Below are 57671 nucleotides of genomic sequence, written 5' to 3' on the forward strand. Positions count from 1 at the left end.
GCGGCCTGTCTGTCAATAGATCAGTTCGAGGATAAAATCAGCGGTTTGACGGAGTTGCGTGTAGAGTTGGCGGGGGTCTTCGAACCGGAGTGGGTGGTCGAGTTCTTTGTGCACATACACTTTGCCGTTTTTACCTGGGCAGTCGCCTTCGTATTCGGGCAGGTAAATCTCGATGGCCTGCTGAAGGTGGGGGTGGACATAGGTTCCATGATGATTGCAGAGCATGATCCCTTTGTGCTGCTGTTCGTCAATTTCGGCTTTTATGGCATAGATGCCGTCGGGGGGGAGCAGTTTGCCGTCCTCCTCAGCAGCCAGGCTGAAGGTGGTGATCCCGGCATCACGGTAAAGCCGGCTGCCGGGGGCGAAACGGCCGTAGATAAAGAAAATATTTTCGAGATAGGCATTGGCATGCATGATCCTGCCACTTTTGAGCGATTTTCGGATGCGTGTGGACCCGATGGTTTCGTCCACCAGCTCCTGGCGCGGGAACTCCACAACCTCGAAGCCAAGCTCGCTGCCCATCGCGATCAGCTTTTCGTAGTTGCCCTCCCTGTTGTGCCCGAAATAGTGGTTATATCCCACCACGATGATCTTTGCCCCGAGCTTCCCGAAGAGGATATTTTTTACAAAATCTTCTGCGGAGGTTTTTGCAAATTCTACGGTAAACCTGATGATCACAAGGTTTTGCAGGCCTGTTCTCCGGAGGAGTTCGATTTTTTCGCTCTGCGAATTGATCAGCTCAAGCGCTTTCCCGGCGGTATCCGGATAGAGCACCTTGCGCACATGAGGGTAAAAAGTAATGAGTACCGATTGCCCGTTGATGCTGCGCGCCAGTTTGTTGAGCCTCCGGATAAGTGCCTGGTGTCCGAAATGAACGCCGTCAAAGGAGCCGGTGGTGACTACGGCATTTTCAATTTTTCCAAGCGTATCAAGACTTTCGAATATCCGCATGCCCGAATAATTTTGTTATGACTGATTCCGGTGGCAAAGTTATATCTTTCTATAACGGCAGGGCTATCCCTGAACGTTTTTCATTTGTCGTGGTTGCCCCGGGAGATTTCCGCAGCAGTTCATTATCCAATGTCTGTGACCAAAAAAAGAAATAAAAATGATAAAATCATCCTCTTCGCACGCTTTCCCCATCTCACTTCCCCCCATACTTTCTCAGCAGGTAAGCCTTGAAATCGCTGTAGTTGTTGGCCATTTCGTCGAATTGTTCCGGTTTATCCTCGAGGCCGGCGAGGCTTGGCGGCAGGTCGGGGTCGAGGTTCAGGATGGTGCGGATTTGCTCGGGGAACTTTGCCGGATGCGCTGTTTCGAGCGAAATACAAACCTGATCGGGTGTGTTCAGTTCAGGATGTTTATCCAGAAAAACTTCCAATCCTTTCCAGCCCACGGCGCCGTGGGGCTCGAGCAGGAGTTGATATTTTTCCCAGGCAGATTTTATGGTTGCTTTTGTTTCCTGGTCGGTCACACTCACGGCAAACAGCTCGCTGTTCATGGCCGCCAGGTCGGGCAGCCGGTGAACGGTTCCTTTTTCGTCCATCACCCCTCCGTACAAAGCCACCAGCCGGGCGAGGTTGCTCGGGTGACCGACATTCATCGCGCTGGAGATGCAGTTTCGCGAAGGCTCGATTTTGCGGTATTCGCCGGTATTCATAAACACCGGGAATTCGTCATTTTCGTTGGTGGCAATCACGAACCTGGCCACCGGCAATCCCATTTTCATGGCCAGCACGCCCCCCATCATATCTCCGAAATTTCCTGAAGGAACCGAAAAGATTACCTTTTCCGTTCCGGGATTTTCAGTCAGTTTTGCATAAGCATAAAAATAATAAACGATTTGCGGGATCAGCCGGCCAATGTTGATGGAATTCGCTGAGGAGAGGTGAAGCTGATCAAGGTCGGGATCGGAAAAAGCTTGTTTTACCAGCGCCTGGCAGTCGTCAAACTTGGCATCCAGCCCGATGATCCGGATGTTTTTGCCCAGTGTGGTCATCTGTTTGCGCTGGCGGGGAGTCACTTCTTTTGTCGGGAAAAGGACGACTACTTTGATGTTGTCGAAACCATAGAAAGCATTGGCAATGGCGCTGCCGGTATCGCCGGATGTGGCGGTGAGTATCAGCAATTCACCTTTGGTTTGCCTGAGGTAATGATTCATCAGCCTTCCCATCATCCTGCCGGCAAAGTCCTTGAACGAAGCTGTCGGCCCCTGGTCAAGACGCATTACGTATTGCCTGCCGGTAACATGCTCAAGGGGAACGGCAAAGTCATAAGCATCCTCCACCATCAGCTTCAGATCATGTTCCCCGATTACACCTTTCAGAAAAGTGCCAATGATGATGGCTGCCATTTCGTGGTATTCCATCCCTTTCATCCTGACCAGGGTTTCCGGGTCAATTTTCGGGATGTTCTCCGGCATATAAAGCCCCTTATCCGGCGCCTGCCCGCGGATGAGCGCTTCATGGAAGGGCAGTGCGGGCGACGTTAAATTGGTCGAATAAAATAAGATCGGATTCCCCATGATGCTATCTTCTTAATGTGGCAGAAGAGGCGCCGCCGGCTGAATATTCGGGGGAAGTGCTGATGGATTTTTTTCCGTCAAGCACAGCCAGCGACTGTTCCAGATCAGCGATGATGTCGTCGGGATGCTCGGCGCCAACACAAAGGCGGATGAGGTTTGGCGGGATATTGGCCATCCTGCGTCCCTCTTCGCCTTGCTGCGAGTGGGTGGAAATGGCCGGAATCGTAGCTACCGATTTAATCCTGCCCAGGTCGGTTGCCCGCCAGATACGCTGGAACGCATCAAACACGTCGCGGGCAGCCTGTGCGCCGCCTTTCACATTGAACGACATCAGGTGCCCATAACGGTTCACCGGTTTGCCGTATTGCTCGTCGTGTTCGGCATCCACCAGCCAGAGGTATTGCGAAGCCAGTTTGTGCAGCGGGTGTGACTCCAAACCGAGGTAATCCACTTTTTCGATGTGTTTGTGGCTTTCGAGGAATTTGGCAATGGTCATGGTGGAGCGGCTTTGCATGTCAACGCGCGGGCGCAGCGTGCGTACATCGTTCAATGCCATGATCGAATTCATGGGGGAGATATTCGGACCGTTGTCGCGGTTGGGCAGCGTTTTGGCGTACATGGCAAAGTCGGCTTTCATGTCGGGGTTGTCCACATTGGATGTAAGATTTTTCCGTGAGATCACCGCTCCGGCTATACCAAAACCGCTGGTCATGATGGTTTTTGAAACCGATTGTACCACGATGTCGGCGCCCAGCGCGATAGGACGTAGCAGGGCAGGGGTGGCCACCGTGCTGTCAACGATCATCGGGATGCCATGTTTGTGTGCCAGGTCAATCACCTTTTTCAGGTCAAAAAATGCCTGTCCCGGGTTGCTGGGCATTTCGCCGTAAAGGAAGCGGGTGTTTTCATCAATCAATTTTTCCCATTCGCTGATGTCGGCAGAATTGATCACCTTACGCCATGTGATGTGGCGCTCTTTCTCTTTCCTGACGCCAAACTGCTGGAAGGTACCGCCATAAATTTGTGTGGTAGCTACAAAGTTGATGGGCCTGGAAGGATTTTTCGGATCGGGTAAAAGGAATGGATCAACGGCCGTTTGAATGGCTGCCATTCCCGATGCCGTGGCAATGCAGGATGTTTCGCAATCGGCGCCGTAACCTTCGAGCAAGGCCAGAACGCCCTCCAGGTAGTACATACTTGGATTTCCGATACGCGAGTAGCACCATGTGGGGATTTGGTACCCCAGTGCAGCTTCCATCTCGTCCGAATCGCGGTAAGCCTGCGAAGTGGACATGTAGATGGGTTCGATGATCGAGCCCTGGTTGAAATCCAATGCTTCCTGCATCGAGTAAACGCCATGCACCGCAATGGTGTCGAAACGCTTGCTGCGCATATCTTTCAGGTAATTCTGATGCCATTCGGCTGAGCGCTTTGCTGCCTGCAAATAGTGGTCAATTCCATTTGTTTCCATGTTATCCTCCGTAATTTGTTTGTTGTTGAACTATTGATTTTGTGTCAGCAAGGAAACTGTCACTGTTGAAAATCAATGAATACCCCAACCCTAAGGGAGCATTGATTTTCAACGATTTACTCCCGGAATTTATCCCGAGACTTCGGGAGGGCGGGGTAAATAAATCGTTGAAAATCAAATTTAGTATGTTTCCTTACTGACACTGATTAATATCTTCACCTGCAAAAATATCAAAAAGAGCTTTTTATCGGTGAATGAATGTTAAAGCAAAAGCCATATTGATGAAATATTTTAAAATGATAAATAAAAACAGCTACTTTTGAAAAAATTATCATTCAAAACCTTCAAATTATGCAACAGCACTTTCATCTTGATAGTTTGGACAAAAGAATCCTCACCTATCTCACTGCCGACGCCCGTACTCCGTTTCTTGAAGTAGCCCGCAACTGCAAGGTTTCAGGCGCTGCCATTCACCAACGGGTGCAAAAAATGATCGAAGCGGGGGTGATCTCCGGCACCCAGTTCAACCTCTCGCCGAAAGGAATGGGTTATCTTACGTGCGCGTTTATCGGTATTCAGGTTAACCTGACTTCATCCACAACCCATGAAGAGGTTTTTCAGCAGATTAAGCGGATTCCCGAAATCGTGGAGTGTCATCATATCACCGGAAAGTACTCTTTGCTGATCAAGATTTTAGCCCGCAACAACGAGCACCTCAAGAAGATCATCGTGGAGCAAATCCAATCCATCATCGAAATTGTGGCCACCGAAACCTTTATCTCGCTGGAAGAAGGCTTTGTGCGGCAGTTGCCGGTGGAGTAGGGAAGTAAAAAAATGAGGCTGTCTCAAAAGTCTTTCGTTTGGATTTTCAACGTTTTTTAACCCTTAATCCCTAAAGGGAAAACGTTGAAAATCAGGCTCCCTTTAGGGACGGGGCAATCCTGATTTTCAACGTTTCTTGCTAAATCCAGACTTCTGAGACAGCCTCTACAGAGTTGGTTAAAGCAAATCAATTCAATTTTTAATCACCTTTTCAAACCACGTTTTATCATTTGTCTGTATTTTGATCAGGTACACCCCGTTGGGCTGGCCGGTCAGGTCAACACGGTCGGGGAGGAGCAGGTTCTGACTGCTGACTTCCGTGCCAAAAGCATTGAAAATGCTGACTTTGGCTTTGGCGTCCATCCCTTCGATGTTGAAGATGCCGGTTGAAGGATTGGGATAGATGTACAGGTTGAACGAATGATCCTGGAAAATTCTCTTTTCCTTTTTAGTTGAATTTAGGATTCCAAAATGCAATTCACATTTTTTAAGAATAAAAATACACAAACAGGTACGCTAATACTAAAATATAAATACTTTTGCATCATCAATAAATAGTATTTACGTACCTAATAAATTAAAGAAAATGAAAACACAGGAATCAATGAGTAAATTATTGAAGTTTTTCAGTTTAGGTTTTTTTCTTTTGCTTCTTGGAAACAGAGCTTCAGCATGTGAGGCTTGTAATCGTGTTTTTCTTGCGCAATTGGGAACCACAAGGTCCGGTGGCATTGTTTCAAAAGAACTCCTGTCGACAATAGCGGCACAGCGTTCAACCACGATGAACGATCCCGCCTGGGTAAGTGAAGTGCTTGCAGCAAATAATATGCTTGCAGATGCCGGTCTGTCCACTGCGCCAAAATCATTGCCGCCAGGTGCAGCAGTTCCAAACCTGAGTCCTCAGCAGAGTGGCTCTGGTGTCAAGACTGCTTCCGCCGGAAATTCCGATTTCATCGAGATCATCCGGCGCGACGAGCGGCTGTCCATTCCTACAACCAGCTATGTTCCTCAGGATACGCGGCCGGACAAAGTGGTAAGAATCACTCTTGAAGAAGGCGACAGCTACATTGGCAATGGCATAATTTACAAAGGTTTTACTACCGATGGCAAGATTCCCGGACCAACTGTACTGGTAGATGAAGGCGATATTGTTCAGTTCACCATTGTAAACAAAGGCAATATTCCTCATGGCGCATCCATTCATGCAGCAAATACCCAGACATCAAAATACCTCGGGAAAATCAATCCTGATGACAGTGCGACGATTGTATTCAAGGCAGCCATGCCAGGTGTTTACATGTATCATTGTGCTCCGGGTGGCCATGCCATTCCGATGCACATTATTTTTGGTCAGTACGGAATGATGGTTGTTAAGCCAAAGAAGAAATATGAATTGGAACGTATTTTAAATAAAGAGCCCGACATCGAATTGTACCTTGTTCAGCATGAGTTTTACGCAACTGGAAAAGATGCTGTGGAAGGCCAGGGAAAGCCAATGTACACCGCGTTTAACGGGAAACTTTTTCGTTATATCGAAGAACCTATAAAAGGGAGGCCTGGCGATTATGTGAGGATCAACTTCCTGAATGTCGGACCAAACCTGGTCTCTACTTTTCATATTGTCGGTATTGTCTGGGATTTTGCTTACTGGCAGGGACATCCTGAAAATAAATTCATTGGAGGGCAAACAGTGACTGCCGGTCCTTCGGATTCATGGGTTGTTGAGTTTCGTATTCCGCCTGATGAAGGGTCATATCTTATGCTGACGCATGCAGTTGGTTCTACTGACAGGGGCGCACTGGGTTTTTTAGTGTGTGACCGCAATGCTGATCCTTTAGGGAAAATGCTCGCCGATGGAAAAGTTTACAGCGAAGCAGAAATGGAAGAGTACCGGCAAAAGGCAAACCGGGTCATTACACCTTTTGGCATCGGCTCACCGGATGTGGATGTCCCGGTAGTTTACAAAAGCGATGTTAAGGAGGTTACCATCAGGATAATCGGGAATTCTTATTCTCCAAAAGTAGTACAGGTGACCCCGGGAACAAAAATTACCTGGATCAACGAAGATGTTTTCACATTCATGGAGGGAGAATTTTCGGGGATACATAATGTGCTGATTAAAAGCGGCCCCGAGCGATTCGCCTCGCCTATGCTTGCTCATGCCGAAAAGCACACACAGGAAATGATTCAGGAAGGGGAATATCTCTACATGTGTACACCTCATCCTTACATGGAGGGAAAAATCATTGTGACAACTAGCGGAGCGGGAGATATCCAGGTTGCAGCAGCCGGTGTGGGAGCAACCAGCCGTATGGTTTGGTTTGTTCTGATCGTGGCTGCTTTGGCGCTGATGATTGCTTTGATTGGCTTAATAAAGAAATAGCGCAGATTTTCTTATCAATTACCATCTGTAAGGTTTATTCCTCTTCAGTGAAATAGAAATGCAACAATGCCATCACTATTCTCTGTCAGCGGTTGAGTTGAAAATATTATTCACAGGAACGTATTTGGAGTTTGCTGACGCATCTTGTCTGTTGCAGTTATCTGGTCAATGCATCAGCGATCATTACAATCATTACCAATAAATAGAAAATGTTTAGGCTGATAAAGGCTGGATGTGGGTCGGGATATTTTTTGGCATTGAACCAACGGCGAAAAGAAACCAAAAGGAAGAATGTGATTAAAAAAATAACAAGTGAAAGCGCGGCTGACCGGATGATTCCAAAAAGCACCAGCATGACAGCAGCCATGGCTGTTGCAAATATCCAGACCAGTGTGAGGTTTGCCACCTGTTGCGGGGAGAAGAGTTGGGTTAATGTTGGAAATCCTGCTTTTTCATAATCGCCGGCATTTTTTAGCAGAATGAGCCAGAAATGTGGGATTTGCCCGATGAAAAACAGAAATGCCAGTAGAATTGCATGATGATGGGTGATACTTCCGCCGGCTGCTGTCCAGCCGATGATGGGTGGAATGGCGCCCACCACTGCACCGGGAATGGCTGCGAAGGCGGTTAATCGTTTCAAAGGTGTGTAAATGGCATTGTACCACACCATATTGATCAATCCTAAAAAAAACGGAAGCCGGGTATCCAATTGTAACAGAATGGAAGCCCCCAAAAAAATGAGAATGATGGCAAAAAACAGTGCCTGAAAGGGTTTGATCATTCCGGACGGAATTGGACGCCGGTTGGTACGCTCCATCAACACATCCGTTTTAGCTTCCTGTAAATGGTTGATGGCTGCAGAGCCGGATGAGAGAAGAAATACTCCAGCCATGGTGAGCAGCCAACCCCTGGCAAAAAAGCCCTGAAAGATCAGGAAACCTGTCAGCGCCGATAAAGCGACCGAAGCTGAAATAATGGGCTTTGTCAGCTGAAAGTAAGCGAGGATCAGCCTGCCGGTTGCCTCTTTCAACATTTATTTTAGTGTCTTGATAAACTCAATGATAAAGCCGACCTGGTCTTCGGAAATCTCTCCCTTATATGAAATCATTTGTCCCTTGCGGAATCCTTTCACCACATCATAATCAGGTTCGTAAATTGATCTGCGGATGTATTCATCATCCACGACTATGTCGCGTTCCTGACCGTCGGTAACAACGGTGATTGTAGTTCCATACCGGCCTTTGTAGGAAGGGCCGATGATGGTTTTTCCATCGAGTGCGTGACAGGCATTGCATCCTTTACTTTCGACAATCTGCCTGCCAAGTAAAGCCAGGTCAACATCATCTTTGACCAACATGGAAGTAGCCGTAGTGTCGTTGTACCATTCCCAGTAGGCATCCGGTTCCATCACCACCACTTCAGTAATCATCAGTGAGTGCTGAAGCCCGCAATATTCGGCACAAAAAACGTTGAATTCTCCTGTTTTTGTGGCTTCAAACCAACTTGTCTTGAGCATCCCCGGCACCATATCTTCTTTAATCCTGAAAGCCGGAATATAAAAGGAGTGAAGCACATCCATGGCATTGAGGTTGACAATCACCGCCGTATCTTTAGGAATATAGAGTTTGTCGGATATCCTGCCATTTTCATATTGAAAAGAAAAGTTCCACATCCGGGCATTGGCAGTTACTTTGATACCGTCCTGGGGTGGTTTTTTCATAGGGATCCAACCTACATAGCCATAATAAAACATGCCAAGCACCAAAATAATCGGAACCACCGTCCATACGATTTCGAGTGTGGTACTCCCTTCGATCTGAACGGCTTTGGGGTGCTTTTTCTGGTTATAGCGATAGATGAACATGATCATCACCGCAGTAATTCCGATGAGAAAGAACAACGAAATCCCGATAATCAGGACAAAGGCATTGTCAACGCCTTCTACGAATGTTGAGGCTCCTGAGTACATATCTTTTATCTGTATAAGTAATCAAAAAATGTAACATAAAGCACAAGTAAGAAAACTGTGACGACAAGTATGGTGAAAATCATAAAAACCTTGTTGTCAAATTTCAGGTGCATGAACCAGGCCATAACAATTGCACCTTTTATACCTGCAATCAACATGGCAGCGGCTGTGTTGTAAGGGCCCATATCAAACCGTGTGATGGCAACACTGATGGCTGTGAAGATGACCAGACACAACAGGACGATCATCTGGGTTTTGTAACTCGTTATGTGAGGTTTGTGTTCGCTCATAGTATTCAGCTTTAATGGATTAGATAAAATAGGGGAAACAGGAAAATCCAGATCAGGTCAACCAGGTGCCAGTAGAGACCTGTATTCTCAAGCCATACATAATCGGTACTGTTGATTTCATCTTTACTTATTTTACCATGTACATAGATAAAAAGACCAACTCCGATAATGATATGCAGGGCATGGATTCCGGTCATCACCCAGTAAAGACCGAAAAACAGAATCGTGCCATGTCCCAGTTCGAGCAGGTTTTCGCCTTTGGGATAAAAGCCGTAATCAATTTTTTCGCCCCATTCAAAATATTTATTGATTAAGAAAAGGACTGCGATAATCATCGTTGTGTTTAACAAGGCCAGCGCCTGCTTTTTATTCCCACGCTGAATGGCAGTAATCGACATCGCTACTGTTGCACTGCTAATGAGCAAAATGATAGTGTTCAGGGTACCAACGGTAACGTTCAATTCCTCACCGGCCAGTTGGAAGGCATCTGGATTTTTATAGCGGTAAACGGCATAAATGATGAATAGCATCCCAAAGAGCAGCAGTTCGGTAAAAATGAACAACCACATGCCGAGTTTGTCGCCTTCATCGTCTCGGTGAACGTGTGTATGTGCAGCTTGTGTACTCATGTGTGTTAGGATTTATAATGGTAAGGATCACTATCTACGACAGGAATTTCATCAAAGTTCTCGAGTGTTGGTGGTGTATCAACTGTCCATTCGAGCGTTTTGCCATTCCATGGGTTTTTTTCGGCAACTTTTACACCATGACTTGCACTGCGGACCAGGTTGGCAATAATAATCAGCAGACCGGCAATCATTACCCATGCGCCAAGGGAGGAAATGATGTTTCCTCCATGAAATTCAGGCAGGTAGTCGTAATATCTTCTTGGCATACCCAGGATTCCGAGATAAAACATCGGAAGGTAGAGTGAAAGGTAGCCGATGAAAAAAATTCCCCATCCCAGGTTAGCCCAATTTACATCATACATCCGGCCAAACATCTTGGGGAACCAGTAATGCAGCGCGGCCATGAACGCATAACCCGTACCGCCAAATACAATAAAATGGAAATGTGCAACCACAAAATGGGTGTCATGCACGTGCACATTGGTTGCCAGCGAACCGAGTACAAGTCCGGTTAATCCGCCAATCATAAATACAAAAATGAACGACAATGCCCAGTAAAAAGGAGTCTTCATCACCAGTGAGCCTTTGTGCATGGTTGCCACCCAGTTGAATACCTTAATGGCTGACGGAATGGCAACAAGAAAGGTAAGGAATGAAAAAGCATAGAGTGATACTCCGCTCATTCCGGAGGTAAACATATGGTGCCCCCAAACGAAATAACCTACAAAAGCAATGGCCAATGTAGAGAGAACCAGCGGTTTATAGCCGAATAAAACTTTTCTTGAAAAGACCGGAATAATTTCGCTGATTACACCCATGCCCGGGAGAATCATGATATAAACGGCAGGGTGAGAATAAATCCAGAAAAGGTGCTGATAAAGAATCGGGTCGCCGCCGAGCGCCGGATCAAAAATCCCTATACCAAATAATCGTTCCATAACCGTTAACAGCAAAGTAATCCCAACAACCGGAGTAGCCAGAATCTGAATCCAGGCTGTACCGTAAAGTGTCCAGGGGAACATCGGCATTCTAAACCAGGTCATCCCCGGAGCACGGAGCCTGTGAATGGTAACCACAAAGTTAATTCCGGTGAGAATGGATGAAAATCCCATAACAAAGGCGCCGAACATCATAGGCAGGACGTTGGTAGGCGTTTTGAAACTGTAAGGGGCGTAAAATGTCCAGCCTGTATCGGGTGGGCCGTCACCAAAGATTAAAGAAGTCAATACAATCAGAATTCCAATGACATAAAGCCACCACGAAAGCAGGTTGATCCGGGGGAAAGCCACATCTTTAGCCCCGATCATGATCGGAAGGAAAAAGTTACCAAATACAGCTGGCAATCCGGGAACAACAATGATAAAAATCATAATTACTCCATGGAGGGTGAACAGGCTGTTATAGGTTTGCGGGCCCATTATGGTTGCCCCGGGGGCAATCAATTCGGTTTTCATCAGCAGCCCAAGTATAGCTGCTACCGAAAAGAAAACCAGCATGGTGTATAGGTACAGTAATCCTACCCGCTTGTGGTCAGTCGAAAAAATCCATTCAAAAAGAAACGCCAATTTCCCTTTGAATCCTCTTCTGTAATCGAGGTAACTGACATAGTTTGTAGTTGTGTTTGACATGTTTATTTTAAGCTATTACGTTAATTCGATTGTGTCTTTTTTCTGGGTTTAATAATGAGAAACAAGAAAATGAGTGCCGTAAAAAAAAGGATGATGGTACCTGCAACTTTGGTAATATTCATCACATAACGTTGTCCTTCAGTGTCGTAGGCGTAGCAATAGGAAAGCAAACGACTCATCGAAGGGCCTGAACGTTCTTCTGCGGTTTCAATGACTGCCATTTTCAAGTCTATGGGTAAAAAGTAAGTTCCATGCAGGTAGCGTGTAATTTTTTCGCTTTTGCTGACAAAGATCATGGCTGATGTATGTGCAAAATCCAGACCGGTGCGCTTGTATTTGAAACCCACGGCTGTTGTCAGTTTTGCAATGTCAGCACTGTCGGCAACAAAAAACTTCCAACCCTCTTCATCGAAGTCTTTTTTGATCAGGTTGTGATAATTATTCCTGTTTGATTTGGCCAGGTCAACACCTTCCCTGGCATCAAAACTGATGTTAAGAATTTGGTAGTCCTTACCAATTTCCAAGTTGCTGCTGTTTATCACGTCGGCCATTGCATTCATAAAAGGACTGCAAATTCCGGGACACCTGTAATAAACCAATGCGATTACTGTGGGCTTATCGATCAAATCAAGGATATTGTGGGGTGCTCCCAAATGGTCAATAATCGTAATATCCTCAGGAAGATAAGTATCCAGCCGTTCAAAGATGCCGATTTCGCCTTCTTCGGGAGTGTACTGTCCAACAGGGGCTTGAGCAAAAATCCCTGTGAATAGGATTAAAAACGCTATGCAACCGGTGATTTTCATTTTATAGATGATGATGATAACTTTCGTGAAGCTGTGGGTGATTAACAGGTACAATCGTTGATTTTCCAAGCATAACAAATGTAATTAAAAGAAACAATCCGGCATAACCCAACCACATCCCAATTTCGATGAAACCAAATTTCAAATGCTCAATAGTTCCAGGCATGATTTGGACAAAAAGCATAATCCAAAGCCCGATAAGGAGGAGAACACTAATTGAGATCAGCACCGGTTTTTTGCGGCCTATTTCATCCGAGATGACAACGAGGAATGGAATTGCAAAATTGATAAAGAATTCAGCATAGAAAAGCACCTGCCATTCACCCAGAAATCTTGGGCTGTAGTAAACTGTGAGCTCGGGTATATTGGCATACCAGGTGATAATGAATTGCATGAACCATAGATATCCCCACACGATGCTGAAACGGAACAGGTAACGTGCCAGGTCGTGACGGTGAGCCTCATTCATTTCGGGAAAATAACCCTGACTGTTCAGAAAGAAAATGAACAGGATGATGGTTGCGACGCCATAGTACATGCTGGTAATCATTGTTCTGAAGCCAAAAATTGTGGAATACCAATGTGCATCTATGGTCATAATCCAGTCAATCCCTGCCAGCGAGAAGAAAATGACAGCGAGAAAAATGAACACGGTGGAGTAATGGGTATTTTTCCTGTATAGCGCAGGATCGGCAAATTTATCTCCACTGAATGCCATTTTACGGAGTACCAGAAAGGCTGAAATCCAGAGCACGAAATAAATAACAATTCTGATCATAAAAAAGGGCACGTTCAGGTATGGCGCCTTGTGAGCAAGCAGTTTGTCTGTTTCAGTTATACCCGGCTCAGCCCATTCGTAAATATGTTCCAGACCAAAGAACAACAGGAGCATTAAAATAGCTGCTACCGGAATAAACCCACCAAGGGCAAGAGGCACTCTTTGAAACATGGCCGACCATGAGGATTGAGTGATGTATTGGATGCTGTAATACATCATTGCGCCGATAGCGACGGTAAGAAAATAGACGTTATTCAGCAGTATGTTGGCCCAGGCGCGGTCGGGGTCGGTCAGAAATCCTGTGATCAGAGCTGCCAGGCCGACGACAATCAGCACGGCTCCAACAATTTTTATCTTCTGCGACGGATGAAAATGTGTTTGCATAGGTTATTTTTTCTGAATCATTTTTTCGACATAAGCAACTATTTTCCAGCGATCTTCAGGGCGGATCAGTGAAGCGTGTTGACCCATAACACCGTATCCATGTGAAATCGTATGATAGATCTGTCCTCCGTTCTGATCAAGTACACTCTGCTCAATCAGCGAGCGGGGAGGAACTGTATATTTTCCTGAAGTGTAAAGATGCCCCTTACCATCGCCGTTTTCGCCATGACACTGCTGGCAAAAGATTCCATACAAATACTTACCCTCATCCAGTACCTTTTGGTTAATGTCATGTGGGTTTACCAATTCTTTTCCAGGACGCTCTTCATTTTTATCGAATTCATAATAGCGGTAAGGGACAACATCCCTGGGGATGGTTCCTTCCACAGGCTTCTGCATAGTTTGGCCGTTTGGTGTTGCCGGATTGACTGTGTATGTTTTGTATGCTTTGCTGTGCGCCATGTCGGGGAAATACTCACGCCCTTTATCGGTGCGGGAGCGGTCGCAGGACCAGAGGATGATAACGGTCAACAGCAGCAAAGGCAGCCGGTTTATGTATTGTGCAGGTTTGTTTTTTATAAACATATCCATGAATGTAAAATGTTTTTCAAATTATTCTTCCCTGATTTCCTTGGCGCCGGCTGATTTCAGCACCGACTTAATTTTCTCGGGATCAGCAGGCTTTTCAATAAGTATTACAAAATGATCGTCAAGTACCCGGGGATCGATGATTTTGGCAGATTTCCCCGGGAAATATTTTATCACACCAAGCAAGGTAAAAACAGTAAGTGTTGCTGTTGTCAGGATGGTCATGAGGTACATCAGCACTACCATTGGCGGGAAACTGAATAGAGGTTTGCCGCCATACCGGAGTGGATAATCAATCACAGAGGTATAATAAAGAAATGAAAAAGTGAGGATTACCGCCATTACTCCGTAAAAAAATGATGCATGAGGAATCCGGCTTTTCTTTGTAAGATTTTTTAAAATGTCGTGATCGGCACAGGGCCCGAAGATATCATTTACTTCAATGTGTTGCTCTTTAAAAACTTTCAGCGCCTTTACCACATTGGCTTCGTCTTCAAAAACTCCGATAATACTTTTTGTTTTCATAACTATTCGCTTTGTTGAAGTTTGCGTTGTTCAGACTTAGCAACGGGTTTTGTTTCATTTACCGCAACTATGGGAATGTACCTGACAAACAGTAACATTCCGCAGAAGAACAACCCGAAAGTGCCAACATAAATTCCTATATCAACTAAAGTTGGATGATAGCTTGTCCAACTGGATGGCAGAAAATCCTGAGCGAGGGATGAAACGATGATGATGAAACGTTCGAACCACATGCCAATATTGATGAAAATCGAAATGATAAATAGAACGATGAGGTTCTGTCTCGCTTTTTTAAACCAGAAAAGTTGCGGAAAAACTGCGTTAAACAGAAACATCATCCAGAAAGCTACCGAATAGGTTCCTGTGACCCTTGCGTTAAAGAATGTATGGAGTTCATATTCAACGCCTGAATACCAGGCGGTGAATAATTCGGTGATGTATGCCAGGCCAATAATCAAACTGCCGTATTTTAATACATGTGCTATGTTATCAAGGTGTTTAGCAGTTACAAAGTCGGTAAGGTTGAATACTTTTCTTATCAGGATCATTATAGTTAGTACCATGGCAAAACCCGAAAAAATTGCACCGACGAAGAAGTAGGGTGGGAGGATTGTTGCATGCCAGCCCGGAAGTACCGAAACGGCAAAGTCCAGAGCAACAATGGTATGCACAGAAATTACAAGTGGTGCAGCAAGGCCGCCGAGGATTTTCATAACAGTTTCGTAACGGTTATAAACCCTCATGGAGCCATTCCACCCCATGCTGAAGATGCCATAAACCACTTTTTTCACTTTGTTGGTTGTGCGGTCGCGGATAGAGGCTAAATCCGGAATCATTCCGAAATACCAAAGTGTCAATGACAGCAACAAATAAGTGGAGATGGCCAGCACGTCCCAAAACAGTGGAGAGTTGAAGTTTGTCCAGAGCAACCTGGTATTTGGGTAAGGGAAAATGAAGAACACCAGCCAGGGACGACCGAGGTGAAGCACCGGAAAAAGTCCGGCACACATCACCGCAAACACCGTCATTGCCTCAGCTGCCCGGTTGATGGCGCCTGCCCATTTTTGCCTGAAAACCAGGAAGAAAATAGTGAAGGCTGTTCCGGCGTGCCCAATACCGATCCACCATACAAAATTGATGATGTCCCATCCCCATCCGACGCTGTTGTTCAGCCCCCATGTCCCAAGCCCGACTCCAACAGTCATGTAAACAGCCCAACCACCGTACATCAGCATCAGCGTTCCGATTGCCATGGCGACAAACCACCACTTTGCCGGTTTTCTTTCCACGTTGGCCAGCAATTCGTCCGAAATCTGACCATAGCTTTTTTTACCCTTTACCAGGGGAATTTTCAATTCGTTTGCAAACATGGATTATTATGTATTATTCGTTCATATTCAATAAATTATACTTGCTTATTCCTGATCTTTGTGAGGTAATTCACCGATGGCAATGTGTGCCATTCTTCCAGAATCTGATAATTGCGCGGATCTTTTACCATTTTTGCTACGCGGCTTTCAGGATCATTCAGATCACCAAATACAAGTGCTTTGGATGGACACGACTGAGCACAGGCTGGTGTGACATCACCATCCTTAAATGGCCTGCGTTCGTTTTTGGCTTTCAACTTCGCCTCCTGAATCCGTTGAACGCAGAAGGAACATTTCTCCACGACACCGCGCTCTCTAACGGTTACATCCGGGTTTAGCACCATCCGGCCAAGGTCTGAGTTCATGTTAAAATCGAACTTGTCGTTCTGGGCATAACGGAACCAATTGAAGCGCCGCACTTTGTAGGGGCAGTTGTTGATACAGTATTTTGTTCCGATACAACGATTGTAAGCCATCTGGTTTAGTCCTTCAGAACTGTGATTGGTGGCGGCCACAGGGCAAACGTTTTCGCAGGGCGCATGGTCGCAATGCTGACACATCACCGGTTGAAAGACGACATTTGGGTTATCGGATTCGCCATCGTAATAACGATCAATTCGCATCCAGTGCATGATGCGTCTTCTGCGCACTTCATCCTTGCCAACGACCGGTACATTATTCTCGCTCTGGCAGGCTACCACACATGTGCTGCAGCCGGTACAGGCATTCAGGTCGATCAGTAAAGCCCAGTGGTGCCCTTCAAATTCGGTCACCGGATAGAGTGTCGATTTATGCTTGTCGTGATATTTCTTCAGTTCGTTGCCAGCGTATGGTTTTTCTTTATATTTAGCTAATGTGGATTCTCTGACAATGCCACGTCCTTCCATGTTGAAGTGCATCTGTGTAAGGGCAAACTGATGTCCTTTTCCGGTTTTTTTCAGATCAGTGACTGTACCTGTCAGTTGGCGATGCTCTCCGTCCCATGAGGTCATCGGGTAAGCATTTTTACCGATATTTTCACCGGCTTTTCCAGCTTTTGTCCGGCCATATCCCAATGCAAATGAAATACATCCTGCTGCCTGTCCTGGCTGGACCAGCACCGGAAGTTCGATCACATCATTAATTTGAATGATATCGCCGGTTTTAAGGTCCTTTTCTTTAGCTAAAGCTGGTGAAACAGCGGCAAAATTATCCCAAGTCACGGAGGTCAACGGGTCCGGAACTTCCTGAAGCCATGGGTTGTTGGCATCATGGCCATCTCCGATGGCAATATTTTGAATCAGGTTGAATTCCAGATTGTTTGATTTTGAAATGTGTCGCTGGAGGGTTGTGGCAGCTTGTTGGACACTGCTAAAATCAAATTCTGGAAACGATTCTTCAGCCAGTGCCTGTTCGAAAACTCCTGATTGGAGTGAATGTTGCCAGAATGTGGTGAAATCAGCAAACCTGGTCTGTTTTGGAAATAGGTTTGTTTCCCAGTATTTCTTCAAATAGCTGTAAAAATCCTGTTCACTCCCTGACCATTTTAAAAGGGTATCCTGAAACTGTCGGGTATCAAATATCTTACTGATCGCCGGTTGTGCAAGGCTATAATGATTGGTCAGGAATTCAGCGTCGTTCCACGATTCAAGGTAATGATTATCCGGAATAATATAATTGCAAGCCTCTGCTGTTTCATCTTTTGCCGAAGCAAACGAGATACTGAGTTTAGCTTTTGTGAGCGCCTCTTTTAATTTGGCTTGATCGTGATAAGTGTAAAGTGGGTTGACCTGATAAAACATCACCGCATCTACATCACCGTTAATCATATTTCCAACCAAGACTTCAAACCCTTTTTCATCGTCGTCACCGGCCTGGATGGCATGGGACAGGTCGATGGTGTTACCATAACTATCCAGTTTTTGATTGATCGCATTGACCAAGACCTGCACCTCCCGGTTGTTTTGTCCTGAGATAACAATACATTTTCCGCGATTTGCTTTCAATTTTAAAGCCAGTGGTTTGATGTCGTAAAAATCTACTGAAGGAGCGTTGATAGATCCCGGTTCCAACTCGTTGTAAAGAGCCATCAGAATTTTGAGTTCATCAGCGGGTTTTACAGGAATACGCTCATCAGCATTGGCTCCAGAAATTGAGTAATTGGCTTCAAACTGCACGTGGTGCGACATGGCCGGATTGTCCTGGTTAAGTTTTCGGGTTTTGCTGTAGCGATTTGCGAAAACCGAAGGAGCAAGCCAGGTGCCAAGAAAGTCAGCGCTGAAGCTGACAATAATATCTGCCTTGTCGAAACGATAGTCTGGAAGTACACTGAGGTTGTGGGTTTGTTGATGGGCTTTACGAATGGCGCCGTAAGACACTGCATCCCATGTAACTACTTCAAGCATTGGGAACTTAGCCTGGAAGTCCTTGATCACCTGCCTGGTCGCCGGGCTTAGTAAAGTGGGTGTAACCAAAGCCATTCGCCTGCCATTCACCTGGAACTGATTTAATTTTTCCAGTATTTCTGAATCGGCTGTTTCCCAGGCTAATTCGTACTCATGATCGGTTGGGTGTTTGTACCGTGCACCATCGTCGTAAAGGCTGAGAACTGAGGCCTGAACCCTGGCGCTGGTTCCGCCCTGGGAAATGGAGGAAAGTTCGTTTCCTTCAATTTTGATCGGGCGTCCATCCCGGGTTTTTACTAAAATGCTGCAGTACTCGTTTCCGTATAAATAGGAGGATGCGTACCATGTAGCTTTTCCGGGGATGAGTTCTTCTGGTTGTACAATATAAGGTATGGCTTTTTTAACGGGATTTTCGCAGGCTGTGACTATGGTAGCTGATGCGAAACTGATGCCGCACCATTTCAGAAAATCTCGCCGTGATGCTGATTTTTTGTCCAGGTGATTACCAGACAGCAACTCGAGTAAGTCTGATTTATGATCATCTTTTATGCTCGTTGGTTGCTCAGCAATCGCTCCCGATTCATCTAAACTTTTCCAGTATTTTTTTTCTTCCATTTAACTGTAATGATGATGTTGAAAATGAGTCTAATAATGGCATTTCATGCATTCTTCACCTCCTAAACGAGCAGGTGAAACCGAATCGATACGTCCGGCTTTGATATCCTCTTGCAACTTTTCGTACATTTCGTAGTAAGGATTGTCCAGAAAATCAACCTTTCGTGTACGGTGACAGGTCAGGCACCATCCCATCGAAAGGTCTTCAACCTGTTGAACGATGTGCATTTCCTCAACCTTTCCATGGCATTCCGCGCAGTCTAATTTACCGGCATTCACATGTTGAGCATGACTGAAAAAGCTATGATTTGGCAGGTTGTGTATGCGTATCCATTGGATGGGTTCACCGGTTTCGGCAGCCTTGTGTATTTTGTTAATTTCGAAACTGCCTGAATTTGTTCCGTTTCTGATTACGGTATGACAATTTAGACAAACATTATTTGAAGGAATGCCGGCGCTAAGGCTTTGATCGGCAATATGATGGCAATAACGGCAATCTATTTTATTTTCACCAGCGTGTATCTTATGTGAGAACTTTATTGGTTGATCGGGAGCATAATCAGGTGTGCGTCCAAGGTTAATGCCTTCGGCTACAGCAAATTGTACATGCACACCCATTCCAATCAGCAGAATGACAACATGAATGAAATGGTACTTAATTTTTTTCGTAAAAAGTAAATCTACTATTGCCAACAACATCAGAAATCCGAATCCCCAGAAAATGACTGCTTTTTTTGGTTCTGCAGTTAGTTCTTGTGGGCCTTTCACACTTATTTTTTGAAAATAGGCTTCCAGCATCCTTTCTTCTTCATCCGTAATACTCATTCCTTTATGGTCGGTCATCAACCGGATACTGGCTGGCAAATTCATTACACCTTTGAGGTCATAATTTGGGTTTTCGGCCCACACCATTACCAGGTCCAAGGCAGATGGATTCCAGTTGATACTTTCTGTTGGCTTGATGTAGTGGCATGAAACACAGTTGTGTTTGCCGCTTTCAAAAGGAACAAGACCTCTGAAAAGCCTTTCACCTTTGCGTAATTCCGTTTTTGTGTAGGTCTGCTGATCCGCGGTAACCGGATCAACCTGTGCCAATGACTGCATTTCAGCCTGAACAGCTGCTTTAATCGTGTCTCCTTGAATTGGCAGTGTGTCTGACGCTTTTAAACTTGAAGAGGATAATAATAATAGGAGTAAGCAAACTATACCCTTGTACAAAGTTCCGACAAAATGCCTTGATGGGTTTTGCCCAGGTTGCGGTAGATGTTGCATATTCATTCAGGTTTACTTGTATTAATATTTTGCTGCACAGTTATTCTCAGTGCTTTACCGGTAAAAAACTCCTTTAAAAGCATTCCCTGCACAGGGTTACAAAAGTAAGAAAAAACAATATCAGGTACTTGTTGTAAGTAATTCATATTCAGTTTAAATAATAAGCATATCTTCATGGTTCACAATTGTTCACATTCATTTGAAAGCGTGAATATATAATGGATTCGGATTGTAAATTTCAAATACTCTGGTACTGAATTACCGCCTCAAAAGTATAGTTTCTTATTGTACGGTTTTACACAATTTCTAATTTAGAAATTATCTAAATTTGCAAAGGTTTGATTTGGCGCCTAAGTTTTTGATAATTTGGCGCTCTGAAATTTATTGATTGTTCACTAAATATTTAAAAGAAATGAAAAAACAACTTCTTATCAATCTGCTAATTATAGCGGTTGTGGCTGTTATGACAGCCTGTGGCGGATCGGTAAAAAACGATCTGAAAGGAGCCGATCCGGATGCTGGTAAAGTGGCTATGGAGAAAAACCTTCAATCTGTCGAACTTGCGGTTGGCGGAATGACATGCACCGGATGCGAAGTGGCAATTGTTGGCGCTGTAAGCAAAATTAAAGGGGTTAAACTCGTGGATGCCTTTCATCTTGAAGGTCTTGCAGCAATTACCTTCGATACAACTGTTACAGACCTGGATCAAATCCGAGTTGCCATCGAGGAAAGTGGCTACACCACCGGAGATGTTGAAGTTATAGAACCAAATAATTAATCACAAAAAAAATTTAATGAAATGAAAAAGTTATTCTTTCTGTTTTTCATGACTGCTGTCATGATATCATGCAACACTGCCGATAAAGAGATTAAAAAGGAGGTTGAAATCATTAAAACTGAGGTTTCGGAAAAAGATGGTATGTTCCTTCATGTTTCAAGCAACGACCCTCACCGCGTGCTGATGGCCCTGCGGATGGCCGAATTGATGGCCGAAGACCATGATGTGATGATTTATTTTGACATCAGGGGAATTGAAGTCGTATTAAAAGATGCTCCTGACCTGACTTACGCTCAGTTTTCCAATTCACATGCTCAATTGATAAAACTTGCGGAAATGGGGATCCCACTGCAAGCCTGTCCCGGTTGCCTTGAAGCTGCCGGCAAAACCGCTGATGATCTTACCAACGGGGTAACTGTTGCTGACAAGGAAAAGTTCTTCAGTTTCACCAAAGGAAGAATCTTAACGCTTGACTATTAATAGTTTGAATGGGTTAAAGAATATGTCCGCTACCACTAACATCATATCAAAGGTATTTCATTTCTATACCGATGGATTTAAATCTATGCCAAACTGGGGTAGGCAACTGTGGTGGATCATCCTGCTTAAGCTTTTCATCATGTTCGCTATCTTCCGGCTTTTCTTTTTCCCAAATTACCTTAAAAGCAATTTCGACACAGATACTGACCGCAGTCAGCATGTGATCGAACAATTAACTGATCCAAACAATTCAAAATAAACTGATTATGGGAATTTTTGACATGTCTTTAATTAACTGGTCGCGGGGCCAGTTTGCGATGTCAGCCATGTTTCACTGGATTTTTGTCCCTCTGACGTTGGGTTTAATCATTTTGGTTGCCATAATGGAGACCATTTACGTTCGTACAGGTGATGAAAAATGGAAAAAGCTGACCAAGTTCTGGGCAAAGTTGTTCGGAATTAATTTTGCCATCGGGATTGCCACCGGAATCATTCTTGAGTTTCAGTTCGGCACCAACTGGTCCAACTATTCGTGGTTTGTTGGCGATATCTTCGGAGCGCCTTTGGCTATCGAGGGCATCATGGCTTTCTTCATGGAAGCCACTTTTGTGGCTGTCATGTTTTTTGGCTGGAACAAGGTGAGTAAGCGTTTTCACCTGATATCAACATGGCTCGTGGCTGTTGGGGCTAACCTTTCAGCACTTTGGATTCTGGTGGCCAACGCCTGGATGCAATATCCGGTAGGTACTGTTTTTAATCCAATGACAGCGCGCAACGAGATGGTTGATTTCTGGGCTGTCCTCTTTTCACCGGTTGCTGTGAACAAGTTTCTGCACACAGTGGCTTCCGGTTATGTGCTTGCAGCTGTTTTTGTTATCGGTGTTTCTTCATGGTTTTTGCTGAAAAACCGTGATGTCCTTTTTGCCAAAAGAAGCATTATCATTGCTTCTGTATTCGGGATTACTACTTTATTGTTCCTGGTTTGGTCGGGAGATGAATCGGCCAGACAAATGGCTGACAAACAACCCATGAAATTTGCCGCTATGGAAGCGCTTTGGGAAGGTCAGACCAACGCACCGTTGATTGCCATTGGACTACTTCAAAAACCTGCACCCCCAAAAACTGCCAACGAATACCAGGAAAAAGATTTCGCCATCAAAATTGAAATCCCTAATATGTTATCCTACATGGCCTTCCTCGATCCAAATGCATACATACCCGGAGTGAAAGACCTGGTAGATGGCTACACCAATCCCAACACCGGTGAAGTTCATATTTCTTATTACGAGAAAATGGAGCGGGGAAAAGAGGCTATCGCTGCATTAAAAGGCTACAAAGAGGCGCTTAATGCTGAGGATGAAGAAGCGTTGCAGATTTACAAAGCAAAGTTTGAAGATCAGGTCTGGATGCAGAACACCTTTAAATATTTTGGATACGGGTATTACGATGCCTACACGGTGTCTGGGCTGCTTCCCAACATTCCGGTAGCGTTTTATTCCTTCCACATTATGGTGGCTTTGTCAGGACATTTTTTGGCATTATTCCTTTTAATGCTGATTTTTACATTGAAAAACCGAATAGAGCGGATGCGCTGGCTGCATTATATCGCCATTTGGACGATTCCTTTGGCATATATCGCAACCCAGTTGGGTTGGATTGTCGCCGAAATGGGGCGCCAACCATGGGTAATCCAGGATTTGATGCCCACGCTTTCGGCAGTCTCGCGGATTGATTCAGGCAGCGTGCAATTGACATTCTGGTTGTTTGCAATCACCTTTACCATTCTGCTCATTGCAGAAATCCGAATTTTAGTGAAACAGATTAATAAAGGTATAACAGGAGGAAATTAATATGTTTGAAACATTATCACACTTCGCATTACAGCAATACTGGTGGGTGATCGTTTCACTCCTTGCCAGTCTTCTGGTTTTTCTATTCTTTGTGCAGGGGGGCCAGACGCTGATTTTTACGCTTGGTAAAAATGAAATTGAGCGCAAAATGCTCGTCAACTCTCTCGGTCGTAAATGGGAATTTACTTTTACAACACTAGTCACATTTGGAGGTGCTTTCTTTGCCTCCTTCCCACTTTTTTACAGCACCAGTTTTGGAGGTGCTTACTGGGTTTGGATGATCATTTTGTTTGCTTTTGTCATTCAGGCTGTGGCTTATGAGTTTCGCACAAAGCCGGGGAACTTTTTGGGGCAGAGGACTTATGAGGCTTTTCTCATCATCAATGGCGCACTGGGCACAATACTGATTGGCGCTGCTGTCGGAACCTTCTTTACCGGCTCGGCTTTTTCGGTGAATAAACTCAACCTCACAAACATTTTTGAAGGAGGATCTACCACAATTTCTGCATGGGAAGGACCAGCTTACGGATTGGAAGCGGCGTTGAATATCCAAAATCTGTCGCTGGGACTTGCTGTATTTTTCCTGGCAAGGATTCTGGGCATCCTTTATTTCATGAACAGCATTCATAACGACAACATCTTCAAACGCTCTAAAAAACACCTTTTAATAAATGCGGTTCCATTCCTGGTTTTTTTCCTGCTGTTTGTCGGATTGCTGCTTACGAGTGCCGGTTTTGCAGTAATTCCAAATCCTGTTCGCGATCCGATGTTGTGGAAAATTGAACTGGAACCTTTCAAATACCTTAACAATTTCCTCCAAATGCCGCTGGTTCTGGTCTTGTTTTTATTGGGCGTTGTGCTGGTGCTCTGGGGAATTATCGGATCCTTGTTTAAAGATTCGACCAAAGGTATATGGTTTGCCGGCACAGGAACCGTTCTTACGGTATTTTCGCTGCTGATGGTGGCAGGGCTGAATAACACGGCTTTTTATCCTTCAACATTCGACCTGCAGAGCTCACTCACGATAATGAACAGTTCGTCGAGCAAATTTACCCTCACCGCCATGAGCTACGTTTCGCTGATGGTGCCATTTGTACTGGCCTATATTATCTATGCCTGGCGCTCGCTCAACCACCGGAAAATTGATGCTGCCGAAATGGAATCCGGCGATCACGCTTATTAATTTTAAAAATAAAAAGATATGTACTGGAGAGAAATAATTCATTACGTGACCCTTCCCGTCCTGATTTATATTACCTATCGGATCATCTTGTATTACATGAAAAAATTCGATAAGAAGCTAACCGAGGATGGTGAGGAATAGTTGAGCCGGATTGATGAAGTTTGTCATTTTGAAATAATCACCTGGAAATATTGTATTTGTTCCATTTAAATTATTTTTACAAAAAAAATAGTCTTCAGAAATGAAAAGATTTTACTTCCTGATTACCATTACTTTAATAGTGATGGTGAAATCAACTTACACACAGAACTACACATCACTTACGGATGAGGATTTTGCCAAATTTCCTTATTGGATTGAAATGATGAGCGACGAATCAGTGAACTTCTTCGATGTTCAGCGGGCATTTGAACTTTACTGGAATGATCGTGAAGTAACCAAAGGTTCGGGATGGAAACCCTTCAAACGATGGGAATACATGACGAGCAGCAGGGTTTATCCAGATGGAACACGATTTCCTGCCGACCTGAACTGGATTGAATACCATGTGTACAAGGATAAATTTCCCGAAAACCGGTATTACAGTGGTAATTGGGAAAATCTCGGTCCATTTTTAATCCCCGGAAGTAAAGGTTACAATGGACTCGGAAGAGTAAATTCCATTGCATTTCATCCAACCGATCCCAACACGATCTATCTGGGAGCACCTGCCGGAGGACTTTGGGTAACGCACGACAAGGGAGAGACATGGTACTCCGAAACCGATGTTCTTCCAACCCTTGGCGTTTCATCAATCGTTGTTGACCATGCCGAACCTTCGGTAATTTACATTGGTTCAGGCGACAGGGATGCCGGAGACGCTCCGGGAATGGGGGTAATGAAAAGTGTTGATGGTGGGATGACCTGGCAATTATCAAATAATGGCATGGGGAATCGGATTGTTGGACGAATGATTATGCATCCCCAGGATAACCAGGTAATTATTGCAGCCACAAATTCGGGAATTTGCAAAACTACCGATGGAGGCCATAGCTGGCAAGTCAGGCAGGGGGGCGATTTTAAAGAAGTTGTTTTCAAACCTAACGATCCGTCAGTGATCTATGCATCGGCAAACGGAAGATTTTATCGTTCGACGGACACCGGAGAAACATTTCAACTCATTTCCTCCGGATTGCCTGTTGGCGCCCGGGGTGTCATTGGTGTTTCACCGGCAAATCCTGAAATAGTCTATTTTCTTTTAACCACGGGAGATTCCTTTTTAGGATTGTACCGATCAGACGATGCCGGACTTAGCTTTTCAGAAAGGTCAACAACCCCAAACATCATGAGTTGGGGTTGTGCTGGAGGTGACGGAGGGCAGGCGTGGTACGATCTTGATATGGCCGTTGATCCGTTAAATGAAAATATTTTATTCGCCGGTGGTGTTAACTGCTTTAAATCGAGTGATGGAGGAATAACCTGGCAGATCAGCTCACACTGGTGGGGTGATTGCGGTGTACCAGCGGTTCATGCCGACCTGCATATACTTGAGTATAGCCCACTCGATGGAAGGTTGTATGCAGGTAACGACGGTGGGATCTATTGGACCGGTAATGGCGGGACAAACTGGACTGAAATCTCCAACGGTCTTGCCATCAGCCAGGTTTATAAGATCGGACAGAGCGCTACGGTAAGTAATAAGGTAATCAATGGTTACCAGGACAATGGAACAGCAACCTACACCGGAACTCAAAACTGGATTCCAACGATAGGAGGTGATGGGATGGAATGCGCCGTGGACCACCAAAATGCAGTGTATAGTTATGGCACGCTCTATTTTGGCGATATTTTCAGGATGACCAACAATGTCAATGCCTTCAAAGTTGCCGGTAACAATTCTTTCGGTATAACGGAGGACGGTGGGTGGGTAACCCCTTTCCTGCTTCATAAAGGTGATGCGAATAAGATGTTTGTAGGGTATAAAAACATCTGGAGAGGTTTTAATATCAGATCCAACAATCCAACCTGGCAGAAAATTTCAAACAATCTTGCAGGTAGCAATAATGTAAATATGAGGGCGATTGAGCAGTCTCCGGTGAACTATGAAATTCTGTATGCTGCCAGAGAAGACAGAAAATTATTCCGAACCGATAATGCAAACAAGCAAAGCCCAACATGGACTGACCTTTCTACATTCCTTCCGGATAATAACCATATCAATGATCTTGAGGCTCATCCTTTTGACGAAAACATCGTTTACATGGCAAAAGGTACCAAAGTGTTTAAATCTGTTGATAAGGGGATTTCATGGACCAACATTTCTGGTTCACTTCCTTCGGTTTCGGTCAATAGCCTTGCTTACCACAAAAACAGCCACGAAGGCCTCTATGCCGGCACAGATATCGGAATTTTTTACAAAGATGCCTTTATGGATGACTGGATGCTATACGGTGATGGTTTCCCCGCTAGCAGCCGGGTTACTGAAGTGGAAATATTTCATGATGCATCCAACCCGGAGAATGACAGGATAAGGGCATCTACCTACGGTCGAGGCCTGTGGGAATCTGATATGTATTATGATTCCCCGGTTGCTGATCTGGTTGCTGATCACACCATTATTACTCCATTTTGTGCAGTTAATTTTACCGACAGTTCTTTGGGTGTTCCCACTTCGTGGAATTGGGAGTTTGAAGGTGCAATACCTGCAACATCGACTGTGAAAAATCCGCCCGGGATAGTTTATGAGACTCCGGGAACCTATAAAGTAACTTTAACTGTTACAAACAAAGCCGGATCAAATCAGGTCGTTAAGGAAGATTACATCACAGTCAGCGATCAATTGCTCCCGGCGCCCGATTTCTCAGTTAACCAGTCTGCGTTTTGCTCATGGTCGGCATTAACCATCACTGACCTGTCCCTGTATTGCCCAACAACTTATGAATGGAGTTTTTATCCCGATAACGTAGTTTATATCGAAGGGACATCCTCCACCAGCCCAAACCCGATGGTTATGTTCTCTGAAACCGGCAGCTATTCAGTAACGTTGATTGTCCATAACTACAATGGCAGTGCATCGTTAACCAAAGAAAATTATATTCATTACGGTGGTTTTCCAACTCCCTTCATCGAATCCTTCGAAGAGGGGTTTGCATCAAAAAGCTGGTCTGTTGAAAATCCGGATAGTAGGAAAACGTGGCAGGTTATTGCACCAGATTTTACTCCTCATGGCCAAAATGCTGCTTTCATGAACCATTTTGATTACTATTTCATGTTTGAGCGCGACAGGTTGATTTCTCCGATCATTAACCTCAAGGGAGTTACGGAGGCTCATCTGAGTTTCAAACACGCTTATGCCCAGCGATATTCGCAGGTCGATTCACTTTTGGTTAAAATTTCTACCAATTGCGGTAATTCATGGCAAACCATCTATGTGAATGGTCCGGATGGTTTTGGCGGATTTGAAACATCACCACCAACCGCAGCCTATTTTAATCCCGCTTCAGGCGAAGACTGGTGTGGTGAAGGTTATGGCGCTGACTGCATAAGTATCGATATCTCACCGTTCTGTAATCAGCCCGATGTGAGGATTATGTTTGAGGCATTCAACCGGATTGGTAACAATCTTTATATCGACGACGTTGAGATAAGTGTGCTAACAAAGGTAGATCGACAAGATTTGCACACCGGCAATTTCAGGATGTATCCAAACCCATCGGATGGAATGGTTCAGTTGATCTTTGAACATTTGGATGATGATGTTCATATTTCTGTGTTCGATATAAACGGAAAAGAGATACATCGTCAGCAAAAAGGGCAAACTGAAGCAGGGGAGACCATCAGCTTGGATTTAAGCATGTTGGACCCTGGCGTTTATTTTGTGAAAGTGAATGGGAACAACCAAACAGCAGTAAATCTCCTTATTCTCCAATAAGATATTTCAAGATCTGCTTTGCTTCGATCATTCATTTAGCTAATGAGTAAATGCCTGAAAACCATCCATTTTGATTTTCAGCAAGAAGTTTTCTCGCTTGTACCATATAAATTCTGGAAATTTAGATGAATGACTCGCCCGTCATCCTGTTTTTTGAAGGGAAAAAGCTCCTGAATCACGAATTTTTGAGGGAACCTGAGTTTCAAATTTTGAGTCTTATGTTAAACTTTTTAAAAATATTAGGACTTTGATTTGCTAAAAACTAATTAATGAGTATTATTGCAATTGTTTTCATGGTGATTTTATTGCATTTTAAACAGCACTATTATCCTGAAAATTTTTCGAAACCAATGACTTATTAATCTGAAATCAAATTATCTAATTATTAATTTAAATTCATAAAACATGAGAACCTTTACAAAGTTGTGTCTCTTAGCCATGGTGCTCACTTTTTCAACAGCACTCTTTGCGCAGCAAAGCATTCACAATCAGACCGGTAATTCTGTACCGGATAAGATGGAGTTGTTACGCCAGATTCATGGACCAGGTGTTGTTGTGCCTCCTTCAATCGAAGGATCATCCAAAGCAGCCGGTGACGATTGCGTGACTCCTATCGAAATTCTGTCATTACCTTTTACCGATGCCGGACAAACAACCACCGGAAGGGGAAATGATTATTGGGAAACCTGTCTGAATGATTTCGATGGTGGTGAGGATATTATTTACGAGTTGGAACTCACTTCCGCTACTACAATTCAGATCATGATTGATCCAAAAGGTACAATTCGTACCGGGGTTGCGATATCCGACGGTTGCCCGTTATCTTCCACCTGTCTTGGTTTAAGCTATGACTTCAACAGCGGTGCTCCACATGGATTTACTGTTGCTCTTGATGCAGGTATCTATTATATTATGGTTGATACCTGGCCAAATCCTGCCTCAATACCTGATTTTGACCTGACGGTTGTTGAAGCTGCCACAGTAGCTAATGACGATTGTGAAGATGCCATTGATTTAGGAGAGGTACTTAACTATCCTTTCTCCACAGAATTAGCTACGGATTCGCCGTACGGAAATACCAACGGACCTGAAATTTGGTTTAACTACACAGCCGGCTTTACCGGTTGGGCAGCTATTGATCTCTGTGGAAGTGAGTACGATACTGATCTTGCGGTCTGGGAAGGTGCTGCTTGTCCTCCAGTTACATTGCTTGATGAAAATGATGATTACTGCGGATATGATGGCTTGCAGTCAAAAATCTTTCTCGAAGTTGTTCAGGGTGAAGTGTACAAAATTGAAATTGGCGGTTTTGACGGTGCTACAGGTGATGGTTTACTATCTATTTATGAGTATGAAATCTGTACATTGACCTGCCCTCCTGGTGGCACACCAGAAGCTGAACCATGCGGAGCAAACATCAACGGAGGCTGCAATATGGATATGCCCGCCTTTACATCAGTCGAGGATGGTACCATAATTTGTGGTAACCTATGGAGTCAGTTTGGAACCCGCGATACAGACTGGTTCAAGGTTGAACTTGCATCACCCGGAAGCATTAAAATGAATGTTAAAGCCGAAGAATCTGTCGTTTTCGGTTTAGTAGGTCAGGTTGTTCCGGGAATTCCCGGATGCGATAACACGACCAACTTTCTTACTACCTATAAGATCTTACCCGGTTGCCAGGAGGATTTTATTTATGTTGTTAATATGCCAAAAGGAACCTATTACCTGTTTGTTGCACCAATGGACTTCTTTGCTCATTCCTGTCCTGGATTTAACTACCAGGCTTCATTTGAACTTGTGGAATTGGCCAGTGGTTTCATAACAGGTAATGTTCTTGGTTTTGACATTGCTGCCGGTATCGAAGGGGTGAAAATTACAGCAGGTGATGCAGTAGCTTATACTAATGGGATAGGAAACTATATCATTGAACTGCCGGTGGGTACTTATGATGTTGAGGCAAATGGTTATGACGCAGGATATGAAACACTTACTGTTACCGATGTTGTTGTTTTAGAAGATGATTACACAACATTAAATTTTATTCTGGAACCCTTACCTGCTCCTGTTTTGCTTACTGCAACCCCAGATATCGAGCAGGTTGAGCTGACCTGGGAACCGATTTCCGCTAAACAAGATGGAAGCAAAACACTGATGGGTGATATTTTTTCGAAAAATGATTACATTCCCGGAACCACAATGGATCTCAATTTCACGATGACCATTTACTCCCCTGACTTTGAATGGGGTGTTTATGCTGAGATGGTATTTCCTGCAGAATTTGTTCCGCAATCCGCCGGAATGCTCAATGGAGTGCCGGGAGTTGTTGATGGCCAAAAAGTATCTTGGACAGGGCTGTTTTACGAGACAAGTGCACCGGAGGAATTAGATTTCTCGGTTGAAGTTGAGGTTGACCTCAATGCAGAAGGACCACTTGTAGTTTCGTATTATGTTGAGGGAGATGGATATGGTCTCAACCCTCACTACTTTGAAGGTGCATTGACTGTTTATGAAGATGGTGGTGAATATGTACCTACATTCAATGTTTATCGCCGTAAAATTATCCCCGGAACCACTACTTATTTTATTCCAATCGCTTATGGTGTAATTGGAAATTACTATCTTGACGAGATTTTTCCGGGTGGTGACGAGTGGTGCTACCTGGTTAAGCAGATTTTACCCGATAAATCTGAATCTCCTGCATCAAACATTTTATGTGCTGTTCCTGTAATCCGGCCGGGATCGCTTTGTGATGAAGCCATTGACTACGGTCAGGTGAATGATCCTGCTATCTCTGAATCATTGGTTCGTGCTGAGGACGAAAGATGGTTTGAGTTTGATGTACCTTATACCATGGACTTCGCTGTTACACTCGATAACCTGGATTTTGAAGCTAATGTTACTCTCTATGCAGATTGCGATGGGACAGTGGTTTTTGACAATGCTGATTATTGCGGTGGTGGCAGCTATGACCTCATTAAGATGTACGATATGGTTCCTGGTGGAACATATTATGCCAAAGTTACGGGACTCAATGGCTATTTTGGTAGCTTTGATATTTTTATTACACAGGTTCAGATTTTAACCATCAGGGAAGGCTGGAGTGGATTCTCCACTTATATGGATCCGTCAGGCGATTTGAGCATTGCCAGCCAGTTGGATTGTATTAAAGAAGATATGATCATCACCGTTCGCCAGCAACCTTATGGTATCTGGTGGCCATCTCAAAACCTGAATACGATCGGTAATATCTACAATACCTTTGGCTACAAAGCCAAAATGGAAGCTGAAAGAACAACAATTATATTTGGTGCTGAAACACCGGATAAAACTGTTGAGTTGCCAGCCGGTGCAAGTTACCTACCTGTAAGAGTGACTGCTCCAACGCCAACATCCGATATTCTTGCCCAACTTAATGGCGAATTGCTTATCCTATTTGATATTAATACCAATGAAGTCATATGGCCTGATGGCGGTCTTTTCTTGCTCGACTACCTTACTCCTGACCATGCCTATTTGATTAACATGTTCGTTCCATCATCCTACACTTATCCGGTGCCAACCATGGCTCCGGCTCCAACATTTGTTTACCCGCCGGCAGAAGCCAAATTAAATGTCTGGAATGAAGTGGCAAATACCGGTACCCCGCATTTTATTTCAATCCATAAATATGCGTTATCATCACTTGAAACAGGAGATTTTATCGGAGTTTTTGATGGCAATAACATTTGTGTGGGAATGGCAGAATATGTTAATCCTGAAAGTAACCTATTCATAGCTGCATTTGGCGATGATGAAGTTACCGAGGTCAAAGACGGATTAACTGTTGGCGAAGGGATGACTTTCAAACTTTTCAGGTTATCCACCAATACTGAGTATGAACTTGAGGTAACTTATGATGCACAATTCCAGAATACTGATGGTACCTTCCAGGTTCATGGGATGTCGATGATTTCGGAGTTGAAGGTGGGTTCAACTTCAATCTCAGATGGCTATTTAAGTTCGGTTGCTATTTACCCGAATCCGACAACCGGTTTGTTAAATATTTCAGGTATTGAAGGCGATGTGAACATTATTTTGTCCAATGTTCAGGGTCAGCAAATCCTCACGACTACTGCTAACGGTGAAATCACTATTGATCTATCTGCTCAACCCAGAGGTGTTTACTTCATCAGGTTGACCAATGAGACTTCTTCAAGAATTGAAAAGGTAGTACTTAAGTAATTCTTTTTCAAACGCTAATAAAAAACCTGTCCCGGATTAGGACAGGTTTTTTTTATTTTTACTTTTGCTAATTTCAAAATTGAATACAATGCACTGGTTTTATTCACCTGAGGTAAAAATTGGAAATTTTCATTTTAATCCTGATGAATCTAAACACATCACCCGCGTTTTACGTCTGGACATTGGCGATGACGTTTTTATCACTGATGGTCGTGGAAGACTTTTTTCAGGAAAAATTATTGATGATAACCATAAGAAATGTGTTGTTGAAATTAGCAATGAAAGTTGCAGTACTTCACCTCCTTCATACTGCATGCATATTGCTGTAGCCCCAACAAAGAATTTGTCGAGGATTGAATGGTTTGTTGAGAAGGCTACAGAATTTGGCATCCAGGAGATCACTCCAATGCATTGTGACCATTCCGAGCGTACACATTTTAAAAGCGAACGATTGCAAAGAATTGCGATTGCAGCTATAAAACAGTCTCAACAGGTTTGGCTGCCGAAAATCAATGAGATTACCAATTTTAAAGATATCATTCGAAGTATTCGTCCTGAAGAGGGTTTCATCGCCTATGTTGATAATGACAATACGCTTCCTTTGCTTAAGTCAATTTATACAGAAAGTAAAAATGCCACTGTATTGATCGGACCCGAAGGAGATTTCAGTAAAAGTGAAATACATGCTGCAATAGCAGCTGGATTTATTCCAATAAGTCTGGGTAAAAATCGTTTAAGAACCGAAACAGCCGCTTTGGCCGCTTGCTTTACAATTCATCTGATTAATCAGAAATAATCAATTGAAAATGAAAAAGATTTTCCTAATAGTTTCAATCTCGCTTGGCTTTTTGTCAGCCAACCCGCCAGCCGGAAGCGTTCAGATTGCTTTATTGAAATACCGGGGTGGGGGAGACTGGTATGCTAATCCGAGTTCACTTACCAACCTGATCGAATTCTGCAACCGCAATCTCGGTACAAATATTAACTTGGTACCAGCCACTGTTGAAGTTGGAAGTCCTGATATTTTTAATTACCCATTTCTACACATGACTGGTCATGGTAATGTGGTCTTCTCTGCACAGGAAGCAAAAAACCTGCGCGACTACCTCATTGCCGGCGGGTTTTTACATGCCGATGATAATTATGGTATCGATAAATACCTCAGACCTCAGCTTCAGAAAGTGTTTCCTGAACTTGAACTGATCGAATTGCCATTTTCTCATCCCATCTATCATCAGAAATATGACTTTAAGGAAGGACTCCCGAAAATCCATGAGCATGACGGAAAACCACCACAGGGTTTTGGAATGATTTACGAAGGGCGTCTGGTCGTGTTTTATACCTATGAAACCGATTTAGGGGATGGATGGGAAGATCAACGGGTACATAACAACTCAGATGAAACACGTCAGAAAGCGCTCCGGATGGGAGCCAATTTGATACAATATGTTTTTGACCGGTAAAAAAAACCGTCCTCGAATAGATTCCCGGGACGGCTTTGAAAGCAATTTTTTCGTTCAGAAACTTAAAACCCGAATTTTTTACTTAATTCCTGGCGTGTAATAACTTCATAATCTTCAGGGATTTCAAAATCTGCGTCTTTGATTTTTTGACCTGTTACTTCCACGGCAGTTAGTTTCATTTTCATATTGTTTCCTGCATCCATTTCGTACTCCATCATCAAACCTTTTAAATCTTTGTAGCTGGGCTGGTTAAAGTAGAAATTCGGATGAAGGTTAAGATTGGTAGTAAGCCATAGTTCACCATCAACAACTTCTTCCCCTTCTTTGACCTTTTTCAATAATACTTTTTTACATGGGTGTCCTGCAATTTCTTTCGTTTCATCGGTAGCTTCGATAACATATTCAGGTGTGTTTTTCAGTTCCTCCATGAGCGACTCGTAGGTGTCTTTGATCGCCAGCTTTTCTCCCATGATATCCATCAGTGTAGTGTGGGTTTTATCGTTCAAATCGAGAATTGTGCTTTGATTGCCCATCACGGTAATGATTTCGGTTTTCACCTTGTTATTACCAATGTACATAGCCATAGTAGTTGGCATCATGCCACTCGCTTCCGGCGGTATATCAGCCATGTCAAAAGATATCCTGTAAATGACTTTACCGGTAAACTGTTTCTTTTGTGCATTCAACTTTTGCGAAATTCCGAATATTAAAAACATTGCCAGGAGTGAAATTCCAACTTTTTTCATGTCGTATGATTTTATGTTAAACTATATAACTCTTAAACATTTGTTCCATCTAATTTTTCCCGAGAACCACCCTTTATTTTTTTCTAAAGAAAGCCAAACAAAAACGGCTTTTCCGACGACATGGTCCTCAGGAACGAATCCCCAAAAGCGCGAGTCGGCCGAGTTGTCGCGGTTATCACCCATTAACCAGAAATAATCCTGTTTAAAGGTATAGGAAGTGGCTTCAACGCCATTAATAAAAATTTTCCCGTCAATTTCTTTCAGTGCGTTGTTGTCGTATATATTAATAAGTTTGCGGTAGAGGGCAATGTTCTGGGGATTAATTTGCACTGTTACCCCTGCTTTTGGGATTATCAATGGGCCGAAGTTATCCTCGTTCCAGCTAAAATTACCAGGGTCATGCGGGAAAATCGGACTATAATGCTCTCCTTTTGGTCGAATTTCGAGTTCGACACTTCGAATCCGGGGGTTGTTTCTGAGTTTATCAACCATAGCTCTTGTTAGCGGAAGTAGTATTCTGCTTGGAGTTATCGCCCTTCCTTCATTCACACCGAGGTCATCCATGATCTTTTGAAGTTCGTGTTGAGTAAAACCCTGTCCGGTTGCTGTCACCACGTAATTAAACTGCATGTCGTCAGGTAAGTAGGCTTCTTTACCATTTAAATAGACTACTTTATTAATGATCTCGAGCGTATCACCTGGCATAGCCATGCAGCGTTTGATGTAGTTTTCTCTTTTATCCAACGGGCGGGCAGTTACCTTGTATTTCGACCAAACCCAGTTTCTACCCATACCCGGTTCGTAGCGTTCGCCATATTGTTGCAGGAAACTGTTTTCAGCATCTCTTACAATCTGATAATAATCTTCATTTTGTCGTTCCAGCACTACGGTGTCGCCACTGGGGTAATTGAAAACAACGGCGTCATAGAGTTTCACGTTACCAAATCCCGGGAAACGATAATACGGAAGTTTTAGCCATTCCACATATGATTTGCCGCCGGTAAGCGGCATGGAGTGGTGAACAAACGGGAATGCTATGGGTGTCATCGGCACTTTTGGACCGTAAGCCATTTTACTTACAAACAAAAAATCACCTACAAGCAGCGATTTCTCCATCGAAGAAGTGGGAATGGTGTAAGCTTCAAGCAGAAAGGTGCGGATGATGGTTGCAGCAACTACAGCAAAAATAATGGCATCAATCCATTCCCTAGCTGAAGATTTCTTAAAAACCGGACGATTTTTGTTGTCAAGATATTTCTCATCTGTTTTGATCCCAAGGTAAGGCAGGTAGATGAATGGAAAAATAACTGCGAGTGCCTGCTGTCCTAAGGTAAATTTACCGAAAGCCTTTGCGGTTTCTACAATCATCAGGAATACCATAAAGATGTTGATGAAAGGGAAAAACAGCAGCAGGAACCACCAGACAGGTTTTTGGTTTAACTTGTTCCATTCCCAGTAGTTGAGCAGCGGCACGAAGGCTTTCCAGGAAGCAACGCGGGCCTTGGGGAAAATACGATAAAGGAAGGCCGGGAAAAATAAAAAAATCAGGATCAGGATGAAAAGTGTACTCATTTGAAAACAGTTTATTGTTTTTTTTACTATTAACTCTATTTGTCGGGTTTTGTTATTTCACACGGTTGGCAAACATTGATTGCATCAAGTCGTCCATGGTAAAATAGCCTGTTTTTCCTTTTATCCACTTTGCAGCCAGCAGCGCACCGAAGGCAAATCCGGAGCGGCTTTTGGCTGAATGCTTTATTTCAATTTCATCGATTGCTGAGAAATAGCGGACAATGTGAGTGCCCGGGACTTCACCGGCTCGCTTTGAAATTACAGGAAGTTCTGATTTGACGTTGGTTTCGTGGTTTACCCAACTGGTTTTCCGGTCAACCAATTTAATCAGATCGTTGGCAAGTTCTTTGGCAGTGCCACTGGGAGTGTCTAGCTTGTGGACATGATGAATCTCTTCAATTTCAATATCAAATTGATTGGCAGCGTTCATCAGGCCTGCGATATACCGGTTGACCATAAAAAAGATATTAACCCCGAGACTAAAATTTGGTGCAACAATGAGGGTTTTGTGGTTTGAAATACATTCATTTTTAATTGATTCCTTTTCATTTTCCCATCCTGTAGTACCGCAAACAACAGGAAGTTGAATTTCAAAGCAACGGCGGATATTTCCGGCAGAAGCAGCCGGAGTGGTAAATTCAATGGCCACATCAGCCTCATTCAGTTTTAATCTGCCTGATATCCAGTCATGCTCCGAATTAATTTTTGCTATCACTTCAAAGCCTTCCTGCCTGGCTAAAGCATCGATGGTTTTGCCCATTTTTCCGTAACCGATTAATACCAGTTTTATCATGATTAAAATTTATATCTCAGGGTTAAACCCGGTGAAGGCCGGTATGCAAAATAATGGTAATTGCTCATTGGTTCGAACCGCAAAGTCAGGTCTTCACTCACATCAAAATCATACAGGTTGGCATCCACACTGGCATCAACGATCTGGAGAATATAAAGCAGGCCGGTTAAAATATAGGTGAGTTCCAGGTTACGCCGGTAGTAATTCCTCCCTTCCTGCAGCTGGTTCAGGTTGGCATTGTATCTCACAATATAATCGTTGTAGATAAAATTAGCGGTGTCACCTGCTGCTACTATATTGTATGCATCCCTGAAATTGCGGTACTCCGTTCCATTCAGGCGGATAAAATAATATAAGGTGCCGAAACCGGCATAAATGATCGGTATTTTCCAGTATTTCTTATTGTATCCCTGGCCTAATCCAGGCAACACAGCCGACATGATTGCAGCCTTTTTAGCGGAATGTATTTCCAGGGTGTCACTCTTTACAGGTGTTGTTTGCGCATTGAGTTGTTGTGAGCTCAAAACTATGATGATAAGCACCGGGAATGTTAGTTTCAGAATGCCTGTTATGTTAGGAAGGCGTCTCAATAAGCGAAATTTTATTGATGAAAAGGTCAAAAAAAATGCTACCTGTAAAGCTGTGCGACAATCCTGTCGAACTCCTCCTCGGAAGTGAAGTTGATAACGATACTGCCCTGACCTTTAGTATTTTTCTTTAACATCACCTTTGTGCTTAGCGCCTGGCCAAATGCCCTTGTGAATGATTGGTATTTTTCTGGTAATGGAGTCGATCTTTTCTTTACTTTTACCTTTCTGGCCTGCTTCACTTTTTGCTCAATTTCCCTGACTGAAAGCTCGTTTTCGAGAATCTCTGCCAGCAGGTTCAGCTGATCTTCACGGTTTTCGATAGTAATGAATGAGCGGGCATGGCTCATTGTAATGAGGTTGTCGCGAATGGCTACCTGAACTTCGGCAGGCAATTTGAGCAGACGTACGTAGTTGGCTATCGTAGAACGCTGTTTTCCAACACGTTTACTTAGTTCTTCCTGTGTGAGCTTGCACTCCTCCATCAGCCGCTGGTAGCTGATTCCGATTTCGATGGCGTTGAGGTCCTGCCTGTGGATATTTTCGATCAGCGCCAATTCGAGCATTTCTTCATCATTGGCAACTCGGATATAACAGGGCACCTCGGTTAGTCCTACAATTCGTGAAGCTCTTAAACGGCGCTCACCTGCAATGATCTGGTATTTGTCATAGCCGAGTTTTCTTACGGTTAGCGGTTGAATGATGCCTTGTTCACGAATAGAGTCAGCCAACTCATTGAGTGCGATTTCCTCAAATTTGTTTCGGGGTTGAAAGGGGTTGGTTTCAATCTTTTCGATTGCGATGTTGGCAATGGCTCCAACCACATAGTTACCTGAAATATCTTTGGAGGTGATATCGGTTTCAGGGCTTTGCAAAATCGCTTCCAGTCCTCTTCCCAGCGAGCCTTTTCTTGTTTTACTCATCATTAGTTCAGGTCTAAATCTATTTCTGAATGTTCAATTTTTGTCATTTTGTTTTTCTGCAATATTTCCCTGGCCAGGTTCAGATAGTTGATTGCACCGCTGGATTCGGCGTCGTGCATGATGATAGTTTCTCCAAAACTTGGCGCTTCGCCCAACTTGGTGTTGCGATGAATAATCGTATCAAAGACCATTTGCTGAAAATGAGTCCTGACTTCTTCAACTACCTGCTTGGCCAATCGAAGACGCGTGTCATACATAGTGAGCAATATTCCCTCGATGTCGAGGTTTTGGTTCATCCGGGATTGGACAATCTTGATTGTATTCAATAATTTTCCAAGCCCTTCAAGTGCAAAGTATTCGCACTGAACAGGAATGATGACCGAATCGGCAGCGGCAAGGGCATTCACAGTAACCAAACCGAGCGAGGGTGAACAGTCAATAATCACGAAGGCGTAATCGTCTTTAATTTTGTCAATGGCCCGTTTCATCATTTTTTCGCGGTTGGGCATATTGATCATTTCTATTTCGGCGCCCACAAGGTCAATGTGTGCAGGGATGATATCCAGATGAGGTGTTGTGGTATGCAGGATGGTCTTTGCCGGGTCAAGATCGTCGATGATGCATTCGTATATGCTTGTTTGGACGTTTCGTGGGTCATGCCCAAGCCCCGAAGTGGAATTGGCCTGGGGGTCGGCATCAATCAAAAGTGTCTTAAACTCCAGTACAGCAAAGCCTGCACTTAGGTTTATTGCAGTTGTGGTTTTTCCGACTCCTCCCTTTTGATTGGCAATGGCAATTACTTTTCCCATATAGAATATTCGTCAAATTTTAACCGGACAAAAGTAAAACTTAAATGCTTAGCAGGGCGCTAAGTTTTAAAAAGTAATCAACACAAAACGGATGATGTACGCTGTTGAAGCCTTCATGATTGAAGCATCTGCGAAAAGTGAAACTGATTGTCAGGTTATTCGGTCTTCAGATCTTCATCAGCGCTTTCGTCGCTAAAACTTTTGTCTTCTTTAAGATCATCGAAGCTAAGATCCGGTGCATCCGATGAAGGTTTTTCCTCTACCGCAACCACCGGCTCTTTTCCGGTTTCAATAAATTCAATTACACCGTTCAAGCCATGGGTAAACTTCTCGAAGTCTTCATGGTAAAGGAAAATCTTATGTTTTTCATAGAAAAATTTTCCCGACTCATTACTAAATCTCCGCTTGCTCTCAGTTATCGTGAGGTACTTCTCACCACCCCTGGTTTCTTTCACATCAAAAAAGTAAGTCCTTTTTCCTGCCCTAATCGCTAATGAGAAAACGTCCTCCCTGTTGTCCTTGTTAAATGAATCTTCCATTTTGATCAATCTTTTGGGTTTTATGATTGCAAAAATATGTATTAATACTTAAAACGATAAATTTTGGTGCAAAATAAAAAAATTGCCCGTAAAAAAAACCTACTTTTGCCGCCACAATATTTTTCATTTAACCTGTTCTTACACTTTATGCTTAGCAGAAGGCATTTAAGAATCAAAACTTTGCAGGCACTTTACGCTTACTTTATCAATGATGGGAGCGATTTGCAAATTGCAGAGAAAAACATGCTGAAAAGCACTGAACGTATCTATGAGCTTGCGATTTATCAGCTCTCTTTTCTTGTGGAAATTGTAAAATTTGCGGCAAAAAGGGCGGAAGAAAACAAGAAAAAGTTCTACCCCACACCTGAAGATCTTAATCCAAATACAAAATTCATCGATAATTTTTTCACGGAGAAACTAACGGAAAACAAGGATTATCTGCGTCGTAAGAATGCTTACAAGATTAACTGGGTGGACAACGAGGATCTGATCAGGAGGTCGTACAATGATGTCCGTGAACTGGATGTTTATAAGAAATACATGGCAAGCTCGAAGCATTCCTTTGAAGAGGATAAGGAGCTGTTTTCCACCATCTTCATCATGATTGCCATGGAAAACGATTTTCTTGAGTCGCATTACGAAGAAATCAGCGTTTATTGGGCAAATGATATTGACCTGGCCAATTATTGCGTATTGAAAATCATCAGTAGTATGAACCAGAATGACGACATTGCCAGGCCTTTACCGCCACTTTATAATGCTGATGGGAAGGATGATCCGGAGGAGGACAAAAAATACATGGTTAAGCTCTTTCATAAGACCATCCTAAAAAGTAAAGATTACGAAAAAATTATTGAGGAAAAAGCCAGTAACTGGGATTTGAGCCGTATTACGCTTATGGATGTCATTTTGTTAAAAATGGGACTTGCCGAGTTGATGGAATTTCCATCGATACCTATTAAAGTAACCATGAACGAAATCATCGAACTGGCCAAAATGTATAGTACCCCAAAAAGCCGCGTCTTCATCAACGGTGTACTCGACAAAATGATCATTGACCTGAAAGAGTCCGGACAGATAGTAAAGGCCGGCAGGGGTCTGATTGAATAATCGAATTCAGGATTTAGCCCCAGTCAGATCATTTATAAGTCTTAAGCATTCATCCATTTATGATAAGCCTTTAATCCAGATGTCAGGAAGAAAAAAAAGAAAGGTTGACCTGCCCTTACTCGAAAAGGTTGAAATCCTGGATGCAGGCGCCGAAGGGAAAGCAGTAGCCAGGGTTGATAATATGGTTGTATTCGTTCCATTTGCTGCTCCCGGTGATGTGGTGGATATCAAGGTCGTGAGTAAGAAAAAGTCATTTTACGAAGGGAAGATTGTTAAGTATCATCACCTTTCTGAAAAACGGGTTGAACCCCGTTGTGAGCATTTTGGACTATGTGGAGGGTGCAAATGGCAACATCTTGGTTATGAGCACCAGTTGTTTTTTAAACAAAAACAGGTGGTTGACAACTTTACCCGAATTGGGAAACTGACCCTTCCGCCTTTTAACCCCATCATTGCATCCGAGGAACAATATTTTTACCGTAATAAACTCGAATTTTCCTTCTCCAACCGAAAATGGCTTCTCGAGAATAAAATCATTCAAGACACACCTCCAAATGCCAATGGACTTGGAATGCACCTGCCCGGGATGTACGACCGCATTGTTGATTTGGAAAACTGCTATCTCCAGGCTGAACCTTCGAATAGCATCCGGCTTGCCTTGCGCGATTGGGGGATATTGAATAACCTTACATTCTATGATTCAAGGGTACACAGGGGTTTTTTACGCACTGCCACCATCCGCACCAGCTCAACAGGAGAAACCATGGTAATCATTGCCTTTGGCGCCAATGAAACGGAACAGATTACTGCATTACTGGATCATTTGTTAGAGCAATTTCCACAGATTACCTCGCTGTTTTATGTGGTGAATCCAAAACATAATGACACCATCAACGATCTCGAAATTCAGCATTATTCAGGTAAAAATTACATTGTGGAAAAGATGGAGGATCTGAATTTCAAAGTAGGGCCGTTATCCTTTTATCAAACCAACTCAAGGCAAGCACTCAGATTGTACCAGGTAGTTCGTGAGTTTGCCGGTTTTGAGGGACATGAAACCGTTTATGATTTATATTGTGGTACAGGAACGATCACCAATTTTATTGCGAAGAGGGTAGGGAAGGTGATTGGAGTTGAATATATACCTGAAGCCATTGATGATGCCATCGAAAATTCAAAGATGAATAGAATTGGGAATACCCGTTTTGTTGTCGGAGATATTGCTGAAACCCTTAATGAGCAATTCGTCAGCGAGCACGGAAAACCGCAGATGATCATCACCGACCCTCCACGTGCAGGTATGCATCCTAAGGTGATTCAGCAACTGTTGAATATTGAGCCGCAAAAGATTGTTTATGTGAGTTGTAACCCGGCAACCCAGGCGAGAGATATAGCTTTATTGGCCGAAAAATATGTCCTTGAACAAATCCAGCCGGTGGACATGTTCCCACAAACGCATCACGTCGAAAATGTCAGTCTGCTTGTAAGGAAATTCCCAATTCAGGAGCAATTAGTGAAGCCAATGCTTTGAAATCCAGACTTTCTCCTTTTATATGAAAGTGCGCCAGTTTGTAAAGATCATCCCGATGCTGCATGTCATCAAAAATTTGAACTTTCAATTCTTCATCATTAAGTTCTGAAATGCGCGGGCGGGGACGTTTGGCGTTTTTCAGCCGTAAAAAAAGTGAATCCGGATGCATCCGGATATACACCGAAAGCCCGTGCTGGTTGATGAGGTGAATGTTGTCACTGTAGCAGGCTGTTCCTCCGCCGGTTGAGATCACATGCTTTTCGAGCGAAAAGGTGCTTTGCAGCAGTCTTCGCTCAATGAGCCGGAAGGCTTCTTCGTCGTATTTCTGAAAAAAATCAACAATGGAGATTCTATAGGTTTCTTCAAATGCATGATCGAGGTCAATGAAAGAATAATCCAGCAAACGTGCAAGTTGTTTGCCTGCTGTTGACTTGCCGCTGCCCATATAACCGATCAGGTAAACGTTCTTCATGAACACATTTTGCATGCAAAAATAGTTATTTGTCGATACGTCATAGAGTTTGATTGCTAAACTATTGCTTAACAGGATGTTGAAGCGGGGGAAGGATGCATTTACACACAATCTTTGGTTGTAAATGAACTATTTACCCCATTGTCTGGTTAAGTAAGCCCAATTCTTAACAATCTGTTGAAAAATTCCCTATACTTTTTCGGTTCGATTGGTGTTTTTTTACTACTTTTGAACAATTCAAGACTGATTTATTCTTCTTAAAGATTCATATTATGGGCACAAAAGATAATTTAAAACCGGTAGAGATTTTCTCGGGCACATTATGGCAAGCTGAGATTATCAAGGATATGTTGATGGACAATGACATTGAGGCCTATCTTGGAGACGAGATTTGGGGGATGGATGCTCCTATCCAGAGTGCACCCGAAGCAGTAGGATCAGTCAGTGTTTTTGTTGATCGAGAAGATCGTGAGGATGCCAAAATCATTGTTGAGCGGTATTATGAGGAAGATGTGATGAGTGAAGAGGGCATGTAACTTTTTCCTTGTCATTAAAATGAATACTTAAAAGTGATCATCCACAAAGATCCGGCTTCAGAAAATGCAGATGTTTCTCCTGCAGTAAAAATTTGTGCCAGAAACCCAAAGTCCAAATCGGTCAAAACGCTCCACGTAATCCCCGGCGACATAAAGATGGCTTTATTATCGGGCAACGCCATTACAGATACGACTCCGTTAAGTATAGGGGAAAAAGGGTGATTAATACTAATTGTTGCTGCGAATTCCGAGAACATAATGTTGTCAGGTTGAAGAGGTTGTATTAGCCTTAAATTTTCAGTTTTGCCTCTTTCAAATCCTCCGTTATAAAGCAATTCTATTACACCAAAAGTGCCGGAACCAAAGAGGTAGTCCATTCCGACGGAGGCTACGAGGTTACCGCGTTTTAGACCTGGAATTTTCTCCAAATCATAAAACCATGTACCTTCACCTTTGAAGCCTGCATGGCCTATGTTTCCCGCCCAGCCCAGTCCAATGGCCAGCCGGTTTTTGTAATACCCGGCCAGGGTCTGAAAATCAAAATTGTTCTGATTAAAATTGTACATACCGGCAGCCACCATTTCGCGGCCGTATCTGGCCGGGCTGATAGCGAACTGAACCTGCGACAGATGGTCGATGAAATATTGAACCCTGATGGCATCCGCGCCGGGACGTTCGTCATAATCGAAATCAAAAAATGAAAAAGTGTTGAAAAGATCGTTGGGGTTGGACACAAAGTTAATTCCCCAGTTAATCCGCTGCCGGCCAATTCTTACCTGGAGGTTTTCTTTACGCCAGTCAAGGTAAAAACGGTCAACCATTGTATTTCCTAACCATTTACCTTTCGAAAACCATGTCCATGACAAATCCATTAATCCCGGATCATAACCGATGAAATCCCTGTAGGCCGGATTCTCAACAAATATTTCGTTGTAAAATAACCGGTTGCGCCCTTCTAAAGCAATGTGAAAGTCAGAGGATATGTCCAACCTCATGTTCAAACGGTTATGAAGAACATTGGTAAATTCCGGATCAGAAAATTCTTTATCCAATGTCAACAATGGCAATTCTTTAACATAACCTTTGATGGTGAAATTCACAGGATTTTGAGCAGGTAAAGTTTGGTTAATTCCTGTCACGACAAAGGTTAGGCAAAGGAGCAATACCCGCAATGAGATCAATTGTATTTTCTGCGATAGTGCCATCATCTGTCAAAATACTCATCTTTACTCACAGCGCCATCAACCAGGGTAATCACCCTCCGTGCCCTTTCGATGACCCGATGGTCGTGTGTAGAGAATATCAGGGTGATCTTTTCCTCTAAATTGAGCTTCTCCATGATGTCGAGCAGGTTGAAAGCCGAGGTAGTATCAAGGTTTGCTGTGGGTTCGTCGGCAAGGACAAATTTTGGCTTAGAAGCCAGCGCTCTGGCTACGGCCACCCGCTGTTGTTGACCGCCGGAGAGTTTCGGGGGCCGAACATACATTTTATCTTCCAGGCCAACCTGGATAAGCATTTCTTTTGCCCGCTTCTCCATTTCCTGACGATTGGTTTTTTGCAACAACATGATAAACGATACATTTTCGATAGCTGTCAATACCGGTAGCAGATTGTATGATTGAAAAACAAACCCGATATTGTTCAACCGGTAATCAATCAATCGGGAGTCTTTGAGCGCTGTGATTTCAGTCCCGTCGATAAAGATCTTTCCTTCGGTGGGTTTATCCAGACCGCCTAACATATTGAGTAGGGTAGTTTTCCCGCTTCCTGATGGGCCTACGATAGCTGTAAACTCACTTTCTGCAAAGGTTAGATTGACCTTGTTCAGTGCTTTTACAGGCATTGCCGCATCATTGTATATTTTCGTCAGGTTTTCAGTTGTAATGATATTCATTGAGGTGGTTTTTTTGAATGATTAAAAGTTACTCTTTTTGCACAGCTTCAGCAGGATTTAATCTCAAAGCTTTCAAAGCGGGATAAATTGCAGTGAGAACGGCGGTCATTGCAGATAAGAAAGTGACCATCAAAAATAGTGAAGGCTCGATGGATGGATAAACAACAGATTCAAAACCAAAAGCATTGAGCGAGTCCCCTCCGACAGTGGAGAAATCAATCCCGGTATGTTGAAAGATTTTAATTGTAAACATACCGGTTATCATCCCGAGAAGCGCCCCAATCATAGTAATAAAAACAGTTTCGAAAAGGATCATCCCGAACACACGTTTTTTATTCATTCCAACAGCCATCAGCATGCCCAGTTCCCGAATCCGTTCATACACCGACATGAGGATAGTGTTGAGCAATCCGAATCCAAGTGCAAAAAGGATGATGATGAGAATGATCAGCAGCATCATCCCCGACATCTCCTGCATGTAACTAAGGTCAGGGGAAATTTCGTTCCAAGGCCGGATGGTAAGTTGGGGATATATGCTCTGGTACCTATTTACCACGCTATCCACGATCCCGGTCTGGCGGCAAATAATGGCCACCTGGTTGATGACCGGCTCGTTACCCAGGAATTCCTGAATGTCTGTCTGAAGCACATAAGCCGAACGCTCATCAATCATTGAATTGGAAGTCTGGTAAATGCCTCCGACACGGAAAAGCGCCGAGGTAAGTTCTCCCTCTGTATTTTGAAAAGTGATCACTATTCGGGAGCCAACTGTTGATTTTGTTTTATCAGCAAGTTTCTTACCGATCAAAATCGGGTTACGTTCATTTCCACCAAAATATGTACCTTCTTTGATATTGGTGTACAATTTCGAGGTTGTCGACTCCCTGGCAGTGTCAATTCCGATAAGGTTGATGCTGCTGGTCAGGTTTGAGGTAGCCAGCATCCCGGTTATTCTGGTTCTTCCCGAAAAACTTATGATATCAGGGTCATTTTCAAGAGTCGATTTCAGCCCGCTCCAGTCTTCAATCTTTTGATTCACATTGCTTTCTTTGATAAACTCCGGCGTGTGTATCTGAATGTGGGAGATATGCTGCTCAATCCCGGTTCTGAAACGCTGCTCAACAATACCCATGCTGAGTGAGGATACAAACACACCGGCCCAAATGCCAACCATAACGGCTGCAATCATCACCAAGCTGCGGCGGGGATTTCTCCAGATATTGCGCCATGATATTATTAGTAACATTTTCATGTCTTATTGTCTTACTTCCATAATGTTAAGCTTGAGTATTTTATAAATTGGATACAAACCAATGACCAGGGAAATGATCAGCACTATTTTGGCCTGTGATACAAATACCCATGGGTCTGTTGAAAAAGGCATGATGGGTTCAAAGCCATATTCAAGTATGGTCCTGGCCATATCGCCGGTGAGTTGGATGGGATGGATGTAAAACCAGACGACTACCGGGATCGCAATGATCATCCCCGCTAATACTCCTGTGAAACTGATCATTAATGTTTCCAGGAAGCATATCGTTGCAAGTTGATGACGTTTCAAGCCTATGGAGATCAACATGCCGAATTCTCTCTGGCGCTCGATCATCATTGTTAACACGGTGCCGAACAATCCAAAGGCGATAACAATGTATAGTATGAAGGTCATCATTTTGGTCCCGGCCTGATCAAATTTCATCAATTGAAGCAAATCGGCAAGCAATTGCTCCCAGGTTAGAACCTTTTGCCACTCATGGTCAATGTTTTTTGACAGACCGGCAGCTAGTCTCCTGGTATTTTTGGGGTCTTTTGGCATGACAATGAGCGAAGTCAGCCGGTTTTCGGCCACATAGAACCATTGTGCCGCTTCCAGTGACATGTACACCGTGTTGTTGTTCAATTCGGGGATTTTCAAATCAACAATTCCCTTCACAACAAATTTTCCCGCTGCTGTTGCTCCCTGGAAGCCCTGACTAAGCAATATCAATGTATCGCCGGTTTTAATAGCCAGAATTTCAGCCAATCCCTTGGCCAGAAGTATCTCTTCATCCGCAGGTTGTAAAAAATTGCCGTCGGCCATCTTGTCGGCAAGATTATTGAGTTTTACTTCTTTTCCGGGGTCAATGCCAATGATCATGCTGCCCCGGGTCTGTTTGTCCGTTGCCACCAGAGCAAAATTCTGGATGCGTGGCACAACAAAGTCAACCTGGTCAATAAACTTGCTGATGACCCCTTCCAACTGATCATCATACAACAAGGTGTTGTCGATCGAAGGTTCTTCCTCAAAAAGAATATCCTGGATCTGAATGTACCCCGTATTCAGTTTGACCATACTGTCAATCATCCGTTCGTAGGAACCTTGCTCAAACGAAATAAAAACGATGGCAAGCAAAACAGCAAACAGCACCGAACTGATTGTGATCAGCGTCCTTTTTCGGTTTCTCCAGAGGTTTCTCCAGGCCAATGCAAAGAGTATTTTCATTGAGAGATATTGTAAATTGATCAACTAACTAATTTTTTATTTCTGTAGCAATGCGGGTTGCCTTTGCCTTTTGTCAACCGCCCCATGCCAGTTGCCGACTGGTTTTTACCCACTTCTCATTTCACTGTTGTCAGGTTTTGTATCGAGAAAAAATCCTGCGAAAGGGTAACATTATAATCTGCCCTGGTTGTCAGAACAATTGTTTTATGCCCCTGCTTGTTTTCCGGAATTAATTCGATAACTGCCGGGATCATGCGTCCCCCCATCTCTTTGATATCCCTGAAAAACATGGTATTGGCCAACTCTCCCCGTTCATCATAATTAAGAACCTTAACCGGAAGAACAAACTCCTGGTCAATCCAGTACACTACCTTGTCGTAAACCACCGGTGTGTCGGGTTTTGGAGTGAGTTCGACCACATGGCATTGCCGGGTTTCATACACTTCAGCCCCTTTATAACTATGGGTGTAGTCATCCACGATCGAGATCCCCCTGACCAGGTCGTCGTTTGTGAAATCTGATCCCATCCACGATTGCGACATCATCGAAGGGGGCATTTTCACTGTTTTGTCGATGGATGGGACATAATTCCACATCTCATTTTTTCTTTTCAAAAATGATGTCCCATTGTCCCTTGCCGGGGCAGTGATCAGCACGAGCGAGTACTCATCGCCAAGCGACCACGATTTCATCGAAATATCACGGGTGTATCTCGGTCTGACGGTGGTCATGGTCATTTCGGTGTAGGCAGCTTCACCCCGCATTTTCCCGTCCATCTGGCGGATGATGGCTGTCGCATCCTGGGCAGGGACAGCAGGGTTGTAAACAATCGTTAACAATGCAATTAACATCACCGCCATAAGTCCTGAACTCATTTTAATCATTGTAGTTTATTGCTTAAATGTTAGTATTTGTTCTGTTGCATCACGCTATAAAATCAGCCATTATGATCCGGTTGCTGGTTGATGTATTTCCTTTAAGAACCTGCTTCCTCTATTTGATTTTACAAAGTTGCAATTTTTTGGCGATACAGAAAGCCGAAAATAAAGAAAATCGTCGGGAAATGTTTATCAGTGAGTTATCTGACTTTTGAGGCAAACACCCGGCATTTTTTCGTAATTATCGAAACCATCTTACTTTCTGACGCAAATGATGGAGACCAAGCATTTTTTAGTATAATCTTTCAAAATGACATGATCTGACATTCACCTGTTTTTACTTTGTCGGCTGATGAAAGCGGGAAGGTGGATTGTTTCAACCCTTACAAGGATTTAAACCAGTCAGGTTTTGCCAAGTTATCCCGCCGGGTTTTAGCCAGGGGAGGGGGGTAATATGAAGATTCAATTGCAGAAGGCGGCTAGTGGTATTTAAAAACAATATTACCAGAGAGTATTCAAAGCAAAAGACTATTTTTATGCCATCAAAAAATAAAATAATGACCGAATTAATCCAACAAACAGGCGCCATCCTGACACAGGCTCAGGAATGGTTGAAATTGCCTGGGGTGAAAGAGCCCGTTACCGGTTTTTTGGACTGGATGAGCCAAAAGGTTTTTTCAAAAAGTGAAAAATCAAAGGAGCGGCTGATTCTGATCGAGCAGCAACAAGCCGATGCCGGAACCATCGCCAAACTAATGGGCAACCTCGAATCGGAGCTGGAAGACAATGAGGAACTGCAAAAAGAGCTGAACGAAAAAGTCGCTGCCGTGCAAACGGAGCTAAAGCAGGCAGGGGTGAACATCACCAAAACCAGTACCATTACCATCACCGGAAACCACAATAAAGCCTACCAGGACATCAGCAACAGTAACATTACAGATAGTTCTATCAACCAAACTCACAGCGGGACGGGGGATAATGTAGGTCGGGATAAGATTGTTACCAATATCTATGTCAATGCAAAAGATTATCAGGAATTAGAAACAAGACTCACTGCTTTACAACAGCAGAAAAGAGAGTGCCAGGCTCGAATAGAAAAGTATCCTGATGATGAAAGTTTCAGACAGGATTTATTAAGAGTTGACATCGAAACTGAGGATATAAAATCGAAAGTTGAAAGTTTTAAACAAGATGTGTTTCGATTGTATGACACATTCACCAGCATCAACGTCAACACCGAACGCCTGCGCCTTGCCAAAGCACATTTCGACAAAGGTGAATTCCGCGAAGCTGATGCCATTTTGAAAGCTGAAGAAATGAGTTCGGATTTATCGAAACTAAAAGAGCGTGATAGCCAATTGGATCAGGAAAAAGCAGAGGTAAAAATAAGTTGCGAACAAATAGCAAATGAGTTTTTGATCAAAGCCCAGCTATGGGCCACCTTTTACACTGAACCCGATTGGTTTGAGCGCACTGTCGACTTCTACGAAAAAGCCCTCGATGCCGCACGCACACATGCGATTATTTCCGGATATGCTCTGTTTCTTAAAAAGCACAACAAATTCAATAAGGCTCAACCGCTTTACGAAGAAGCTTTGCAGATTTACCGGGCGTTTGCCATTGAGAAACCGGAAACGTATTTACCTGACCTGGCAATGACTTTGAACAATTTGGCAAATTTGCAACAAGCTAAAAATGAATTTGGCGACGCAATGGAAAAATATCAGGAGGCCTTGAAGATAAGAAGAGCACTTGCCACAGTGAACCCGGGAACCTATTTACCTTATGTTGCTACTACTTTGAATAATCTCGCTGCATTAAATTATGTTCGAAATGAATTTAGTGACTCGATGGAAAAATATCATGAAGCTTTGCAGATTTACAGAGGGATTGCCGATGAGTGTCCTGAGTTATACCTGAACGATGTAGCAATGACTTTGAACAATTTAGCTAATTTGCAAAAGGCTAAAAATGAATTTGGCGATGCCATGGAAAAATATCAGGAAGCCCTGCATATCTACAGAACGCTTGCCAATGAGAACCCAAGTAAGTACTTGCCTGATTTGGCAACGACTTTACACAATTTGGCTGTTTTACAAAAAGATAAAAATGAATTTGGCGACGCCCAGGAAAAATATCATGAAGCTTTACAGATTTTCAGAGTGTTCTCCAAAGAGGACCCTAAAGCCTACCTGCCTGATGTGTCGATGACGCTTATAAATTTGAGCATTTTTTATTTAAAGTCTGTTCCGGATAAAACAAAATCAATCGCATTGGCACTGGAAACACTTGCAATTGCAAAACAGTTCCCTGAAAATCTCCTTGTCCAGCAAGACGCTAAACAAGCCATTCAAGTTTTACAGGAAAATGGATTAGATATTGATAAACTCACCAATAATGAATGATTTTGCTGGCATGGAGGTTTTGGTTGGCGGTTGTGGGGGCTTCGCTGCACCGGATGGTGGGATGGGGGTAGAAAAACAGAAAAAGGGTTTAAATCCCCGAGGCACGAGGGGATGGAAACCCTGATAATGTAGTTCAATTTTTAACCTAAAAAAAAGCAGTGACCGAATTAATCCATCAAACAAGCAACATTCAGACACAGCCTCTGGCGTTGCGAAACCTTCCAGGTTTTCAAAACCTGGAAGGTTTTAGAACGGATTTTTGGCAAAGCAAGGAAAGCTTAAATCAACAAAAACTGTAATATGAAAGCAAGAGATTTATTGTTATTCAATACAATGGACAAGAAAGTGAACATTTCTGTTTATTTTCAGGAAGGAACTTTCTGGCTTACCCAAAAAGCCATGGCGGAACTGTTTGGTGCAGAACGTTCGGTTATTACAAAGCACCTGAGAAACATTTTTGCCACTCGGGAGCTGGATGAAAGTTCAGTGTGTGCAATTTTTACACATACTGCGGCGGACGGGAAAAATTATGAAACTAAATTTTACCGCCTCGAAGCAATTCTGGCTGTTGGCTATCGGGTCAATTCTGTGCAGGCTACCGAGTTCCGTAAATGGGCTACAGCCACCCTTAACGAGTTTATCATCAAAGGTTTCATCATTGACGATGAACGGCTGAAGCAGGGTAAGCATTTCGGTCAGGACTATTTTGATGAGTTGCTGGAGCGCATCCGTGAAATCCGCGCCAGCGAACGCCGTTTTTACCAAAAAATCACCGACTTGTATTCCCTGAGCACCGACTATGACAAACATAGTGAGCAAACCAGGAAGTTTTTTGCAGCGGTGCAAAACAAGCTGCACTGGGCAATCACCGGGAAAACCGCTGCGGAGATCATCTATACCGAAGCCGATGCCACCAAACTTTATATGGGTTAAAAAACCTGGAAAGCCGCTCCGGATGGTAAAATTTTAAAGAGCGATGTTGCGGTGGCCAAAAACTACCTCTCGCATCAGCACATCAGTGAACTCAACCGTATAGTTTCGGCTTACATTGACCTGGCCGAAAATAATGCGCAACGCGGCGTTGCTTTCAATATGCAGCAGTGGGCAAAATTTCTGGACAGCTTTCTGGAACTCTCCAGCTACCCGATCCTGAAAGACCATGGCAAAGTAACAATGCTGGAAGCCCGGCTTAAGGCCGAACAGGAGTTCGACAAATTCAGGGTGATACATGACCATACCTATAAAAGTGATTTCGATCGGGAAGTGAAGAAATTGAAGGAGTAAAGGAGGTCAGCATGGTTGTAATTCATTCACTTGCAGGCACTGACAACATTTAAAGCCCACCAGTGATTGAGGGAATGATCTGGAACAATTATTTTACTAAAAACTATCTTATGCAGGCAAATAACTTCAATCTCAACATCCTCAAAGGGCGCATGGCCGAGCAACTTATCCAGGATCTGTTTAGTCAAAACGGGTACAATGTATTCAACTATGGCCTGGAACGGATTCACCCTTTCCTGAGCAAGATCATCAGAAGCGACTATCACACCACCAGCAAGAACCTCCGCTACATGCCCGATTTTGTGGTGCAGAGCGCCGAAACAGGGGATTTGTTCTACCTTGAAGTAAAGTTCAGGGCCAACGGCTTTTTTGAGTTCGACGAGAAGTACCTGGAATACCCATACAAAAACGCCTGGTTTGTCGTGGTTTCGCCGGAGAAAATTCAATGCATGCACTACAAACGGTTGATTTCAGGCTACCAAATCACCTCCGAAACCCGCTACAGGCTTACTGGCGTGCGTACTTTCCATTTGTCAAAACAATCTATCGCCGAATATGAGTTTTATGCTCAACATTTCTTCGGCATTTTTAGAAAAGGTGAACAACACAACAACGATTAAAGCTTAAAGGCTGCAATCCCCTGCAGGGCTTGCATCCAAGCCATGACAGCCAGCCCTGACCGCACGACAGAAATTTCTAAGTGACCGATATTTCGTCCCTGTCAGGAGGCGGTCACTGGATATTTTCGTCAATTCCAAATTTTTCCCGACTTTTGAAGCCTGATATGGACTAAAGCAATTTTCGTTATGCTGCAAAACAAAAAACTCCTGATTACCGGTGGCGCCGGTTTTATTGGCTCGAACCTTGTCGAACATTTTCTGAAGCAGAACAACCGGGTGGTTTGTCTTGATAATTTTGCCACAGGGAAAGAGGAAAACATCCGGCCATTTCTTGATCATCCTGATTTTATGCTGATTAATGGTGATATCCGCGACATTGAAACCTGTCATAAAGCTGTTGAAGGAGTGGATATTGTGCTTCACCAGGCTGCCATGGGTTCGGTTCCACGATCCATCAAAGACCCAAAAACCACCAATGAAGTGAACATTTCAGGGTTTGTAAATATGCTTATTGCCACCAAGGAAGCTGGGATAAAGCGGTTTGTTTATGCAGCAAGCAGTTCCACTTACGGCGATTCAGCCGTTTTACCCAAGGTGGAGGAAAAGATTGGAAACCCGCTTTCACCTTATGCTGTAACCAAGTATGTCAATGAATTGTATGCCGGGGTATTCTCAACTCTTTATGGCCTCGAAACAATCGGGTTGCGTTACTTCAATGTTTTTGGCCGCCGCCAGGACCCGGATGGAGCTTATGCTGCCGCAATCCCAAAGTTTATCAAGGCTTTGGTCAGACATGAATCACCTGTGATTTATGGTGACGGCGAGCAGTCGAGGGATTTTACCTACATCGAAAATGTGATTAAGGCCAATGAACTGGCAGTTTCTGTTGAAAACCCGGAAGCGGTGAACACCGTTTATAATATCGCATTTGGCGAAGCCACAACCGTAAACCACCTGGTGGATTCGTTAAAAATGTACCTTAGCCGTTTCGATCCGGAAATTGCCAATATAAATGCAATCCACGGCGATATGCGCAAAGGGGATATCCTGCATTCCCTCGCATCCATCGAAAAAGCAAAAAGACTACTTGGATATAGTCCTCAATTCGATATCAATGAAGGACTTGACAGGGCAATCAATTGGTATTGGGACAACCTGAAGGAATAAAAGTGCAGCTGTCTAAAGGCGATAGTTAGCAGTCAATTTTGTAACCTGCCTGAAGCCGGTTACTATTTTTCAATGACCAACCACCGACTTCCTCTTTTTAAGCCGGTAATCCTGTTCGGTTAAGCGCAGCCTGAAGGTCAGCAACCAATTCCCTGAAAATTTCCTTTACGGTTGTGATTTTGGTTGCCAGGTGTGCATTGGTACCGGCAAAGGCAAATCCGTTTTTCATATTGCCTTTATAGGCATTATACAAGGCAGCAATGATGCAGTAAGGGGCTGTGTTTACGTCACAGGTTTTGATGCAATGGTGCGGACATTTGATAGGTTTCTTTTTCCCTTCTTCAACACTGTCGGTAAATGCGCTTTTTAATGCTCTTCCTGGCATTCCTACAGGACTTTGAATAATCTTGATGTCAGTTTCAACGGCATCAATGTAGGTTTGCTTGAATGCCATCGAAGCATCACACTCTTTGGTAGTAACAAACCGGCTGCCCATTTGAACCCCTTTTGCCCCTTTTTCCATAATGTTGAAGATATCTTCTCCGGTATAAATACCGCCCGCAGCTATCACCGGTATTTCCTTGTTATGCTTTTCTTCAAAATACCTGACTTGCTTTACCACTTCTGGAACAAGTTCTTCTAGTGTGTAATGCGTGTTTTCAATATTCTCATTTTTAAACCCCAAATGCCCGCCGGCTTTTGGTCCTTCAACCACAAATGCATCCGGAAGGTAATTGTGCAGCGACAGCCATTTTTCACAAATCAACTTTGCAGCCCGGCCTGAGGAGACGATAGGAACGAGCTTCGTGTTGCTGTCCGGTTTCAGGAATTTTGGTAACTCCAACGGTAATCCGGCTCCGGAGAAGATGATATCCACCTTTTCCGAAATAGCAGTAGTCACCAGATCAGCAAAATTTGACATGGCGACCATGATGTTTACGCCTATGATTCCTTTCGTTTTTTCTTTGGCAAGCCTGATCTCTGTTTTTAATCCTTCGATGTTGGCTTCAAGGAAACTGAGTTCCGGTTTGCGATGTACAAGACCAAGGCCGGCAGCCGAAATGACCCCGACTCCCCCTTCGTTGGCCACTGCTGAGGCCAGACCAGACATCGAAATGCCTAATCCCATACCACCCTGGATAATGGGTACAGGTATGGTAAGCCCACCTATTTTTAGTTCTTCAATATTAATCATGATTGATTGGTTTAGGGTCGCGGTAAAAGTACTCAAACTAATTGATATTGAATAAAATATTGATTATTGATGAAATGCGCTCTATTGTTGGCTTGCAGGTCGAAAATATTTGTTAACCCGGTCAGAATATCACTGCACAGGGGCGTTTTTATGTGTGGAATGGTGTATGAAATAAAAAAAGAACTTACAGCTTTTACTACTGTAAGTTCTTCATTTTCAAGTTGCCCGACCAGGGGTCGAACCTGGACTTTTCTGATTCAGAGTCAGACGTGTTGCCAATTACACCATCGGGCAGTTTTACGGTGCAAAATTAAAACTTAAATTCTAATTTCAACTTTTTTTCGCAAATTATTCAATGGATAAAGCAATGTTTTATAAAGCCGGAAGGTTTAAATTATGATAAGTTATTGATTAAAAATTTTCTGCCATGAAAGCTTTAGTACTCATCTCCGCAATTTTCGTTTTTTTCCCGCTCTATGCTTTGCCGCAAGATGGAGTTGAACCACATGCAATCGTAAAGGATTCGCTGCAAATTGCCCAGACCGACAGCACAGAGTACGAATTACTGGTTTCGGATATTGGATTCGAAACCTGGTTTATAACAAACAGTCGTCCGGTTTGGTATCACGAAAATGATTATTACCGTACGAAAAATTATCGCTACGTTGTCAGTTGGAATAATATGGTGCGCCAGGCGATGTACCGGCCACCTTTTGAATATGAAATTGAATATGATCCTGCAATCGATTATGGTGTGGAAGTTAACTGGAAATTATTCTGGTATTTCAAATATCTTGAGCAAGAACTGGGTATATCCTTGTAAACATTTGAATGGATTGGTCTTATTAGTTTATGTCAGCAAGAAAACTCTTTAAATTCGATTTTCAACGAATGGAGTATTCTTATTGACGCTAATTTGCATCCCTCACACACCTGACAGATCTACCTCCGTTGCTATCCGACTGAAATCTTCCTGATTTATCCTGGTCATAGCTGAGCATTCGATCCCAGGCTGTTCCTTCGGCCGATGTGGAGGATGACCAGAACTCTGCTACGGCGCCCAATCCGGTAAAACTCCCGTTTTGGGTTCTGTAACCTGCAGGGATTGCCCTGAATCCATATAAATTGATTCCGTTTCCGTTGGATTGCCATAAGCTGGTGGATTTAAGGTTTTTACCTGCATCCATTCCACGCCACCCGGTTTCATTCCAGACCGGATGATATAAGCCATACTCACTATCTGCAGAGCCTTCCAGCATTTTCCAGTCGTCATCGTTGGGAATATGCCAGCCTTGCGGGCAAATTCCCTTCACGCCGGGAGTCGTATTGTATTGCATCATTTCTCCCCATTGGTAGAGTCCACCATAAGCAAGACAGTTGGCAGGATTGTTATTGTAACAGTATTTTTCGGTAAAGCCATTATTGGTTTGTGTATTGCTGCCTGTAATCATCAGGCCTGTTCTAATGTTTTCTTTCATCCAGCACTGTTCGCCGATAAGCACTGTATTGTAAACATTGCCTTCAATGTCGGTGATGGTGAACATTCCCGGGCAAGGTTGCCCATCGGTTCCGGTTGTAAAAGAAAGCGACTCCCCGTAAGCGACACCGACATTGTTCTGTGCAAACGCCCGAACGGTATATTGTGTGGCAGATTCGAGCCCGGTCATATCGCTGAAGTATTTACCCAGTCCACTCCCGTTAATCACCAATCCGTCGTTCAATTCAATCGTTGGAATGGCTCCTGCCCTCCAGCAAAGCCCGCGTTGAGTCACAGCAGCATTGCCATCATCGGTCACTTCTCCGCC

49 protein-coding genes, 1 tRNA gene and 1 pseudogene (1 of these 51 running past the window's edge) are annotated in these 57671 nt (G+C 43.6%); 19 read left to right on the forward strand and 32 right to left on the reverse strand.

All coding sequences use genetic code 11. The features are described from left to right. Positions 1–12: 12 nt before the first annotated feature. From IH598_02000 to IH598_02010, 3 genes are all read right to left on the reverse strand, one after another. Complete coding sequence (locus IH598_02000; protein MBE0637276.1) at positions 13–951, reverse strand: riboflavin biosynthesis protein RibF; 939 nt, start codon at positions 949–951, stop codon at positions 13–15. A gap of 193 nt (positions 952–1144) precedes the next feature. Further along, the gene (gene thrC / locus IH598_02005; GenBank protein MBE0637277.1) at positions 1145–2524 is read right to left on the reverse strand and encodes a threonine synthase; all 1380 of its coding nucleotides are present in this window, start codon (positions 2522–2524) and stop codon (positions 1145–1147) included. Between the two features lie 4 nt (positions 2525–2528). Beyond that, entirely contained in the window at positions 2529–3995 is a 1467-nt protein-coding gene (locus tag IH598_02010; GenBank protein MBE0637278.1) for an O-acetylhomoserine aminocarboxypropyltransferase/cysteine synthase, read from the reverse strand. A gap of 351 nt (positions 3996–4346) precedes the next feature. Between IH598_02010 and IH598_02015 the strand changes: the two genes are divergently transcribed. Next, positions 4347–4817: an Lrp/AsnC ligand binding domain-containing protein gene (locus IH598_02015; GenBank protein ID MBE0637279.1), complete on the forward strand. Its 471-nt coding sequence runs from the start codon at positions 4347–4349 to the stop codon at positions 4815–4817. Between the two features lie 192 nt (positions 4818–5009). On the opposite strand, the gene IH598_02020 is transcribed toward IH598_02015, so the two are convergent. Next, positions 5010–5294 (reverse strand): T9SS type A sorting domain-containing protein, encoded by a 285-nt coding sequence (locus IH598_02020; GenBank protein ID MBE0637280.1) that lies wholly within the window; start codon positions 5292–5294, stop codon positions 5010–5012. Between the two features lie 349 nt (positions 5295–5643). Between IH598_02020 and IH598_02025 the strand changes: the two genes are divergently transcribed. Continuing rightward, positions 5644–7200, forward strand: a complete 1557-nt coding sequence (locus IH598_02025; GenBank protein MBE0637281.1) for a multicopper oxidase domain-containing protein — start codon at positions 5644–5646, stop codon at positions 7198–7200. 157 nt (positions 7201–7357) lie between these two features. Here IH598_02025 and IH598_02030 read toward each other — a convergent pair whose 3' ends face one another. The 12 genes from IH598_02030 to IH598_02085 are packed head-to-tail and all read right to left on the reverse strand — an operon-like array spanning position 7358 to position 20438. Then, positions 7358–8233, reverse strand: coding sequence for a protoheme IX farnesyltransferase (locus IH598_02030; GenBank protein MBE0637282.1), 876 nt, complete (start codon positions 8231–8233; stop codon positions 7358–7360). Then, positions 8234–9169 (reverse strand): cytochrome c oxidase subunit II, encoded by a 936-nt coding sequence (coxB, locus tag IH598_02035; protein MBE0637283.1) that lies wholly within the window; start codon positions 9167–9169, stop codon positions 8234–8236. It lies immediately after the preceding gene. Positions 9170–9174: 5 nt separating this feature from the next. Next, positions 9175–9459, reverse strand: a complete 285-nt coding sequence (locus IH598_02040) for a cytochrome C oxidase subunit IV family protein (protein MBE0637284.1) — start codon at positions 9457–9459, stop codon at positions 9175–9177. Between the two features lie 11 nt (positions 9460–9470). Continuing rightward, entirely contained in the window at positions 9471–10088 is a 618-nt protein-coding gene (locus IH598_02045) for a cytochrome c oxidase subunit 3 family protein (protein MBE0637285.1), read from the reverse strand. Between the two features lie 5 nt (positions 10089–10093). Further along, complete coding sequence (locus tag IH598_02050) at positions 10094–11716, reverse strand: cbb3-type cytochrome c oxidase subunit I (GenBank protein MBE0637286.1); 1623 nt, start codon at positions 11714–11716, stop codon at positions 10094–10096. 20 nt (positions 11717–11736) lie between these two features. After that, positions 11737–12522 (reverse strand): SCO family protein, encoded by a 786-nt coding sequence (locus tag IH598_02055; protein MBE0637287.1) that lies wholly within the window; start codon positions 12520–12522, stop codon positions 11737–11739. Position 12523: 1 nt separating this feature from the next. Continuing rightward, positions 12524–13684: a hypothetical protein gene (locus tag IH598_02060; GenBank protein MBE0637288.1), complete on the reverse strand. Its 1161-nt coding sequence runs from the start codon at positions 13682–13684 to the stop codon at positions 12524–12526. Positions 13685–13687: 3 nt separating this feature from the next. Next, positions 13688–14275 (reverse strand): cytochrome c, encoded by a 588-nt coding sequence (locus tag IH598_02065; GenBank protein ID MBE0637289.1) that lies wholly within the window; start codon positions 14273–14275, stop codon positions 13688–13690. 21 nt (positions 14276–14296) lie between these two features. Next, the gene (locus tag IH598_02070; GenBank protein ID MBE0637290.1) at positions 14297–14797 is read right to left on the reverse strand and encodes a DUF3341 domain-containing protein; all 501 of its coding nucleotides are present in this window, start codon (positions 14795–14797) and stop codon (positions 14297–14299) included. A gap of 2 nt (positions 14798–14799) precedes the next feature. Beyond that, the gene (gene nrfD, locus IH598_02075) at positions 14800–16167 is read right to left on the reverse strand and encodes a polysulfide reductase NrfD (GenBank protein MBE0637291.1); all 1368 of its coding nucleotides are present in this window, start codon (positions 16165–16167) and stop codon (positions 14800–14802) included. A 35-nt stretch (positions 16168–16202) separates the two neighbouring features. Further along, entirely contained in the window at positions 16203–19166 is a 2964-nt protein-coding gene (locus IH598_02080) for a Fe-S-cluster-containing hydrogenase (GenBank protein MBE0637292.1), read from the reverse strand. Positions 19167–19196: 30 nt separating this feature from the next. Further along, complete coding sequence (locus IH598_02085) at positions 19197–20438, reverse strand: hypothetical protein (GenBank protein MBE0637293.1); 1242 nt, start codon at positions 20436–20438, stop codon at positions 19197–19199. A 412-nt stretch (positions 20439–20850) separates the two neighbouring features. Here IH598_02085 and IH598_02090 point away from each other — a divergent pair, with 412 nt between their 5' ends. The 9 genes from IH598_02090 (at position 20851) to IH598_02130 (ending at position 34326) form a co-directional block, all read left to right on the forward strand. Beyond that, positions 20851–21216 carry a heavy-metal-associated domain-containing protein gene (locus IH598_02090; GenBank protein ID MBE0637294.1) on the forward strand — a complete coding sequence of 122 codons (366 nt, stop codon included), beginning with the start codon at positions 20851–20853 and terminating at the stop codon, positions 21214–21216. Between the two features lie 60 nt (positions 21217–21276). Beyond that, complete coding sequence (locus IH598_02095) at positions 21277–21696, forward strand: DsrE family protein (GenBank protein MBE0637295.1); 420 nt, start codon at positions 21277–21279, stop codon at positions 21694–21696. A 22-nt stretch (positions 21697–21718) separates the two neighbouring features. Continuing rightward, the gene (locus IH598_02100; protein MBE0637296.1) at positions 21719–21955 is read left to right on the forward strand and encodes a DUF4492 domain-containing protein; all 237 of its coding nucleotides are present in this window, start codon (positions 21719–21721) and stop codon (positions 21953–21955) included. 4 nt (positions 21956–21959) lie between these two features. After that, a complete protein-coding gene (locus IH598_02105; GenBank protein ID MBE0637297.1) occupies positions 21960–23546 on the forward strand; it encodes a cytochrome ubiquinol oxidase subunit I in 1587 nt (528 codons plus the stop codon). Position 23547: 1 nt separating this feature from the next. Then, positions 23548–24729 carry a cytochrome d ubiquinol oxidase subunit II gene (locus tag IH598_02110; protein ID MBE0637298.1) on the forward strand — a complete coding sequence of 394 codons (1182 nt, stop codon included), beginning with the start codon at positions 23548–23550 and terminating at the stop codon, positions 24727–24729. A 241-nt stretch (positions 24730–24970) separates the two neighbouring features. Next, entirely contained in the window at positions 24971–28639 is a 3669-nt protein-coding gene (locus tag IH598_02115) for a PKD domain-containing protein (protein MBE0637299.1), read from the forward strand. Between the two features lie 405 nt (positions 28640–29044). Continuing rightward, positions 29045–32863: a T9SS type A sorting domain-containing protein gene (locus tag IH598_02120; protein ID MBE0637300.1), complete on the forward strand. Its 3819-nt coding sequence runs from the start codon at positions 29045–29047 to the stop codon at positions 32861–32863. A gap of 88 nt (positions 32864–32951) precedes the next feature. Continuing rightward, positions 32952–33659, forward strand: a complete 708-nt coding sequence (locus tag IH598_02125; protein MBE0637301.1) for a 16S rRNA (uracil(1498)-N(3))-methyltransferase — start codon at positions 32952–32954, stop codon at positions 33657–33659. Between the two features lie 10 nt (positions 33660–33669). Further along, entirely contained in the window at positions 33670–34326 is a 657-nt protein-coding gene (locus tag IH598_02130; GenBank protein MBE0637302.1) for a DUF4159 domain-containing protein, read from the forward strand. 62 nt (positions 34327–34388) lie between these two features. Here IH598_02130 and IH598_02135 read toward each other — a convergent pair whose 3' ends face one another. From IH598_02135 to IH598_02165, 7 genes are all read right to left on the reverse strand, one after another. Then, positions 34389–35072 (reverse strand): DUF4412 domain-containing protein, encoded by a 684-nt coding sequence (locus tag IH598_02135; protein ID MBE0637303.1) that lies wholly within the window; start codon positions 35070–35072, stop codon positions 34389–34391. A gap of 21 nt (positions 35073–35093) precedes the next feature. Next, positions 35094–36440: a signal peptidase I gene (lepB, locus tag IH598_02140; GenBank protein ID MBE0637304.1), complete on the reverse strand. Its 1347-nt coding sequence runs from the start codon at positions 36438–36440 to the stop codon at positions 35094–35096. A gap of 256 nt (positions 36441–36696) precedes the next feature. After that, positions 36697–37437 (reverse strand): 4-hydroxy-tetrahydrodipicolinate reductase, encoded by a 741-nt coding sequence (gene dapB, locus IH598_02145; GenBank protein ID MBE0637305.1) that lies wholly within the window; start codon positions 37435–37437, stop codon positions 36697–36699. A 2-nt stretch (positions 37438–37439) separates the two neighbouring features. Next, positions 37440–38027, reverse strand: coding sequence for a hypothetical protein (locus IH598_02150; protein ID MBE0637306.1), 588 nt, complete (start codon positions 38025–38027; stop codon positions 37440–37442). Between the two features lie 38 nt (positions 38028–38065). Beyond that, the gene (locus IH598_02155; protein ID MBE0637307.1) at positions 38066–38950 is read right to left on the reverse strand and encodes a ParB/RepB/Spo0J family partition protein; all 885 of its coding nucleotides are present in this window, start codon (positions 38948–38950) and stop codon (positions 38066–38068) included. Further along, complete coding sequence (locus IH598_02160) at positions 38950–39756, reverse strand: ParA family protein (protein ID MBE0637308.1); 807 nt, start codon at positions 39754–39756, stop codon at positions 38950–38952. Before IH598_02160 ends, IH598_02155 begins: the two co-directional genes overlap by 1 nt. 155 nt (positions 39757–39911) lie before the next feature. Further along, positions 39912–40295, reverse strand: a complete 384-nt coding sequence (locus IH598_02165; protein ID MBE0637309.1) for a DUF3276 family protein — start codon at positions 40293–40295, stop codon at positions 39912–39914. Positions 40296–40442: 147 nt separating this feature from the next. Between IH598_02165 and nusB the strand changes: the two genes are divergently transcribed. Both nusB and rlmD read left to right on the forward strand, forming a co-directional pair. Then, positions 40443–41405, forward strand: coding sequence for a transcription antitermination factor NusB (gene nusB, locus IH598_02170; protein MBE0637310.1), 963 nt, complete (start codon positions 40443–40445; stop codon positions 41403–41405). A 79-nt stretch (positions 41406–41484) separates the two neighbouring features. Further along, positions 41485–42936 (forward strand): 23S rRNA (uracil(1939)-C(5))-methyltransferase RlmD, encoded by a 1452-nt coding sequence (gene rlmD / locus IH598_02175; protein ID MBE0637311.1) that lies wholly within the window; start codon positions 41485–41487, stop codon positions 42934–42936. Here the strand turns inward: rlmD and IH598_02180 are convergent. Then, on the reverse strand, positions 42878–43408 hold the full coding sequence (locus IH598_02180; GenBank protein ID MBE0637312.1) for an AAA family ATPase: 531 nt from the start codon (positions 43406–43408) through the stop codon (positions 42878–42880). The genes rlmD and IH598_02180 overlap by 59 nt on opposite strands. 272 nt (positions 43409–43680) lie before the next feature. Here IH598_02180 and IH598_02185 point away from each other — a divergent pair, with 272 nt between their 5' ends. Further along, positions 43681–43944, forward strand: coding sequence for a DUF2007 domain-containing protein (locus IH598_02185; protein MBE0637313.1), 264 nt, complete (start codon positions 43681–43683; stop codon positions 43942–43944). Between the two features lie 14 nt (positions 43945–43958). On the opposite strand, the gene IH598_02190 is transcribed toward IH598_02185, so the two are convergent. The 5 genes from IH598_02190 to IH598_02210 form a co-directional block, all read right to left on the reverse strand. Beyond that, positions 43959–45152, reverse strand: a complete 1194-nt coding sequence (locus IH598_02190) for a hypothetical protein (protein ID MBE0637314.1) — start codon at positions 45150–45152, stop codon at positions 43959–43961. Then, the gene (locus IH598_02195; GenBank protein MBE0637315.1) at positions 45149–45838 is read right to left on the reverse strand and encodes an ABC transporter ATP-binding protein; all 690 of its coding nucleotides are present in this window, start codon (positions 45836–45838) and stop codon (positions 45149–45151) included. Before IH598_02195 ends, IH598_02190 begins: the two co-directional genes overlap by 4 nt. Before the next feature lie 28 nt (positions 45839–45866). Then, the gene (locus IH598_02200) at positions 45867–47084 is read right to left on the reverse strand and encodes an ABC transporter permease (GenBank protein MBE0637316.1); all 1218 of its coding nucleotides are present in this window, start codon (positions 47082–47084) and stop codon (positions 45867–45869) included. 9 nt (positions 47085–47093) lie between these two features. Further along, a complete protein-coding gene (locus IH598_02205; GenBank protein ID MBE0637317.1) occupies positions 47094–48317 on the reverse strand; it encodes an ABC transporter permease in 1224 nt (407 codons plus the stop codon). 116 nt (positions 48318–48433) lie between these two features. Further along, a complete protein-coding gene (locus IH598_02210) occupies positions 48434–49168 on the reverse strand; it encodes an outer membrane lipoprotein-sorting protein (GenBank protein MBE0637318.1) in 735 nt (244 codons plus the stop codon). Positions 49169–49752: 584 nt separating this feature from the next. On the opposite strand from IH598_02210, the gene IH598_02215 reads away from it, so the two are divergent. The 4 genes and pseudogenes from IH598_02215 (at position 49753) to IH598_02230 (ending at position 54671) form a co-directional block, all read left to right on the forward strand. Then, positions 49753–51600, forward strand: a complete 1848-nt coding sequence (locus tag IH598_02215; GenBank protein ID MBE0637319.1) for a tetratricopeptide repeat protein — start codon at positions 49753–49755, stop codon at positions 51598–51600. 300 nt (positions 51601–51900) lie between these two features. After that, positions 51901–52884 (forward strand): annotated as a pseudogene (locus tag IH598_02220) (virulence RhuM family protein). Positions 52885–52994: 110 nt separating this feature from the next. Next, positions 52995–53504 carry a hypothetical protein gene (locus IH598_02225; GenBank protein ID MBE0637320.1) on the forward strand — a complete coding sequence of 170 codons (510 nt, stop codon included), beginning with the start codon at positions 52995–52997 and terminating at the stop codon, positions 53502–53504. 186 nt (positions 53505–53690) lie between these two features. Then, positions 53691–54671 carry an SDR family oxidoreductase gene (locus IH598_02230; protein ID MBE0637321.1) on the forward strand — a complete coding sequence of 327 codons (981 nt, stop codon included), beginning with the start codon at positions 53691–53693 and terminating at the stop codon, positions 54669–54671. A 97-nt stretch (positions 54672–54768) separates the two neighbouring features. Here the strand turns inward: IH598_02230 and IH598_02235 are convergent, their stop codons facing one another. Together IH598_02235 and IH598_02240 are read right to left on the reverse strand one after the other, a co-directional pair. Then, a complete protein-coding gene (locus IH598_02235) occupies positions 54769–55857 on the reverse strand; it encodes a nitronate monooxygenase (protein ID MBE0637322.1) in 1089 nt (362 codons plus the stop codon). 230 nt (positions 55858–56087) lie between these two features. Then, a tRNA-Gln gene (locus IH598_02240) sits at positions 56088–56160 on the reverse strand. Between the two features lie 133 nt (positions 56161–56293). Here IH598_02240 and IH598_02245 point away from each other — a divergent pair. Beyond that, on the forward strand, positions 56294–56689 hold the full coding sequence (locus tag IH598_02245; protein ID MBE0637323.1) for a hypothetical protein: 396 nt from the start codon (positions 56294–56296) through the stop codon (positions 56687–56689). A gap of 88 nt (positions 56690–56777) precedes the next feature. Here IH598_02245 and IH598_02250 read toward each other — a convergent pair whose 3' ends face one another. Continuing rightward, positions 56778–57671 carry the 3' portion of a hypothetical protein gene (locus IH598_02250; GenBank protein ID MBE0637324.1) on the reverse strand. 1173 nt of this gene lie beyond the right edge of the window, so only the last 894 of its 2067 coding nucleotides appear in the window; its start codon lies beyond the right edge, outside the window; its stop codon occupies positions 56778–56780.

The sequence above is a fragment of the Bacteroidales bacterium genome (assembly GCA_014860585.1).
In the GTDB taxonomy this organism is placed as follows: domain Bacteria; phylum Bacteroidota; class Bacteroidia; order Bacteroidales; family 4484-276; genus RZYY01.

Excerpts from the sequence above, each read along its gene's own strand:
- IH598_02000 (MBE0637276.1), bottom strand. The coding sequence starts at position 951 with ATGCGGATATTCGAAAGTCTTGATACGCTTGGAAAAATTGAAAATGCC.
- thrC (MBE0637277.1), bottom strand. The coding sequence starts at position 2,524 with ATGGGGAATCCGATCTTATTTTATTCGACCAATTTAACGTCGCCCGCA.
- IH598_02010 (MBE0637278.1), bottom strand. The coding sequence starts at position 3,995 with ATGGAAACAAATGGAATTGACCACTATTTGCAGGCAGCAAAGCGCTCA.
- IH598_02015 (MBE0637279.1), top strand. The coding sequence starts at position 4,347 with ATGCAACAGCACTTTCATCTTGATAGTTTGGACAAAAGAATCCTCACC.
- IH598_02025 (MBE0637281.1), top strand. The coding sequence starts at position 5,644 with ATGCTTGCAGATGCCGGTCTGTCCACTGCGCCAAAATCATTGCCGCCA.
- IH598_02030 (MBE0637282.1), bottom strand. The coding sequence starts at position 8,233 with ATGTTGAAAGAGGCAACCGGCAGGCTGATCCTCGCTTACTTTCAGCTG.
- coxB (MBE0637283.1), bottom strand. The coding sequence starts at position 9,169 with ATGTACTCAGGAGCCTCAACATTCGTAGAAGGCGTTGACAATGCCTTT.
- IH598_02040 (MBE0637284.1), bottom strand. The coding sequence starts at position 9,459 with ATGAGCGAACACAAACCTCACATAACGAGTTACAAAACCCAGATGATC.
- IH598_02045 (MBE0637285.1), bottom strand. The coding sequence starts at position 10,088 with ATGAGTACACAAGCTGCACATACACACGTTCACCGAGACGATGAAGGC.
- IH598_02050 (MBE0637286.1), bottom strand. The coding sequence starts at position 11,716 with ATGTCAAACACAACTACAAACTATGTCAGTTACCTCGATTACAGAAGA.
- IH598_02055 (MBE0637287.1), bottom strand. The coding sequence starts at position 12,522 with ATGAAAATCACCGGTTGCATAGCGTTTTTAATCCTATTCACAGGGATT.
- IH598_02060 (MBE0637288.1), bottom strand. The coding sequence starts at position 13,684 with ATGCAAACACATTTTCATCCGTCGCAGAAGATAAAAATTGTTGGAGCC.
- IH598_02065 (MBE0637289.1), bottom strand. The coding sequence starts at position 14,275 with ATGGATATGTTTATAAAAAACAAACCTGCACAATACATAAACCGGCTG.
- IH598_02070 (MBE0637290.1), bottom strand. The coding sequence starts at position 14,797 with ATGAAAACAAAAAGTATTATCGGAGTTTTTGAAGACGAAGCCAATGTG.
- nrfD (MBE0637291.1), bottom strand. The coding sequence starts at position 16,167 with ATGTTTGCAAACGAATTGAAAATTCCCCTGGTAAAGGGTAAAAAAAGC.
- IH598_02080 (MBE0637292.1), bottom strand. The coding sequence starts at position 19,166 with ATGGAAGAAAAAAAATACTGGAAAAGTTTAGATGAATCGGGAGCGATT.
- IH598_02085 (MBE0637293.1), bottom strand. The coding sequence starts at position 20,438 with ATGCAACATCTACCGCAACCTGGGCAAAACCCATCAAGGCATTTTGTC.
- IH598_02090 (MBE0637294.1), top strand. The coding sequence starts at position 20,851 with ATGAAAAAACAACTTCTTATCAATCTGCTAATTATAGCGGTTGTGGCT.
- IH598_02095 (MBE0637295.1), top strand. The coding sequence starts at position 21,277 with ATGATATCATGCAACACTGCCGATAAAGAGATTAAAAAGGAGGTTGAA.
- IH598_02100 (MBE0637296.1), top strand. The coding sequence starts at position 21,719 with ATGTCCGCTACCACTAACATCATATCAAAGGTATTTCATTTCTATACC.
- IH598_02110 (MBE0637298.1), top strand. The coding sequence starts at position 23,548 with ATGTTTGAAACATTATCACACTTCGCATTACAGCAATACTGGTGGGTG.
- IH598_02115 (MBE0637299.1), top strand. The coding sequence starts at position 24,971 with ATGAAAAGATTTTACTTCCTGATTACCATTACTTTAATAGTGATGGTG.
- IH598_02120 (MBE0637300.1), top strand. The coding sequence starts at position 29,045 with ATGAGAACCTTTACAAAGTTGTGTCTCTTAGCCATGGTGCTCACTTTT.
- IH598_02125 (MBE0637301.1), top strand. The coding sequence starts at position 32,952 with ATGCACTGGTTTTATTCACCTGAGGTAAAAATTGGAAATTTTCATTTT.
- IH598_02130 (MBE0637302.1), top strand. The coding sequence starts at position 33,670 with ATGAAAAAGATTTTCCTAATAGTTTCAATCTCGCTTGGCTTTTTGTCA.
- IH598_02135 (MBE0637303.1), bottom strand. The coding sequence starts at position 35,072 with ATGAAAAAAGTTGGAATTTCACTCCTGGCAATGTTTTTAATATTCGGA.
- lepB (MBE0637304.1), bottom strand. The coding sequence starts at position 36,440 with ATGATTGTAGAAACCGCAAAGGCTTTCGGTAAATTTACCTTAGGACAG.
- dapB (MBE0637305.1), bottom strand. The coding sequence starts at position 37,437 with ATGATAAAACTGGTATTAATCGGTTACGGAAAAATGGGCAAAACCATC.
- IH598_02155 (MBE0637307.1), bottom strand. The coding sequence starts at position 38,950 with ATGATGAGTAAAACAAGAAAAGGCTCGCTGGGAAGAGGACTGGAAGCG.
- IH598_02160 (MBE0637308.1), bottom strand. The coding sequence starts at position 39,756 with ATGGGAAAAGTAATTGCCATTGCCAATCAAAAGGGAGGAGTCGGAAAA.
- IH598_02165 (MBE0637309.1), bottom strand. The coding sequence starts at position 40,295 with ATGGAAGATTCATTTAACAAGGACAACAGGGAGGACGTTTTCTCATTA.
- nusB (MBE0637310.1), top strand. The coding sequence starts at position 40,443 with ATGCTTAGCAGAAGGCATTTAAGAATCAAAACTTTGCAGGCACTTTAC.
- rlmD (MBE0637311.1), top strand. The coding sequence starts at position 41,485 with ATGTCAGGAAGAAAAAAAAGAAAGGTTGACCTGCCCTTACTCGAAAAG.
- IH598_02180 (MBE0637312.1), bottom strand. The coding sequence starts at position 43,408 with ATGAAGAACGTTTACCTGATCGGTTATATGGGCAGCGGCAAGTCAACA.
- IH598_02185 (MBE0637313.1), top strand. The coding sequence starts at position 43,681 with ATGGGCACAAAAGATAATTTAAAACCGGTAGAGATTTTCTCGGGCACA.
- IH598_02190 (MBE0637314.1), bottom strand. The coding sequence starts at position 45,152 with ATGATGGCACTATCGCAGAAAATACAATTGATCTCATTGCGGGTATTG.
- IH598_02195 (MBE0637315.1), bottom strand. The coding sequence starts at position 45,838 with ATGAATATCATTACAACTGAAAACCTGACGAAAATATACAATGATGCG.
- IH598_02200 (MBE0637316.1), bottom strand. The coding sequence starts at position 47,084 with ATGTTACTAATAATATCATGGCGCAATATCTGGAGAAATCCCCGCCGC.
- IH598_02205 (MBE0637317.1), bottom strand. The coding sequence starts at position 48,317 with ATGAAAATACTCTTTGCATTGGCCTGGAGAAACCTCTGGAGAAACCGA.
- IH598_02210 (MBE0637318.1), bottom strand. The coding sequence starts at position 49,168 with ATGTTAATTGCATTGTTAACGATTGTTTACAACCCTGCTGTCCCTGCC.
- IH598_02215 (MBE0637319.1), top strand. The coding sequence starts at position 49,753 with ATGACCGAATTAATCCAACAAACAGGCGCCATCCTGACACAGGCTCAG.
- IH598_02225 (MBE0637320.1), top strand. The coding sequence starts at position 52,995 with ATGCAGGCAAATAACTTCAATCTCAACATCCTCAAAGGGCGCATGGCC.
- IH598_02230 (MBE0637321.1), top strand. The coding sequence starts at position 53,691 with ATGCTGCAAAACAAAAAACTCCTGATTACCGGTGGCGCCGGTTTTATT.
- IH598_02245 (MBE0637323.1), top strand. The coding sequence starts at position 56,294 with ATGAAAGCTTTAGTACTCATCTCCGCAATTTTCGTTTTTTTCCCGCTC.